Below are 57,295 nucleotides of genomic sequence, written 5' to 3'. Positions count from 1 at the left end.
AGTGGTTGACGGCTTTGACCTGAAAATGAAAAAAGGCGAATTCATTTCCATCATCGGCCACTCCGGTTGCGGTAAATCCACGGTGTTGTCGATGACAGCCGGTCTGAACGAAATTTCCGAAGGCGGCATTATTTTGGATAACCGGGAAATCAACGGTGCCGGCCCGGATCGCGGCGTGGTGTTTCAGGCTCCCAGCCTATTCCCTTGGCTGACCGCCTTCCAAAACGTGATGTTGGGCGTCGATAAAGTGTACCCACATGCCTCGCAAGACGAACGCGAGGACATCGTCGAATACTACCTGACACGGGTCGGCCTGGCCGATTCGATGTTCAAAAAAGCCGGGGACATGTCCAACGGCATGCGTCAGCGCGTCGGCATCGCCCGCGCCTTTGCCCTGTCGCCAAAATTGCTACTGCTCGACGAACCGTTCGGTATGCTGGACTCATTGACCCGTTGGGAGTTGCAGGAAGTGTTGATGGAAGTCTGGGAACGCACCCACGTCACCGCAATTGTGGTGACGCACGATGTCGACGAAGCCATTCTGTTGGCCGACCGTGTGGTGATGATGACCAACGGCCCGCATGCCAAAATCGGCAAAATTCAGGAAATTGACCTGCCGCGCCCACGCACCCGCAAGGCCCTACTGGAGCATCCCGATTACTACAAATACCGGGAGAGCCTGCTGACCTTCCTGTCCGAATGCGATCACACCCATTAATTTATAACCGCTTGTTTCCCTAGGGGGCCTTATGCCGCAAACACTCAAACGTCCAACCGGCAAGTTACCGGTGACACTATTATCACTAACCTTCTTCAGCCTGCCGGCCGCCGCCGACATTACCAAAGAAGTTGAAGACGCCTTAAATTTCTACCATTACGGCAGTAACGGCGCAGTAAAAATGGATTTGAACTACCGCTGGGAGAATGTCGATAAAGACAACTCTGTCCGTAAACCCGCCAATATGGGCGGCCAGCCTGTGGAAACCGCCAACGCCAATACGGTGCGCCTGCGGCTGGGTTTCCTGACTCCGGTTTTTCACGATTTTCAAGGTTACGCGGAATACGAAGGCCTCTACGCGGCGCAAGCAGACTACGACCGCGCCGGCACTACCACGAACCGTGATCGCAACTATGCCGTTATCGCCGATCCGGCGCGCAGCGAACTCAATCAATTCTGGTTAAGCTACAAAGGCATCGCCGATACCCTAATCAAAGTTGGTCGGCAACGCATCAAGTTGGATGACGACCGTTTTATCGGTAACGTCGGTTGGCGGCAGATGGAAATGACCTATGATTCGATTCTGATCACTCACAACAATCAGACCTTGTTCGGGCTGACGGCAAACGTCGGCTATTTGGATCACGTGCAAAACATTTTCGGGGAAACCGATAATATCAACGCACCGATCTTGAATTTGAATTATAAAGTCGGTGATTGGGGCAACCTGATCGGCTACGGCTATTGGCTGGACTATCGTGAACGTGCCAACTACTTTAAATCTTCGCAAACCTACGGCTTGCGTTTCGACGGTAAATCGCCGCAGTTTTGGGATACCGTCAATTTCCTGTACACCGCTGAATGGGGCAAGCAGTCCGATTATGGCGACAATCCCAATCATTACCAAGCTGATCGTATCAATTTGATGGGCGGATTGACTGCGTTCAACGTCACCTTGCAAGGCGCCATGGAACAGTTGAATGGCTATGGTCTAAATAAAACATTTAACACGCCACTAGGCACCAACCACGCTTTCCAAGGCTGGGCTGACCTGTTCATCAATCCGGTCGGCGCCGATTCCCCCGCCACCAGAGCCATGGGCCAAGGTATCCGCGACGTATTCGCCACCGCCAGTTACAAGGCGATGAACGACAGTCTGATCGTAACTGGCGTATTTCATGATTTCTCCGACGATACGGGTGGAGTCAAATTTGGCACGGAATGGGATTTCTCGGCGCTGAAAAAATTTGGTAAACATTATTCCTTGTTGGCCAAATACGCAGATTTTAATTCCAATCACCCGGCGTTCCCTGACACCCAAGTGATTTGGATGCAAGCCAACGTCAGCTTCTAGGCAAACCTGGTAGAGACGCAAGCCTGTCCTAAGCATCGCCTAAGGGATTTTGCGTCTCTACCCAAACCGATTTCTCACAGCATAAACCACCCAAAGCATCATGAAACTCAAATTGGTAGTGATAGGCAACGGCATGGCCGGCATGCGCACCGTTGACGAATTGATTCAAACAGTGCCGGAGCGCTACGACATCACCGTATTCGGCGCGGAACCGCACGGCAATTACAATCGCATCATGCTGACGCCGGTGCTGTTCGGCGCGAAAAGCGTTGCCGACATCATGATTCACGATTTTGATTGGTATCTGAAAAATCGGGTGACCTTGTATTGCGGACCGGACAAAGCGGTTGTGAATGTCGACCGCGAGCGTCGCTGTGTAATTGCCCACGACGGCACCTGCGCGTTTTACGACAAATTGCTAATCGCTACCGGCTCTTTGCCGTTGATGCTGGATATACCGGGCCGCGACGTCGAAGGCGTATTGGGCTTTAGAGACATCGCCGACGTGGAAACCATGATAGAAAAAGCCGCCAGCAAACGCCACGCGGTGATTCTTGGTGGCGGTTTACTGGGTCTGGAAGCCGCCAATGGCTTGTTGCAACGCGGCATGCAAGTCAGTGTGATCAACCGTGCCGACCATTTGTTGAACCGACAATTGGACCGTAAGGCAGCGGCATTTTTACAGCGACAACTAGCCGATAAAGGCATTCGGTTCCATCTTGGCACGACAATCGAGCGCGTCAACAGCGAATACGACCATATCAGCGCGGTAGAACTGAGTAACGGCGAGGTTTTACCGGCCGACATGCTGATTATGTCCACCGGCATCAAGCCCAATATCGGTCTAGCTAAACGCATTGGTCTGGAGTGCCAGCACGGCATCGTAGTGGACGAGCGCATGCGCAGCAGCGACCCGGCGATATTCTCGGTCGGCGAATGCGTGCAACACCGGGGCGAACTGTTCGGCTTGGTCGCACCGGTCTACGAACAAGCCAAAGTCTGCGCTCAACAACTGGCGGGCCAGGCCGACAGCCAATTCAAAACCTTGTCATCCGCGACGATGTTGAAAGTGACCGGCATCGACTTATTTTCGGTGGGCGATTTCCAAGGCGACAGCGAATGCCAGATTCTCCAGCTGATCGATCACGGGCTGGGCATCTATAAAAAAATCGTGCTGCGCGGCGACATCATCATCGGCGTTATTTTATACGGCGACACCAGCGACAACGCCTGGTATCTTAATTTGGTTAAAGACAAAACCCCAATCTCCGCGATCCGCGACCGCTTGATGTTCGGCCAAATCCCGCCGGCACGCGCGGCATAAATTCATTTGTACATGAACACCATCAAAACCACTTGCCCTTATTGCGGCGTCGGCTGCGGCATCGAAGCCACCGTCGAAGACGACGACGCGCACCGGGTCAACATCAAGGGCGACAGCAATCACCCGGCCAATTTCGGCAAACTTTGCTCAAAAGGCGCGACGCTGGGTGATACCGTGTCGCTGGAAAACCGCCTGCTTTACCCGCAAATCCTCGGCCAGCGTGTGGATTGGGACAGTGCGTTAAACCATGTCGCGGAACGCTTTAACTCAATTATCGAGCAACATGGAGCGGAAGCTGTGGCGTTTTATGTCTCCGGCCAATTGCTGACCGAGGACTATTATGTTGCCAACAAATTGATGAAAGGATTCATCGGCACGGCGAATATCGACACCAATTCCCGCCTGTGCATGTCGTCGGCGGTAGTGGGATACAAACGCGCATTCGGCGCCGACACCGTGCCCTGCAATTACGAGGACCTGGAACTGGCCGAGTTGATTTTATTAGTAGGCTCGAATGCCGCCTGGTGCCACCCGATCAGTTTTCAACGCATCCGCAAGGCCAAGGAAAACAATCCCAATTTAAAGATCGTCGTCATCGATCCGCGTGCCACCGCCACCTGCGATATTGCCGACTTACATTTGCCGGTCAAGCCAGGTATGGATGCGCTGCTGTTCAACGGCATTCTGGCATATTTACAGCAAATCGGGCGGATCGATCAGGCTTATATCGAGCGGCACACCGAAGGTTTCGAATCGGCACTGTCTACCGCGCAAAGCAGCGCAGGCACGATTAAGCAAGTCGCTTCTGGGTGCGGTTTGAACAGCGAGTTGGTCAGCACTTTATTCGATTGGTTTGCCAAAACCGAAAAAACCGTCACTGTCTATTCGCAAGGCATCAACCAATCCAGTTCCGGTTCGGATAAATGCAACGCCATCATCAATTGCCACCTGGCCACCGGCCGCATCGGCAAGCCGGGCATGGGGCCTTTTTCCTTCACTGGCCAACCTAACGCAATGGGCGGCCGCGAGGTCGGTGGCTTGGCCAACACCCTGGCTGCGCATATGGATCTGGAAAACCCCGAACACATCGACAGAGTCGGCCGCTTTTGGGGTAGTGACAAAGTCGCCGACAAACAAGGCTTGAAGGCCGTGGCCATGTTTGATGCCATCGCCGCCGGCCAAATCAAGGCGGTATGGATCATGGCCACAAACCCTGTGGTATCGATGCCGGATGCCGACAAAGTCAAACGCGCCCTGCAACAATGCGAGCTGGTGGTAGTATCCGATTGCATCACCAACACCGATACCACAGAACTAGCGCATGTACTGTTGCCGGCTACCGGCTGGAGCGAGAAAGACGGTACCGTCACTAATCTGGAACGGCGCATCTCCCGACAAAGGCCGTTGTTTCCGGCATCCGGCGAAGCCAAACACGATTGGTGGATCATCAGCCAAGTTGGCCAAAGAATGGGGTTTAAGGACGCTTTTAATTACCAATCCAGCGCCGATATTTTTCGTGAACACGCCGCGCTGTCGGCCTTCGAAAACGATGCCGAGCATCAACTGCGCGACTTCAATCTATCGGCGTTTACCCAAATAGATCAACAAGGCTACGACGCACTGCAACCCGTGCAGTGGCCGGTCACAAACGAGCAAACTGCGGGCACGACCAGAATGTTCGCTGACGGCCAATATTTCACCGCCAATCGTAAGGCCCGCTTTATCCCGATTGCCCCGCGTCCGCCGCTTAACGCGCCGGATAGCGATTATCCGTTTACCCTGAATACCGGCCGTTTGCGGGACCAATGGCACACGATGACCCGCACCGGCCTGGCAGCCAAATTGAACGCGCATCGGCCCGAACCGTTCGTTGAGATACACCCCGCCGACGCCGAACGCCTCGGTTTAGCCGCGCGCAGTCTGGCGCAGATCGAAAGCCGTTGGGGCAGTATGTTGGCCCGCGTCGATCTCAATCCGGGTCAACAAATCGGCAGTCTGTTCGTGCCTATGCACTGGACCGATCAAATCAGTAGTCATGGACGTATGGGCGCTGTGGTCAATCCGGTGGTCGATCCGCATTCCGGGCAACCGGAAAGCAAGCAAACGCCGGTAAACATCAAAGCCTGGCCGGCGCGTTGGTATGCCACTATTTTGTCGCGCCGTTCCTTGCAAATCACTGGTGCCGAGTATCAAGTCAGCGTACGCGGCGACTGTTATTTTCGCTATGAATTGGCTTCCACCCATCCCGGTCAGGACTGGCGGGTATGGAGCCGTAGCCTGCTCGCCGCCGTCGAGCATCGCGACGACGATAGCTGCTGGCTGGAGTACAGCGATCAGCAAGCCGGGCACTACCGCACGGCTTATTTACCGGACCAAGAATTACAAGCCTGCCTGCTGGTCGGCCCGGATTGCGAATTGCCCGAGCCGGGCTGGCTGGGCAGTTTATTCGCTAAAAGACAGCTAAGCCGAGCCGAGCGCCTGAGTTTGCTGAGCGGACTGCCGCCGAAAGGTGAAGCCGATATTGGCCGAATCGTCTGTTCGTGTTTCAATGTCGGCGAAAAAACCATCCGACACGCGGTGCAAGCCCAGCAATTGCAAAGCGTCGCCGACATCAGCGCCAGTTTGAGTGCCGGTAGCGGTTGCGGTTCCTGCGTCGCGGAGTTGAAGGAGTTTTTACCCAAACCCAGTTAAATTGATAGCCCAAGGGACGATGCAAGCTAAAACACAGTTATTTCCATATTTCCAACCCATCATTTCGGTGGCCAGCGGCAAAATCGTCGGCTACGAAGCCCTGGCCCGCCAATACGACGGCAAAGGCAAAGTCGTGTCCGCCGGCGCCCTATTCTCTTCCGCCGATGTCGATGCCAAAACCCGTATCGAACTAGACAGACAGGTGCGCTGGCAAGCCCTGGAAAAATTCTCGGCCTTAGCCGATACGCAAAGCTATCTGGCGCTGAATATTTCCGCGGCCTGGATAGAAAATCTGCGCCAATTGAATACTCTGCCCACGCTACGCATGTTGGACGAGCTGAATATCGACAGGCGGCGCATCATCGTGGAAATTTCCAATGCGCATGTCGATCCGCAGAAATTAAAACAAATCGTGCAGCGCTACCGTAAACACGGCTTGAGCGTGGCTATCGGCGATTTCGGCGCCGGCGCCTCGCAACTGGAACGGGTGATCGCGATTCAACCCGACATCATCAAAATCGATATGCGGCTGTTCAAACTCGCCACCAAGGGCGGCATCGCCGGCGACATCATTCATATGATTTCGCGTCTGGGCAAACGCACCGGCTGCCGGATCATTTGCGAAGGCGTGGAATCGGACGAAGCGTTTTTATTTAGTTTGAACTGCGGTGCGCAATTCATGCAGGGGTTTTTGTTTGCCAAAGCCGAAGCCGATTTTCAGCAGGCCGAGCTTTACGAACAACATATCGCTTCATTGCGCACTAAATTTTTGAAAAACACGCTGGTCAAGGTGCAAAAGAAGGTCAGCGCCATTAACACCACCAAGACCTTGATTTACAAGCTTGCCGAAACCCTGCAGGACGATTTCAACCTGAACGAACTGGTCAGCTGGAATTTTACCGATAGCGGTGTAATTCGTTTTTATCTTTGCAACAACCAGGGCGACCAGATTTCGCCGGACTTTAATTTCAAAGAAAACCAGTGGTTTACCGATCCGCGCAAAATCGGCTTTAACTGGTCTTGGCGGCCTTATTTCTTTCAGTTGCTGGCTTTGGAAAATTGCGGTGACCGCAATCGGGTCGTCACCTCTGAACGCTATATGGATTTTGAAACCAGCTTGCTGTGTAAAACCCTGTCTTTACGCCTGGATAGCGAGCGGATTTTGTTGGTGGATACTGTTGTGGGCGATTGATTTACCTTACATCGGGTACATTCAAACAAACCGCCAAAATCCCACAGGAGTTTTTTCAACGCCATTACTGGCGTGGCTTTGAACTGATTTAAAACTTCCCAATTTTCGAATCCAATGGGACAGGTCTTAAAATATACCAAGGTCTTTCATAGTTGCATGATTGCAAGATCTGACCCTATTCTCCTCTCCGAACAAGCAGCGCTCGGCTAAATCGAAAATAGTGTTCAAGTTTTCTCCTAAATCGTCGCACTGACCAATCAAATAGCCAAATCATCCAGCGGACTGATGACGCCCTGCCCACCTTGATTCAAAACATGGGTATAAATCATCGTCGTTTCCAACTCACTATGCCCCAGTAACGCCTGAATGGTTCGAATATCCGTACCACGTTGTAACAGATGTGTGGCAAAAGAATGCCGAAAGGTATGTGCGGATACCCGTTTGCTAATACCCGCCTGCCCAACCGCCGCTTTGATGGCCTTATTTACCAGCGATTGATCGATATGATGCCGTCGCGTCACACCCGACAAAGGATCGACCGATAAGGAACGCGCCGGAAACACATATTGCCAACCCCATTCCCGTTCGGCATTGGGGTACTTCTTCGCCAGCGCATTTGGCAAATACACAGCACCAAAACCATTGACCAAATCCTGATCGTGAATCGCCTTTACCTTTTCCAAATGATTTTGCAATAAAGGCATCAAGGTTGTAGAAAACGTGGTGACCCTGTCCTTATCGCCTTTTCCGGAACGGACGGTAATCTGCTTATAGCCGTAATCGACATCCTGCACCCGTAACCGCACCGCCTCAGTAATCCGCAAACCACTGCCGTATAAAAGCTTGACCACCAATTGCGCCACGCCTTCCACGCGCGGCAAAACCTGCTTGACCTCGTCTATGGTCAACACCACCGGCACACGGCGACTGGTTTTGGAGCGGATACCCTCGATGCGCTGGGTCAGCGGCATATTCAGCACCTGTTTGTATAAAAACACCAATGCATTCATCGCCTGATTTTGGGTGGCAGAAGCCACCTGTCGTTCCGTAGCCAGATAACTTAAAAACGCTTCGATTTTGGCCTCGCTGTTTTCAAACAGCCCAGCTCGTTCATTCAGTTGATGAAACTTCACGAACTGCTTGATCCACTCGGAATACGTACGTTCGGTATGCAGCGAATAATGCTTGAGCCGCATGACGCGGCGCACATCTTCCAGCAAGGTCGGCGATTTTGAACTTGACGTAAAAGTGTTAACAGCTATAGTGAGGCGAAAAAATATTATATAGGCAAAGTTGCCCGAATTTATGGCTAATATCAGATTATCAAGGCACATTTGCCCGGTTTGGGAGTTATCAGGACAAAAGCGCCTGAAAAGACCGGTAATATCAACTTATCGGGCAGATTTGCTTGATAATCAATAGTTGGGCGTCATAGGAGAAGCATGTGCGAGAAGAGCTTTTTGACCTGATCAGACGCATGTGCGTCTCCGAGCCAGCAGTCAACTCAACAGAATCGATTTCATGGCATGCTCATAGGGCCGCAGAGAAGCTGAGCGATCTAGTGCTTAATTGCATAATTACACGACGTTAATATAATGACTCCGTTATTTGTATCAATCGGAGCAGGAAATGGCACGAGTGGCTGTATCGATCAGTTGTTCAGATCAAGACCGAAAAGAACTGGAGCGTTTAATCAAAAGCAGGACTGATGAAATTCGAATGGTAGAACGCGCCAAGATTGTGATGGGCTGTCTTGAAGGTAAGCGGAATGACGAAGTTGCTGCTGAGCTTGATATTAGGCCCGGTACAGTGGCTATCTGGCGCAAACGGTTTGCAGTTAACGGCATAAAAGGGTTGCGAGATATGCCGAGAACTGGGAAGCCACCACGACAACCGGCAACAGAATTACGCAACCAACTTCTTATGCGGCTAGAGCAGCCGCCACCGGCGGGTCAAGCAACATGGGATGGAGCATCTCTGGCGCAAATACTCGGCGTGTCTGATGATACCGTCTGGCGCATATTGCGCAAAGAAGGCATCCAACTCCAGCGTCATCGCTCCTGGTGTGTCAGTACTGACCCTGAGTTTGCCCTGAAATCGGCTGATATTATTGGCTTATATCTTAATCCGCCGCAAAACGCTTTGGTTATTTCTATCGACGAAAAACCTTCTATTCAAGCTATAGAAAGACCCAGCGGTTATGTTTATACCAGCAGCGGCCAGATCGTTCGCGGCTTGAAAAGCACTTATAAGCGACATGGCACTCTCAATCTTTTTGCTGCATTAAATGTCGCAACTGGCGTTATCCAATCCAAAACCACAGTCACCAAGAAACGGCCAGACTTTCAAGAATTCCTTGATGAGGTGGTAGCGGATGTCCCTGTTGATCGAGAGATACATGTCATTCTTGATAACTATTGTACGCATAAGAAAAATGAAGAGTGGCTTGCGACGCATCCCAATGTCAATTTTCACTTCACGCCAACCTCTGCCAGTTGGCTGAATCAAGTGGAAATTTGGTTTGGAATTTTGTCACGAAAGACATTACGAGGTGCAAGCTTCAATAGCGTCGAGCAATTGAAACAAGCCATCAAAGATTTCGTTGCTGCCTACAATAATAATGCTAGCCCCTTTGTCTGGCGCAAACGCGAGGTCAAAGGCTCACAGCTACGCAATACTATCGTAAATTTATGCAATTAAACACTAGAATTAGTAGACGAACTGCAAGATTTCTTGGCTGGAAAAACGACCAAAGATCAACGAAAAGCCGCCTACTTCATCATCGGAAACATCGGGAAAAACAAAACAAATAGCGATTGTGCCGAGATATTAATTAGGATCATTCGTTCAGAGCGCGATAAATACGCATTGTCGACTTTGCTAGATCTACTCGCTGAGATACCGATTGGAAATGAAGTCGATCTTTCCCCCATATTCGAACTGTTGACCGATGACCGTTGGCTTGTCCGCTATTCGGCCATTAGCGCATTGAAAAACACATCCTCGCAGCAGGCAGAAGAGAAGCTTTTGGAACTGCTCCAACGAACCGAGGATGCCCATGATATGGTCTACTGCCATTCAACACTCAATCGTATTGGCAGTGCGCGCGCAATTCCAGCGATTGAGCGTGGTTTAAAGTCTCGAAAGCGTGATGTTAAGTTGTCAGCGGAACAGGCCATCGCGAGCATTACTCAGCGCGTTGCCGCCCAACCCATCATTCAACCCGGACTGGCTACGCCAGCCGGTTAATTCAGACGTTAGGCGTCGAATGAGCACCACTATCGCCACAGTTAGCCAGCAATTCTTCGAGTGGGCTGATCGATCCCTGTCGCAACCTATGCCGGAAGCGACCGTCGCGTTCCACTTTAATCTCTACGAGGGTGAAACGTCAGTTCACGTGCAACTAATGGGCACGGCATCTTTCCATGCCGGAGAAGTACCTGAGCGAGACTACTGGCCGGGCACCGAGACCTTCACAACTGGAGAAGAAATCTTCGAGATTCCCTTCTCGGTTGCAGGTTCCGAGTGGCAAGAGTGGGTCACAACGAGCAAAACTATGATCGCTGAGTACATTGCAAACGGCGCCAGATCGAAAGTACTCCGAAGCTCTCTTGGCGTTGGCATCGGTTTCGTTGACGGCGACATGCATGTCCTCTGGCAAAAGGGCGACGCCTAACCCCTCCGTCAAGGGGACAGCCACAAGCGGGCTTCGCCCACTTGTGGCTGTCCCTTACGTCGAACGTTAGCCATTATGAATGACCGTCCACCCCTTAATGAGGCTGAAGCCGAAGCAAGGAAATTACTTGTGGCCACCGTGCGCTCAATGCTGTCGGGAGAGCTTCCGTTTGTTGAGGGCGCAGTTCAAGTGCTTCGCCTCAAATCTCAAGTCGGCGGCATCGGGGATCACGACAAGGACTTCAACGCCTTTGTTGTTATCGAGTCAGAGACCGATCACCTACCATTGGAAGCTCAGCGTCATTTGTGGGCGCCAGATGCGCTAGCTTGTTTGGAGCCGGAACTTGAAAAGACACAGAAGTGGGCAGAGTCCTTTGCCCCTGAAGCATGCGCAAAACTCGTTGCTCGGTTCAGCCATGGCTAACCTGGCGCTCAACCTCGCTCCCTTCGGTCGCTGGACGCTGCGCGATAAAGCCGCGCAGCGCCGGTTAGCTCTACGTTATACATCTTCTGTTTTGGCTTCTTTTACAACCGCCATTACAAACGGAGTATTTTCTGTTCGCTCAAGCGTCAGCAATGCCTTATTTATGCCGTTTGCTTCGCGTAATGCTGTTAATTCGTTTGGCTGATCTATTACATCGTCAGGCCCGATAATATGCACAACCCATCGTTCGCTCATAATTTCAAATCCTCTAAATAAATGTATAACCCAACGCTCCAGGCGACTCCGCTAACGCTACGCGCCTGAGCTAAGCGTTATACGTTACTAAAATGAGCCGTCACGACTGGTATCGAAACAAAAAATGGGATGGAGATATCGAAGCCGCTTTCACGGCCAAGCTAAAGCGTGCACGTGATAAAAGTCAATACTTGCGCATTCAAGCCAGCATACTTGCCGACTCCCAACCAGAAATAACTTTACAACTGCTCGAACAGTACTTTGCCCTTGGTGTGCACTTCGACTACGCACAAGCTTGGCTTGATAAGGCCAGAGCGCATTTATCGCTAGACCAATTGAATCAAGCAATCCAAGCGTATCAATCTGCTCTCGCTAGGGAAGTAGAGTAGCCGTGACAAAGCCAATTGAAATCAGAAACAACCTTGCCCAGCAGGCTCAGAAAAATAAGCCTGTCTTCTGCGTCTTAGTAGATATCTTCTCGCCGATCAACGCGGGAAGTGATGTGGTAGAGCGCGTTTGGAAATTCAAGTCTAAGAGGCCTGGTCATGGCGTTAACTGTAGCTCAAAACTGGGAGTTCTTAATTCGAGACCCGACCCTGTTGTCTTCTGATGCGGCCATGACATTCATAGACAGGCATCGCGTCCGTGCCTGAGATTCGATTGAGAGGGAGGTCAAGGTCAACGAAACCGTCAGCCTCACTGAGAATGCCGGGAAGAAGGCGCTTTGGAAGGAGTCGCTGGAGGAGACTCATGGGTGGGTTCTGAGGCCTAACGCCCAGCTCACCCGACGAAAACCGCGTAGCGGTTTTTGGTCGGGTGGAGCGAAGTGTTATGCGTTTGTAAGCCCAACCAGGCTCTTTTTTGTTTGTTCATACTTATCTCCGACTAATCCTACCGTGGGATGGTAGCGAAATCCTGATTTTTCCTGCGCTGCTGCTTCAAGCGCTACCTTTGCATACTGCCGAGCTTCAGAGATGTTTCCTTCGTTTTGCAGCAAGATTGCACACGTAGCGTTCCAAATAAAGTAATCCACGGGAAACATTAATCGGGTTTTGGTTTTTTCCAAGAGTGCAATGCACTCCTGATAATATTCCTTTAGCCCATGCGTCGCGACTAAGTATGGAAACTCGAGGTAAGCTCGGGTTCGTAGTTGAGGATATTGTCTGATGACAAACCATTACCATTTGATAGTAGAAACCCTTGAGGGCAATCTCTCCAAAGGGATGCGGCAATTGAACGGCGTGTACACTCAAACCAGCAATCGCCGCCACGGGCGGACGGGGCATTTATTCCAAGGTCGTTATAAAGCCATTCTGGTGGACAAAGAAAGCAACCTTCTGGAATTGGCTCGCTACGTTGTGCTTAATCCTGCCAGAGCGGGCATGGGGCGAAAACTTGAAGACTGGCCGTGGAGCAGTTACCTTGCGATGACCGGTCAAGTAGAAATAGCTGACTGGCTGACAACGGACTGGATATTGTCCCAATTCGGCGAGAATCGAGCCGCAGCAGAACAGCGTTATCGCGTGTTTTTGCAGGATGGCATGCAGCAGACTATTGAAATTTGGCATAATTTAAAGAATCAGATTTATCTGGGTGATGAGGAATTTGTAGCAAAGGTTCAACAGGACTTTGAATTCGACAAACAGGCTTGGGATATTCCAAAAAAACAAAAGCGGGGAATAGCCAAGTCGTTATTCGAAATCGAGCGGCAAGCAATTGATAGGAATACAGCCATAAAAACAGCGTATGCCACTGGAGTTTATAGTCAGCGAGAAATTGGAGCGCATTTTAATCTGCATCCCATTACAGTAAGTGTGATCGTCAGGCACGACAGTGATTCTTAATTCGAGACCTGACCCCATATTTTCCGGGTATTGAAACCTTGTTGGCGGAACAACCTAATATGCCTTGGTGAGAAATTGCCGGTATGCGCAATGTTTTAGCACATGAGTATTTGGGCGTTGATTCTGTGATGGTCTGGGAAACAGTGCAAACCCATCTCGATACATTGCAACAAGCACTCAAAAAAAATAATGGAACAACCAAACCCATAAGGTAAGCGCATACAGTAGATTTTATTACGCAGGATAATTGAGGCAGAATGAATAAATGCCGAACAAGGGGGGTCAGGTCTTGAAATATAGCAAAGGCTTTCAGGTATGTTTAATTGAAAGACCTGCCTTCTTTTCTCTGAACCCTTCTCTCCTTTCGACGTGTGCTGTATTTGACGACTAATTTATTTGACATACATCGCTGCCAACAGCAGTAGAGCCAAGCCGGCGTACCGCCAACCGATATCGACTTGTCGCTGGCTAGGCTTGGCAAACTCGGCTTGTTGCAGTGCCTGATCCAAGCTGCCGACATCGGTCAAGCGCCAATACTGCAAACCGCTCTCAGCGGCGAGCTGACGCAGATAGCTTTCGTGCAACCGGCTCATGTGTTCGTCGCCGGTCGCTGCCTCGCTACCGAATGGGGCGTTACGGGCGTTGTAACCCTGTATCTTCTCCGGATTCAAATCCGATTCGCCAAAGGAAGAACGGTGCGGCACATCGTCGGGTTTATAAAAACCTTGGCGCTGGCCTTTAGCATCAAACTTGGGGATGGGTGAGAGTTGGTCTCCGCCGACACCGACGATTACGCCTTTTACTTGATCCTTGACGGCCGATAGATCGGGCTTATAGCGTGGATTGGGCGGTGGCGCTTCCTGGCCGTCGCTGAAAAATACCAAGGTCCGATCTTTGTCTTTCAGCATCTCCAAGGTGTTTAGTAAGCCGCTGGCGATGCGGCTGTCGGCAGCCCAGGCCATGCGCCAATCCAGCGCCGCAATTGCAGCATCGATCTCGGCAAACCCCGAGCAGACTTCGATCGGTTCGAACAGTAAAGTCGAACGGCGCTCGGTAAACACCCCCAAGCCGACTTGCGAGCCGCAAGGCAGTTTCAGCAATTCCTGACGCAGGGCATACTTGACGTACTGCAAGCGACCAAGCGGCTGTTTATCCAGCTGGTAATCCTCGGTGTTCATGCTGCGGGTGATATCGACGATGAACACCAACCGATACAGCGACACTTGCGCCCTGGTTTGCGGATGAAAGAACACCACCGACAAGCACAGCAAAGCCGCAGCGAGTAGCCAGAACCGGAAATCCCTGAGATTTTGGGCAATGGTCATACGAATTCGACCCTGCAGGTATTAAGGCAAGCCACGCGGAAAGCCCGGCAAAGTGGTCCACAGCTGGGTCTTTTGGCTAAGATCGTCCTTATCATCGCCGCTGCTAATTCTGTCCATTTCCGGCAGCAGCCGCATCGCTACTTCCAGATTGTATTTGGCATCCCAAAATTCGCTGTCCAGTGTCAAGGCTTCCCGGTAGGCTTGTTTAGCCAGACCCAGCAAAGGCATCGCGTCGTTGATATTACCACTCTGGGCTTTATCCATGGCTTGGCGTAGATAGAGATTGCCCAGGTTGTAACGAGTTTGCATTTGCAAATTTGGGCCGGATTGCTGCAACAACAGGTTCAGCGTCGCCAAGGCTTCGTCGTAGCGTTGGTGTTGGCTGAGATACCCTGCCCTGGCCAACCGTACTTCCGGGGCCGCGGTTGCCAATTCTTCGGCGCCGACATCCTTGTCAGCCAGCAATTGGCCGATCAACCGATTTTGCCCGGCCAGCCCATATAGTTGCAGTAATTGGGTCAGCGTCACCAATATAGCTATCGCCAGTGCGGCCCACAGCGCCCAATGTTTTAGTTTACGAATCACAGTCTGGCCTCGCACAGTTTCACGCCCAGCAATAACAGCAACATGGCCGCGGCCCAGGCATAACAACGTGTGGATAAATCCTGCTTGGGTATTCGTTCGAAGTAATGCAAGGGCCGATTTTCCAGGCGGTTGATGTCGGCTACCGCCTGTTGCATGGCACCGGGCGTTTCGGCTTCGTAGGCCTGATACGGGATATGCAGGCTATTAAAAAACAGATGCAGATAACGTTCCGGCATGGCCTGAGCATTGTCGTCGCGCGGGTCGTCGGGTATTTCGAACAAGCCGTGGCTGTTGGCGGTACGCAGGAATACCCAGTACAAACTGACTTGACGTTGTTTGAACAACTCGCGCAAGGCCGCTTCGCTGTCCGGATCGATCACCGCAGCACCGTCCGAGACCAACAACACGATTCGCGAACCGGTCACCGGGCGGCTATCGAAGAATTCCAAGGCCATGCTCAAGCCCTTGCTGACGTTGGTATAAGCCAAGGCCGGCAGAGCGGTGGCATCTATCGCGGCATGAATGGCGGCTTTATTTTCGGTCAGCGGCAGCACGAATAGCGGCGACGTACTGTATTCGGCGATGCCGATCAAATCGTGCTCGCGGCGATCCACAAACTCATTCAATAAACGCCGAGCGGCGCTGGCTTTGGATTCCTCGCCCTGGGTTTCCGGCGCCTTGCCGGCAAAGGTGTTGTCCATGCTGTTACTGCGATCCAACAGCATGACGATATGCGCGCCGTGGCCGATGCGCTCCACCTGCTGTTCTTGCAGATAAGCCCCGGCCAAGCCCAGCGTCAATCCGCCTATCGCCAGCACACCCAGCAAGCGGATCAAACCGCTGATGGCTAACGACAACGGATCGGGCGGCAGAATAGCCAGCCAGGGATAGGCATTGGCGACCGCGCCCACCCTGAACATCGGCAACAAACAGAGCAATAGACCCAGTAAGGCCCACGGATACTCCAAGCCTAAATTCATCGGCTGCCTCGCTCGATTTCCCGGCAGTGCAGGCATAGGGTTTTGATTCTTTGCAGATCGCTTTCTTGTGGCGTGGAGGAAGCATCGCCGAAGAAGTAACGGTTGGAATAGTCGAAAAACCAGGCCAATTCATCGGCAATGCTGCGATATTCCGGATGGCTATGATAAAAATCGGCCAGTTTATGCAAGAACACCGGCTTGCCGTGCAAACCGTTAAACGCCGCATGTACCGCGCTGAGCGCTTGCGGCAATTGTTGCAGGCCAAGGTTTCGCAACTTACGCTGCGCACGCTTGAATACGCTGCGTTTAGGTAGTCCCGGCAAATATCCGTAGAGCCAGGCTAAGCGTAAAGCGATACCCACAGCCACGGTCAAAGCCATTAATAAGCGTTTAACAATTGCTTGGTCGTCCAACAGCGGTGGTGCTTGGTCCGGGCGCATATATTCACCGTGCTGATCCTGCCTGACCACCAGTTCCCGCAATGGCGCAACGGTAAAGCGCCAGGCCGCTACCGGCTGCTCCAGGGTTTGCCCGTGTTGCTGAAAGCGTAAGCTAAAGCCGGGTATGCTCAGCTCCTTCACTTCCAGCGGCGCATAAAATTGCTGATACAGCAAATCGATTTGGTAGTACTTGCCGCCGCCGCTGTCTTGCTCGGTGACATTGATCTCGTTAAGTTGTAACCAACGATTCAGTCGGCCTTGCGCAGGCAAACTGCTGCGTTCGAGGGCCATACCTGAGCGGGTTTCGATCAAGATCCGGTGGCGTATGGTATCGCCGATTACATAGCCGAACGGGCGCGGCGTTTGCAGTTGAAAATCCCGTAACGCCTGGTTGGACGTGCCGGAACAGGCTGACAACAGTATCGCTACCATTGCCGATGCCACATAGAGGCGAATCCGCTGCAGCGCCTGCATCACCCTACCCGCCTTAAAAAATATTGTGCTAGCTGTTCGGAACGGTAGCCGTTTTCGATAAATAATGGCTCGCAGCCAAACGCCCGAAAATGGTGTTGCAATTGGCTGCGACGCTGCGCAAAAGCCTGTTCTATCTTGCGCTTCAAACTCGGCCGAAACCACAAGGTACGGCGTTTACCGGTTTCCAGATCCTGTAGCTGGAATAGGCCCCAATCCGGCAACCCGCTATATTCGGATTGGTCCCATAACACCAGCGGAATCACATCGTGACGACTCAGGCATTGCAAAATGGCCTGCAACTGCGGCAACGGAAAATGAAAATCCGACACCAAAAATACCAAGGCTCGGTGATTGGGTAGATAGCGTTGGGCTTGCAGCAAACCCTCCGATCCCGGCTGGAATACCAGCTTTTGCAGACGTTCGGCCAGAGATTGAATCCGCCCCATATGTTTACCTGCCGGCAAATAGCAGTCGGTTAAAACTTGCTGATTACAAGCGATAAAGCCGAAATTATCACCGTACTCCAAGGCCGAAGCGGCAATGGATAGCAGCATATCTGCTAGTACACAGCGCTTGTCGTTGCCGCCCGAGAAACCCATGGACGCCGAAAAATCGGCGAGCAAAAACACATCGACCGCGCTATTTTGCTGCTGCACCCGCACTTGATATTGGCCGAACGGGTCAAGCAGACTGGCCCGCAAATCGATGCGTCTGGGATCCGGACGGGCGATCAAGGTGTCATGGCGCTTGAACAATTGGCCGTTGCCGACCATTTGTCCGGGATGCGCGCCGGGGAACACCCCGACTACCGGGCGCGGCAGGCGGTATTGAAAGGGTTGGGTGTTGGCAGACATCGGCTTAGCGTGCTTTTGTTATTGGCTGACGACCAAATTGGCCAGCACCGCCGTCACGATGAGGTATCCCGGAATGGAAAACTTCAGCGGCACCTTCATCAGTAAAGCTACCACGCCCGAATAAGTTTGCGCATTGCGGCTATGGATGGCTTCGCCGAATAGCCACAGCTGGGAGTTCAACAGGCATAAAGCCAGGATTGTGAAAAAACCGACATCGCTGAACAGAAACGATTTGTTCGCCAACAGCGATATGCGATCACTGGTATCGATAAAATTGGCCGTCAAAATGCCGATCATCAAACCGCCCTCGTCGAAGGCCACCAGAAAAAAGGTATAGGTAAACCGCCGCAAGCGCCGGCTAAACTCGGTCAAGGCCGGAAAATGCAGCGATAGATATAACACCGGTAGACTGAGACAAAACAGCAAGGTGCCAACCACCGCTAATAAAATCCAGAACTTAAAACCCACCGCGTCGTTCAGCGCGCTGGTGTAATACGCGGCATACGGCACGTCCGAATGTTTATCCAGACTGCTAGCGATAAACGAGCAGATAAAGCCGACGCCGGACCAGGTCAAATAGGTTTCCAATAAGTGGCCAAGGCCGGCATGCGGCAGCGTGGCGTGCAGAGTCGCTTTAATATTCATAGGGTATTACGGTGCGGCGATTTGGTTGAGGATGCTGTCTATCAAGGTGGGAATCAGCTCGTCTTTGCGATAGGCGTACATCGGATTTAGAAATATCCGGTGCGACATGGTCACCGCATAGACAGCCTGTAAATCTTCCGGCAGCAGGCTGTCGCGATCCTCCAGCCAAGCCCTAACTTTGGCAGCGCGGATCAAATAGCTGATACCGCGTGGACTGGCGCCGGCCTGTAGTAGTTGATCCATTTCCACATCGCTTAACTTGATGCCGAAGGCGCGCGGATCAGCGGTGGCTTTCCATAGGTCCAGCGCATACTGGCGCAAAGCCGGTGTGGGCTGGATGCTTTGCTGAATTGCGGCGGCCCAATCGTTGAGCTGATAATACGGAATCTGACTGGCGGCCATTTCGTCGATCAGGGTATCGACATCGTGGTAACGCGGGTTGAACATCAAATCGTCCAGCACTGCATCGTCGCTGGGAGTGTCGATATTGATTTCCATGAAAAACCGGTCGCGGGCGGCGGCCGGCAGTTCGAAGGTTTCTTCCTTTTCCACCCGGTTGCGGTCGGCGAACACTTGGATATGCGGCATCCGGTATTCGCGGTTGAATGCGCCGATGCTGCGCTCGGCCATCACCCGCAATAACAGCGAATGTACTTGCGGGCGGGCGCGATTGATTTCGTTAAAGAAAAATACCGATAGCTGCTCGCCCTGCTTTAACAAAGGGCCGGGATCGACGCAGGGCCTACCCTCGCTGTTTAGGTAGGTGTAATAAATCAGATCGGCGGGCATCAGGTCGATAGTGCCTTCGATGCGTTGGTATTGACCACCCAAGCCTTGAGCGATAGCTCTTAATAGGGTGGTTTTTCCGACCCCAACCTGGCCTTCCAATAACACATGGCCGCGGGCGAATACCGCTATCAAAAGGTTGCGTACCGCCGCTTGTTGACCGACGACGACATGGTTGATTTGTTGTTCCATCCGCAACGCACTGGCGCGCCAGTCGCTGAGAGTTTGCTTGCTTGTCATAGCTAATTGAGCGCTGTTGATTAAAGCCAATATCGCAAAAGAACTCCAGGGATTGGTCCCAATACCGCCTAGTTAAGAAACACTCGCCATTCCGGCAGCGAGTGCCGGCAGACAACTTAACTAATTGGCATCGCAACTGCCCGGAGCCGTGAGGTTTTATCTTAAAACTGTTTAAACCTAAAAAGAGCAGTTGAGCCTCGAAAAATCCCGTTCGTCCTGAGCTTTGTCGAAGGGCGAGCGGGATTTTTCAATCACCCGGCGGGTAAGTGTGTTGTAGGCCATCCATGCTTCGACTTGGCTCAGCACGAACGGCCTACAACACGCCCCAACTGCTCTTTTTAGGTTAAAGGCTACTGCACTCGCGAAGTTTTTAAACAGCTTGCATTTGTCTAGCGCGCCGATGCTCCGCGTACTCCCTTGTTGTCGCTTTGGCGAAATAATTTCCGATTCCATCCGAATTATTAGTTACCACCATCCTTGGCGGCATCCTAAGGGTTCGATTTTCCAGGCAACTGCCAGGGAGCGCTATGCGCACCATGACCTACCGATTGATTTAGCCCAATAACTATTGACCTTCCACGTCGTAAACAAACTTGCCGGTTTTCGCCATGGTCTCGGTCCGCTTGGCATTGCGCGCTTCCATTTCCTTGATCGATTGGGCCTGTTTGTTCAATTCGTTCGGATCGTGTTTAGGGTCGTATTTGCTGCCGGCCACTTGCGCCGGATAACCCGGTTTCGGCTCCCAGCAGTTGCCCGCTTCTTTACATTTTGTACCGTCATAGGCTTTTGCCGCGCCTGATAGCCCCAGAGCCAGCAATAACGCGCCTAACATTACTAATTTGTTCATGTTGATCTCCTGATAAATTGTTGGATAACCCTCACCCTGCCCTCTCCCCTGGGGAGAGGGTTCAATACCTACTTCCAAGGCAAACTCAAGCCGCCTGGAGTTAGCTGTAGAGTGGCTTGATTCCCTCTCCCTCCGGGAGAGGGCTAGGGTGAGGGCGTTTATTTCAACCAATCGGCTTTCTTCGGATCGCCTTTATAGATATGGCGAATGAAAGCCATGATGTGCAACATGTCGTCGGTGCTGAAAGTGACGTACTGCGGCCCCATCATACCGTTGGCCCCGCCGAACAGTACCTCGAACAAGCCCACGTCGGTGGCATTGCGCGGATAAGTCCAGTAGTCGTCGGCCAGCCCTGGCCCCAGTTTGCCTTCGGCCTCGTGACCGTGGCAGCCGGAACAGCCGGTCATGTAAAGGCTTTCGCCTTTCTTGACCGCCTCGGCGTCGCCGTTGTAAGGGTTTTTACCGGTTTGCATAAATTGCTTGAACTTGTCTGTATTGCCGCCTTTCTTGGCAAAACTCAGATCCAGCGTTTCACCGGTCAAGGCGTGACGCAAGGTAATATCCGCTTGGGCGGTAGGTATTGCCAGCGCTGTCAGAGTCAGCATTGCTCCGCTCAAAACTGTTGTAAATTTCATTATCGAATGTTTCCTATTAGTTCATGGACAGAGCGGCATCGGGTTGATCCAAAAGCGGAATGCCATCCGCTTCCAGCAGTTCTTCGATTTCGTCCTGTTGGTCTTTAATGATTTTGTTCAACTGCGCCAACAAAGCGGTATCGCCCTTACGTACGCCAATGGATGTGCTGTAATGGAAGCCAACCTTTTCGCCATCGGCCCGCTTGTTGTTGTCGGGAATCACCGTCATGGTCAACGGCGTAGCGGACGCTTTGACATAGCGTGCCGCCGCCGGCCCCCACAAGATGGCTATCTCGGCCTTGCCGGTCGTCACCTCGTTCACCAGCTTGTCATTCTCGTATTTGACATACTGGTTACGTTTGGATTTAAAGCCAGCCAACTCTTGCTGATAATTGAACATATCGTTGTAGCGCCCAATCGCCCGCAGCATGGTTTCGGCGGGCGTACCCGGCATAAAAGCAATACGTTTGGCTTTGCGTAGCGCTTCGCTATCCCAGTTCTGCAAGTCCAGCTTATCGTCGCTGCGGCTGATAAACACATAGCCGGAGCGATAATAGGGCGCGGTGGTGGATAAACGTGGATCGCCCTGATCGACGCCCATCACCACATCGCACAAGCCTTTATCGACATAATCGCGGATGAAGTATCTTGGATCAGTCCAGGTCACAGTTTCCAGTTTGCGACCCAGTTGTTCGGCCACATACTGCGCCAGCTTGTTTTCAAAGCCATCGCCGGTTTTATTGGAGTAAGGCATTTCGTTTTCGGCCGTGCAGACTTTCAGCGTAGGCTGCTCGGCGTGGGCCGTAACAAAACCCAAACCTAAAGCCAACGCGGTAAAAATGCGTGTCGTTTCTTTCATAAGAATTCTTCAAATAACTTAGGATATGGTTCCCACACGCCAGCATCACTGCCATTCAGTTAAGTTAGTATGGTCCCCTCTCCCCTTGGGAGAGGGTTAGGGTGAGGGAAATAAATAAGGAAAAAGGCTTTTTTTCACCCCCTCATCCCAACCTTCTCCCGGAAGGAGAAGGGGCTTTCCCTTAACTTAATGATAGAGCCGCTCCAGCATGGGAACGATGCGCCGAAATTACAGCGCGAACACCATCACGCCGCCGCCCATTTGCGTGTAATGCGCCAACTCTTTAAACGCACCTACCGCACCCAGACCAGCTGTCGGATCGGCCAAATCGAATACCAAACCTACACCCGGCCAGCCGCCTACACCGTAATAAATCGCAACATACTGTTTGTTGTTGTGTTTATAAGTGATCGGATGGCCAATAACGCCGGAAGGCAATTTAAACTTCCATAACTCTTCGCCGGTTTTGGAATGACGGGCTTTGATGTAGCCGTCCAGAGTGCCGTAGAACACCAAGTCGCCTGCTGTTGCGGTTGTGCCACCCCACACCGCGAATTTCTCCTGAACTTCCCACTCCATTTTGCCGGTAACCGAGTTCATGGCTTTAACTTGCCCCAAAGTGCCTTTCGGACCCGGATACATGTTCAAAGTCGCGCCCACGAAAAACTGGCCTGCCCGGTATGGCAACATGAACGGTTCCCAGTCCATGCAAATGTGGTTGGTACCCATGAAGAACAATTGCTTGTTCGGATCGTAGGATTCGATGCCCTGGTTGTGGTATCCCATCGCCGACGGACAGATGCCGGTGGCTTGGTGGTCCATGTGTGTCGAATATTCCGGGTCACGGATCGGCAAACCGGTTTGTAAATCGACTTTTTTCACCCAGTTGACGGTATCGTCGATTTTGAACGCGTTCACCAGATCACCGTTCTCACGATTCAAGGTGTAGACCAGACCGTTACGATCAGGGTGGGTCAACAGCTTGGTTTTTTTACCGTTGACCACCTGCTCGGACAAGCCCATGTAGTTAACACCGGCATAATCCCATTCATCGTGCGGCGTTTTTTGGTAGCCGAATTTAGCTTCGCCGGTGTTGACGTCGCGACCCCAGATGGTCATAGTCCATTTGTTATCGCCGGGACGCATGGTTTCGTTCCAGGGTGCGGGGTTGCCGGAACCGTAGTACAGCATTTCCAGGTCGCTATCGTAAGCGTACCAACCCCAGTTGGTGCCGCCACCGATTTTCCAGGCGTCGCCTTCCCAGGTTTTTTGTCCCAAGCCAAACTGACCGTAATGCGGATTGGCGCTATTAAAGTCTCTAGCCAGTTTCAAGTCCTCGTCGGGACCGGTCGCGTATACCCGCCAAGCTTGTTTACCATCCTTGATGTTATAGGCTGTAGCGTAACCGCGCACACCCAGCTCGGCTCCGGCGGAACCGACGATGACTTTGTCCTTGACGACGAACGGCGCCATGGTCAAGGTCGAACCCATCGCTATATCGGAGTTCTCCATTTTCCATAACACCTCACCAGTCTTGGCGTTCAGCGCGACGATATGACCGTCCAGCTGATTCAAGAAGATCGTGGCGGGGTAATCCTTGCCTGCCGGCGCATAAGCCAAGCCGCGGTTGACGACGTCGCAGCAGGCCACGGCGCGTGCGGCGGGATTTTGCTTGGGCTTAAATTGCCAAAAAATCTTGTCCGGATTGTTCAAATCCAGTGCAAACACGTTGTTAGGATAAGGAGTGTGCACGTACATAATGCCGTCAACGACCAATGGACCGCCTTCATGACCATTTAGTACGCCCGTGGAAAATGACCATGCCACTTTCAGGTTCTTGACGTTGTTGGCATTGATGTCGATCAACTCGCTGAAATGTGTCGAACTGTAGTCTTTGGTCTGCATCACCCAGTTGGTGTTTTGCTTTGACATTTGTTCCAATTCTTTATTCGCTTGCGCCGATTGCGACACGGCCAAGGCCGCAGCCGTTACTAACGCCGTGGTCGATACCTGCTTGGCAAACCGTGAAATTTGCATGAATCCTCCTATGTTGTTTATTAGGTTGCATGGCCCGGCAAATCGGTTGGTTAGGGGAGCCTTCCGTTAAAAGCGGATACGCCATCGGCATTTCCGGGCAAAATCAATCACAAGCTGCGCTTAATTTTGGCGTCAATCCGTGACGCGAGATTTTGCTTTGTGGCAGAAATCTCCTTCACTTTTCACATCAGCAATCTCGATCAAGTCGCACACAATATTGACTTAGACCTACCGGGCCATGCTGGCGCAAATGGTAAAGAAGGCGACCTATCGGGCGTTACGGAATAATCCACGAATAGCCTGGGAATTCAGCGAAAAAAGTCCTGGAAGTTTTCCCGGTACGGCGCAGCCGCACTCCGCGGCAAAACGGGAAAAGCTCCCATGGTTTCCCGGCATAAAAATCGGCATCATGGCAGGGCAAGAAACGCCGGCCAGGGATAGCACCGGCTCTGCCGAGGGCGTTTCTTGCTCTTCCACTCAACAAAGCAGGACACGTATTTAGTGGCGAATAAAATCAGCGTTTTATTAGTAGACGACCATGCGGTAGTCAGAGCCGGTTACAAGACTTATTTATCGCTGTCGGAACGGATAGGCGCCGTCTACGAAGCCGATAGAGGCGAGACCGCCTGCCAGGTGTATGACAAGCAAACGCCGGATGTGGTGGTGATGGATTTATCGATGCCCGGCTTGGGCGGTTTGGAATCGGTGCGGCGCTTATTAGTCCGTTACCCCAGCTGCAAGATCTTGGTATTCAGCATTCATAACGAGCTGGTATATGTGACCAGAGCGATCAAAGCCGGCGCTAAGGGGTATATCACCAAGAATAACGAGCCCGACACCTTGGTAACGGCAGTCTGCACGCTCGCCGAAGGCGGCACGTATATCGAGCCGGCTCTGGCGCAGCAATTAGCGGTGAATATGGCTATCGGCCAGGATGAGGCCTATAAAGTTAAGTCGTTGTCACCGCGTGAATTCGATATTTTTTGCCTGCTGGCCAATGGCCTAAGCACCCGCGACGCGGCAGATAAATTATGTTTGAGCTATAAAACCGTGTGCAATCACAGCACTGCAATCAAGGAAAAATTGAGCGTGAAAACCATGTCGGAGCTGACTTTATTGGCCGGTCGACAAGGCATTATCAAGACCAGCTCCTAAGCTGATAATGCTCACCAAATAGGGAAGCAATTTCTTAAAGGCTTTGGATGCCTAGTTTCCTTGAGCTACTCGACGCGGCCTCAGACTATTGGATTCTGTTATTCGCTTTATACCACCATAGCCCAGCCGCTGGCGTTACACCTGCCATAGCAACAAACATTAGCGTTGGATTTTGATATAGCGCCTCGATAAAGGCACCGATGAATTCGGCATGCCGCGATAGCAAGTGGTATCCATGATTCGCTCTAAAAGCATTAAAAATGCGCGCAGCTGCTTGCCAAAAAAAGGGTTTGTCTAGTTCGACTGTCTTCGTCGAATATTCACAATTTCCTCAGATTTGACGAAATTTTCGACTTGGTCCTTAGACTCTGCCAATCGACTAAAGGCCGGACTTGGCTATCTAAATTGGCCGGCATTTAGCCCATACTTTTTCAGTTTGCCGTATACAGCACGCGAAGTCATCCCCATGGCGGCGGCAACTTGTTTGACGTCGCCGCGATGGCTTTGCATGGCTTGCGTCAGAAACGCTTGTTCGGCATCACTTAGTAGATTTTGCTTGTGGACGTTCCAGTCGTTGCTTGTCGTGGCAAGCGGTTTTTGATCCAACTCCAGACGGGTCAATTCGTTACCTTTGCAGAACAATACGCTACGCTCCAGGGTATTTTCCAGCTCGCGCACATTTCCGGGCCAGGCATAGGCGCGGATTTGGCCCATCACCTCGCGGTTCACCGACTGCACGTTTTTCGTGTATTTTTCGTTCAACCGCTTCAGCATCAACTGCACCAAATGTGGCAAGTCTTCCGGGCGTTGCGCCAACGGCGGTATCCATAGCCGCACCACGTTCAGACGATAAAACAAATCCTGCCGAAACGAGCCCTGCTCGACGTGCTCCTCCAAGGAGCGATTACTGGCAGACACTATCCGCACATCGACATGCAAGGTGTGTTTGCCGCCGACCCGTTCCATCTCGCCTTCCTGAATCACTCGCAGCAAGCGGGTTTGCGCGGCGGGCGACAAGGCATCCACTTCGTCCAGAAACAAAGTGCCACCCTCGGCGCGCTCGAAGAAACCTTGATGCACTTCGATAGCGCCAGTAAATGCGCCTTTTTCGTGGCCGAATAGCGCGCTTTCGATCAGGCTTTCCGGAATCGCCCCGCAGTTGATCGCCACGAACGGTTTGTGACCGCGGTCGCTCATCGCGTGTATCGCCCTGGCAATCAATTCCTTACCCACGCCGGTTTCGCCGTTGATCAACACCGTGGCTTTGGTCGGGGCGATCACTTCCACCTGCTGTAATACTTTTTGCATCGCCGGCGACTTAGCGATGATGGCTGGGGCCGGTTTGGCGGCATGTTGTTTTGGCAAACTCCACCAGACGCTGCGCATCCGTTCCTCTATGCGCGAATGCAACGCCGCCATTTCCTGTTTTTCTTCTGGTTGGTCTTCGCGCCGATATTCCAGGCCTGGCTTGTCGATAGCCGCATCACGGCGGGTGTGAATACAGACTTCACAACCGCCGTTTTGCTTGGCGATACTCTGGCGAATTTCCACCTTAGCGTAGCCAAAATTACGCGCGGCAATCCCGCCAAACACGCTGGAGGTCATGCGGCACAGCTCCGGAAAATTGGTCACACCATCACCGAATGGACAGCGGCTATTCACTACGGTGATGGTGCCCGCTTCGACCGAGGCCAAGGAAAAGTTACCGCCGATATGGTTCTTTAGGGCCAGAATCAAATCGATATATTCTTCATTGCCCAACTCGCCTTGGCGTTGATATTCATCTCGATAGGTTTGCTCGAAATACAACCCTGCACTCTTGGCAATCCGCTCGATCAGCGATTCGCAATAATTGCCGCCCTCCTGTTCGCAGGCGTGCATCAGCTCCAGAATGAAGGTTTGCAGGAAAAACACCGGTGAAATCTGGGAGAAATCGTGTCCGCTCATAAAGGCCTGAAAAAAATGAAATTAAGCTTCACATATTGAAGCATAGATTCACTACGCTACCCATAGCATTTTTATAAGCATTTGATTTTTATAGTGAGTAAGCGCTTTTTAATGTTGGCCCACGGATTGCTCAAATACTGATGAAAACCGCCGTAAGCGGCTTTTACCGCCAGGGAGTGACACTGGCTTAACGATAATAATCTTTCCAGGAGACCATCATGAGTGACAACAAACCGCCATTGAACCCGCACCCGCTGAGCGAATACGTGGCCTGGGCCGGCAATCGCAACCGCGAACCGATATTGGGCGTGTTAAAAGAAAAACTCCCCAAAGACAAAGGCCGAGTTTTGGAAATGGCCACCGGCAGCGGCATGCATATCAATTTTTTCGCACCGCATTTCGATCACTTGCACTTTCATCCGACGGATAAAGATCAGGAAGTATTCGATAACATCAAAAAATTAACCGGCGACCACGGCAACGACAACATCGCCGACCCGGTGCATCTGGATTTAACCGATCCAGACACCTGGTTCAACCCTGGCGACAAAGGCAGCTTCGACGCGATTTTCTGTATCAATATTTTCCAGGTCGCGCCGATTTCGATTGCAGACGGCATGATGGAATGTGCGTCGCATTTGCTGAACGAATCGGGCATTTTGTTGATTTACGGTCCATTCAAAGTCGAAGGCACCTTTACTACCGATTCTAATGCCGAATTCCACAGCACCCTATCGTCTTATGAGGTACCGGAATGGGGCTTGAAAGACGTCGCCGATTTACGAAAAGCCGCCGAAAAACATGGCATGGAATTGAAAGAACAAATCGACATGCCTGCGAATAATTTCTCGCTGATTTTTGGTAGAAAAGCCTAAGGAATATGCAATGAGCGAAGTGAGTGCAGCCGTGGTAATGGGCGTGGGACCAGTGCGAGGATTGGGAGCCGCGCTGGCAACACATTTTGCAGCACAAGGCCTGCATGTGTTTATTGCCGGTCGCAGCGCCAGCAAACTCAGTGTGGTTTCCGACCAAATTATCCAAAAAGGCGGCCAGGTTACCGCAGTGGTGGCCGATGCCAGCCTTGATCAGGATGTCGAGCAGCTGTTTGCTTCGCTACGCGCACAAGCCTATTCGCTGAGTATTGCTGTTTACAATGTAGACAGCAATATCTCAGCGCCGCTGTTGGAAACCGATAGCGAACTGTTTACCCGCTTGTGGCGGCAAAACTGTTACGGGGCATTTTTGTTCGGGCAACAAGTTCTGACTATCATGCAGAAACAAAAGTCCGGCACCCTAATTTTTACCGGTGCGACAGCCTCAATGCGGGCCAGACCACCTTTCACTGCGTTTGCCACTGCCAAAGCCGGCTTACGGGCTTTGGCACAAGGCATGGCGCGCGAATTTGGGCCGCAGGGGGTGCACGTCGTGCATACCATTATTGACGGTGTGATTGACGGGGAACGGGCGCGAAGCCAATTTGCGAACTTTGTGGCGTCGAAAGGTGATGACGGCTTGCTGCAGTTGGAGGCCATCGCCCAAACCTATTGGGCGGTTCACCAACAACACCCCAGCGCCTGGACGCATGAGCTGGATTTAAGACCTTTTAAAGAGCCGTTTTGATAACTTCAACCGGCTAAAACTCAATGACTTGCAGAGATTGACTGATGAAAACATTTTTGTACGCGGAATTTCAAGTAGCCATTCCTTTCGATCAAATCGATTGGCAACCTATCAACGTCGAGATGAAAAAGTATCCAGGCTTGAAATCGAAAACCTGGTTAAGCGGGGTTAACAATAAAACAGTCGGCGGCTTTTATGAATTCGATTCCATAGAAAATGCCCAAAACTATATCGACGGGTTGTTGCTGCCGTTTACCAAACAGGTCAACGGCAACTTGTCGGTAAAACTGTTTGACGGTGACATCACCCAAGACGCCAACATCGGTATGTTTTCACCGTTCTATCCGGGGACCTGAGCAGCGTTTTGATTGATTCGGCGCTTTTGCAGCCCAGCTATTGGCTTAATTTTTTAAGTCGTTTGGATTCCTATTGCTTTGCTCACCGATGCTAAGCAATAGGCCAGTCGAAGTGCCCGCATCGGAAATGCAAGATTTTCCAAACCCTTATTTCTCCAACTTCGCTTTCAAGCCATTCAAGCCATTTTTGAAAAACTGCGTCATCGCTTTAACTGCCGCTTCGTCATTCAAATTGTCCGGCGGCGTGTTGCCGGTATCGCCACGGTAGAAGCGGCTTTTGACAGTCACCACACTGCTATCGACAGTCTCCCCAGCCGCGACTTTAACATCGACGGTGTGCGAGCTGGTGGGAAACGCTTTAGTATTTTCGGACTTCAACCGATAGCTGTATTCGTGTTCAGCTTCGTTGTAATAATCCAGTTCTTCAGTGATGCTTTCATCGTTTTGAAAAGTCAAAGTACGCAGACCGCCGGACTGATTCTTGCCGTCACCCGTGCTCTTTTTTAAGTCGGTATGCCAGTTGCCAATATCGTCGAAATTCTTCAACTCGGTCCAAACCTTGGCGAGCGGCGCTTGAATAGTCACAGATTCCTTGGCTTTTTGCGGCGTTGGGCCGTGGGCGTGAACTTGCCAGGAAAGCATTAAAAAGCCGAGTGAAAAAATAATATGTCGCATGGGCGATCCCGAAGGCTGGTGAAAACCCGCTATTATCCAGGCCCAGCGCCAGCCTTCCTTGGGAATAAACCCCGAATTGACCTGGGGAAACTTCATTTAGCCTCCTGCTATCAACCCGGCCCTTAAATATCGTCCCTCCCTGCTTAGCTTGCCTGAGACATCAAAGGAGTTAACTAGCCACCAGACAGCCTTGTAAAAACAAACCAACAGACTGACGCACCCATCTTTCGATCTCCGCTTCGTCGGGTGTCGGCTCCAAACCCAACTGTAAGCGCTGTAAGCGTTCGCCGCGCACCGCGCTGATGAATTGGTCGGCAAGGAAATAGGGGTCCATTTCGGTGATCAAGCCGGCCTGTTGCTGACGCATAAAAAACTGCGCTAACAATCCCAGCGTCCGGCGCGGTCCTTGTTCATAAAACTGTGTCGCCAGATCAGGAAAACGCGGCGATTCGCCGATCAATATCGCCCGCATCCGCAATACATCCGGACGGGTAATACGAAACAAAAACTGCCGGGCGAAATTCGTCAAAGCCTCTTCCAATGCGCAATCGTCGGACAGGCTACCGATAAATTGATCGCTGCAACGCCGGATCAAAGCGCCGAACAAACCGGCCTTGCCACCGAATTGGCTGTAGATCGTACGTAACGAAACCCGCGCATCGCGGGCTATGGTTTCCATACTCAGGTTGCCGTAACCGTTTTCCAGGAAAAGTTGCAACGCCGCATCGAGTAATCGATCTCGACTTTGCTGCTCATCGCCCTTACAGGGACGTCCACATTTAACCATGCTGTGTGATTCGCGAAATGAATTGACTTGGGTGAAGATGATAACCTAGACTAAACGGTAATAGATATTACCATTTTCAGTTAACCGACGATTTAGGCAGTACGGCAATGGCAAAAAACGCGCGCATGACGCTTGCAAACAATCAGATCTATTCATCGCCGGTAGCGGCTAATTTTCTAGGGCAAATGCATCGCCAAGCGTTGCGACGTGGGTTAAAGCTCGGCGTGGCCGGCGTCATCCTGCAACTGGCTGCGGCTGGCTGCGGCGATGCCGGAACACCTGCCGGCGCATCGCCCGCACCGCCGCCGCCCAATGTAAAAATCGCGCAGCCTCTGAGCCGAGAAACCACCGAATGGGACGAATATACCGGCCGGATCGAAGCGATCAACTCGGTGGACATCCGCGCCCGTGTCGGCGGTTATTTGGACACCGTCAATTTCACCGCCGGCGCCAAAGTCAAGAAAGGCGACTTGCTGTTTCAGATCGACCCTAAACCGCTAAAAGCCCAGCTTAATTACGCGCAAGCCGAACTGGAGCGCGCCAAAACCAAACGCGAGCTGGCAAAAAACGATTTGACCCGCGCCGAAAACCTGTTCAAAGCCAAAGCCATTTCCGCGGAAGAATACGACATGCGCACCAAAGGCTTGCGCGAAGCGGCGGCTGCGGTCGAATCTGCGGACGCCAACGTCTACACCGCAAAATTAAACCTGGAATACACCGAAATCCGCGCACCAATCAGCGGGCGAGTCGGCCGCGAGATGATCACCGCCGGCAACTTGGTCAAGGCGGACGACACCCTACTGACTAATATCGTCTCCACCGATCCGGTGTACGTGTACGTCGATGCCGATGAACAATCAGTGCTGAAATACCGCCGTCACGCTCAACAACACGGCAAAGGTTCCGCTGATTTGAAAGGTACGCCGGTGGAATTGGCGGTAGCCGACGAAACCGATTTCCCGCATCAAGGCAAACTGGACTACATCGCCCCGCGCGAGGATGCCGCTACCGGCACGCTGAGCTTGCGCGGCGTGTTCGCCAATCCGGACGAATTGCTCAGCCCAGGCTTTTTTGCGCGGTTGCGGGTGCAAGCCTCGGCATCGTACCCTGCCCTGTTAGTGCCAGACCGCGCCGTCGGCACCGATCAGGCCCAACGCTTTGTCTGGGTCATCAACCAGGACAACCAAGCCGAGTACCGTCAAGTTACCCCAGGCTCGCGCATCGGCGAGTTGCGCGTGATCCGCAGCGGCGTGCAAGCCGGTGATTGGGTAGTAGTGGAAGGCGTGCAAAAACTCAAACCCGGCGCCAAAGTCAATCCGGAGCGCATCACTTTGGCCGTGCCGGGAGCGCAATAAGCCATGGATAAATTCAGTCATTTTTTTATCGACCGGCCGATCTTCGCGGCGGTGTTGTCGATTGTGATCGTGTTGGTCGGCAGTCTGGCCCTAATCGGCCTGCCGATTGCCCAATACCCGGAAATTGCTCCGCCCACGGTCGTGGTCAGCACCAACTATCCCGGCGCCAATGCCAAAGTAGTCGCGGAAACGGTAGCAACGCCGATCGAGCAGGAAGTGAACGGTGTGGAAGACATGTTGTATATGTCGTCACAGTCCACCAATAGCGGCGCGATGTCCTTGACCGTCACCTTCAAGCCCGGTGCCAATCTGGATAAAGCCCAGGTTTTGGTGCAAAACCGGGTGGCATTGGCCGAACCTAAGTTGCCGGAAGAAGTGCGTCGGCAAGGTTTGAGCGTGAAAAAGCGCAGCCCGGATTTAAGTCTAGTGGTTAACCTGGTTTCGCCGGACAAACGTTACGATAGCGTTTACATGAGTAACTACGCACTGCTGCAAATCCGCGACACCTTGGCGCGTTTGCCGGGCGTGGGTGATATTCTGCTATTCGGCGCCCGCGATTACAGCATGCGCCTGTGGCTAAATCCGCAAACCATCGCCGCCCGCAACCTGACCGCCGCCGAAGTGGTGACCGCAGTGCGCGAGCAAAACGTGCAAGTGGCGGCCGGCGTGGTAGGTCAACAACCCTCGCCGAACAGCGCCGAATACCAATACACCGTCAGCACGCTGGGCCGCCTCAGCACCCCCGAGCAATTTGGCGAGATCGTCATCAAGCAAGGCGAAAACGGCCAAGTCACCCGCTTGAGAGACGTGGCGCGCATCGAACTGGGCGCCAAGGATTACAATTCCGGCTTGTATTTGGACGGCGACGAAACTGTCGGCCTGGCGATTTTCCAACTCCCCGGTTCCAATGCCATCGACACAAAAAATGCGGTGATGGCGGCCATGGAAAAACTGAAGACCCGTTTCCCGGAAGGCCTGGATTACAAACTGGTGTACGACACAGTGGTCTTCGTGGAGCAATCGATAGCCGCGGTAGTCGAAACCCTATTCGAAGCCTTGCTGCTGGTCGTCTTGGTGGTGATCGTGTTCCTGCAAAACTGGCGCGCGGCGGTGATCCCGCTGCTCGCGGTGCCGGTTTCGTTGATCGGCACCTTTGCGGTGATGTCGGCTCTGGGCATCTCTCTGAACACCCTTTCACTATTTGGTTTGGTACTGGCCATCGGTATAGTCGTCGATGACGCCATCGTGGTGGTGGAAAACGTCGAGCGGCATATTGCCGAAGGGTTGCATGCCCGTGAGGCCACGCGATTGGCGATGTCCGAAGTGGTCGGGCCGGTGGTCGCCACAGCATTGGTGTTGGTGGCGGTATTCGTGCCCACCGCCTTTATCACCGGCGTATCGGGTGCGTTTTACAAGCAGTTTGCCTTGACCATTGCAGTGTCCACCGTGATTTCGGCGTTTAACTCCTTGACCCTAAGCCCGGCATTATGCGCCTTGCTGCTGGACCGCGCTCACGACAATAAAGACGCTTTCACCAAAGTCTTCGACAAGCTGTTCGGTTGGTTTTTCGGCGCGTTTAACCGCTTTTTCGAGCGTTTCAGCCTGGGCTATTCGCGTTTGGTCGGCCGTTTGATCCGCGTCACCGCTGTCGTTCTGGTGCTGTATGTCGGCCTGAACGGCTTGAATTTCCTGGCATTTGAGAAAGTACCGACCGGTTTTATTCCGCAACAGGACCAAGGCTATCTGGTTTTGTACGCGCAATTGCCTGACGCCGCTTCCCTGGCCCGCACCCAGGACGTGGTGCAGCAAGCCAGCAAGATCATTCTGGATACCCAAGGCGTGCAGCACGTCAACGCCTACGCCGGGTGGTCGGTGTTAAGCGGGGCTAATCAGTCCAATGTGGCCACCATGTTTGCCCGCTTAGGCGAGTTTACCGACCGAGCCGGCCACCCGGAATTGCATGCCGACGAGATCGTCAAAACACTTACTCAGCGCCTGAGCGTGATCCCCAACGCCCGCATCGCCGTATTCGCGCCACCGCCGATTCGCGGCATGAGTTCGGTCGGCGGTTTTAAACTGCAAATTGAGGACAGAAACAACGCCGGCGTGGACGAATTGCAGCGCGTCACCAATGAAATGCTGGGTAAGGGTAATCAACAGCCCGGTTTGGTCGGTTTGTTTAGTACCTTCAGATCGGGCGTGCCGCAATTATTTGTGGACGTGGATAGAACCCGGGTCAAAGCGATGGACGTACCGTTGAAAGACGTGTTCGACACCTTGCAAATTTATCTGGGCTCCTTATACGTCAACGACTTCAACGCCTTCGGCCGCACTTACCAAGTCACCGCGCAATCCGATGCGCCATTCAGGATGCTACCGGGCGATATTGACCAGTTAAAAACCAAAAACCGCCAAGGCGGTATGGTGCCCTTGGGCGCGGTCAGCGAGGTGAAAGAAATCGCCGGGCCGGACAAAATCACCCGCTACAACATGTACCCGGCCGCGGAAATCAACGGCGGCACCCTACCCGGCATCAGTTCCGGCCAGGCCATCAACACCATGAGTAAATTGCTGTCCGCCGAATTGCCACCGGGGTTTGATTTCGAATGGACCGAACTGAGTTTGCAACAGGTATTGGCCGGCAATGTAGCGATGCTGGTGTTTCCACTTAGCGTGATCTTCGTCTTCCTGGCTCTGGCCGCACAATACGAAAGCTGGTCCTTGCCGTTTGCGGTGATTTTGATCGTACCGATGTGTATTTTGTCGTCGATGACCGGGGTGTGGCTGAGTCATATGGACAACAATATCTTCACGCAAATCGGCTTCATCGTACTGGTGGGGCTAGCAAGTAAAAACGCCATTTTGATCGTCGAGTTCGCCAAACAACGGCAAGAAAGTGGCCTGAACCGTTTTGAAGCCGCCGTGGAAGCCTCACGCATACGCTTGCGGCCGATCTTGATGACTTCGTTCGCCTTCATCATGGGCGTGTTTCCTTTGGTGATTGCCCAAGGTGCCGGCGCCGAATCCCGGCGCCTGCTGGGCACCGCAGTGTTTAGCGGCATGATCGGCGTCACCGTGTTCGGCTTGTTACTAACGCCGGTGTTTTATGTGGTGGTACAAGCCATCGCCCAACGCCTGCGCCCCAAGGCCACCGTTCTAACTACTCATCAACCTTCAATGGATGCCCCCAAATGAGTCAGCACCTATGTATTAACCGGGCCCTAAAATTCTTTGGATACGTCATTCCCGCGAATGCGGGAATCCAGTATGTCCGCTGGGCTCCAGCATTCGCGGGAGCGACGATATATAAGGGTTGGATTAATAAACGCCGGATTGACACCCTCTATGCTGTCGGCCTCATCGGCATACTGCTGACCGGTTGTGCGGTCGGCCCGGATTATGAAACACCGGCTACTGCCGAGCTACCAACAGCGTTTGCCAACGCCCAAGCCGCCGATTTTTCCGATCACGGCATCGAGGAGCAATGGTGGAAGCTGTTCAACGATCCGCAATTGAGCGCCTTGATCGATAGCACGATCAGCCACAACTACGAGCTAAAAGCCGCCCGCGCCAACCTGGCTGAAGCGCGTGCCTTGTATCTGGAAACCGGGCTGAACCTGTTACCCACCGTCACCTCGCATGCCAATTACACCGAGCAAAAGCGCAGCGTTGGCGCCTTTAATAATCGCGCGGTGTTTCCACGTGAATTGAAGCTGTACAACACCGGCTTCGATGCCTCCTGGGAGATTGATTTCTTCGGTCGCGTGCGGCGCAATGTCGAGGCCAGCAACGACGAAGTCGAAGCTCAACAAGCCAGCCTGCGCGACATTGGCGTCAGTCTAATTGCCGAAGCAGCCCGGAATTATTTTGAATTGCGCGGCCTGCAAAACCAGTTGGCCGTCGCGCAAAAAAATGCCGACAACCAGGCCCAAACCCTGGAACTGACCCAGGTCAAACTGGAAAACGGTCGCGGCACCGAACTGGACACCTCCAGAGCGCTGGCGCAGCTGGAAAGCACCAAAGCCGGGATTCCCCGTCTGGAAAGCGCGATAGCGCAAGCCATCCATAGACTCAGCGTATTGACTGGGCAAATGCCGGACGCCTTGACCACAACCTTAGTGCAGTCAGCACCCTTACCAAAAGCTCCGGATGCCATCCAGATTGGCAACCCGGAACAACTCCTGCGCCGCCGGCCGGATATTCGCGTCGCCGAACGCAGCTTGGCCGCCGCCACCGCCAGAATCGGTGTCGCCACTGCTGATCTATTTCCTCGCGTCACTTTCGTCGGCAGTCTTTCACTGGAAGCCAGCACCTTGTCCGGTCTGGTCGCACCGGGATCGGAATCGTATTCGGTGGGCCCCAAAATCAGCTGGGCGGCGTTTGATTTAGGCCGGGTTTACGCCCGCATCAAAGCCGCCGACGCCCGCGCCGAAGCCAGTCTGGCGCAGTACGAACAAACCGTACTCAATGCCCTGGAAGAAACCGAAAACGCCCTGGTCAACTATAGGCAAGAACGCGCCCGCCGCAGTTCTTTGCTGGCGGCAGCGCAGGCCAGCGAGAAAGCCTCGGAACTGGCACATCTGCGTTATCAGGAAGGCATAGCGGACTTTCTGACCGTACTGGATAGCGAACTGCGTTTATTACAGGATCAAAGCCAATTGGCGCAAAGCGAAACCGCCACGGCTACCGCGTTGACCGCCGTATACAAGGCTTTGGGTGGGGGTTGGGTGGAGTCATCCGACACGCAGGGCAAGCTGGAAACCAGTCTTTTCCAATAGTCGATCATATCGGACGATAATAACCGTAGTTTTGCCGGTCACTGTAAACGGGTGAATTAACGAAAGGAGGTTTAGAGTGGTAGGTTGGGTTGGGTTGAATGACAGTAAGCGCCCTTTAAACCACGCTATTGAATTTTTCTACAAAGCCGTATGAATTTGGTTAGGCCGTTGGATTGGCGAGACGCCAGGGCAGTAATGCTTCGAAGTCATCGACGGTTTTTGCCAGGGGCAGCTGACGGAACAATGCCACCAGATAGGCGTAAGGCTCGATGTCGTTGGCTTTGCAGGTTTCGATGAGCGAGTAGAGATTGGCGCTGGCCTGGGCACCGGCCACCGTGTCGCAGAACAGCCAGTTGCGACGGCCCACCACGAAGGGACGTATGGCATTCTCGCAGAGGTTGTTGTCGATGGGCCAAGCGCCATTCTCGACAAAGCGAATCAGTTTGGGCCACTGCGACGACAGATAATGCAAGGCTTTGCCCAGCAAACTGCCGGGGGTCACCGCGTGCAGATGCTGTAGCAACAACCCTTCGATCTTGGCCAAAACCGGTTTGCTTAACTGTTGGCGCTGCTGTCCGCGCTGTTCGGGGCTCAGTTGTTTCGCCTTGGCTTCGATGGCATACAATTCGCCCATCGCCGCAATAAACTGCGTCGGTAGTTGTTCCGCGCCACGTGCGGCCTTGGGTATGACAGCTTCTGCTTCAACAAAATAACGGCGTGCATGTGCCCAGCAGCCGAGATGGATTAATCCTCGATCCGTTGCAATGCCGTTATACACCTCATAGCCGTCGCTCATCAGTGCCGCACCGGACTTGATGCCGTCGTAGAGTGGTTGCGCATGCGTTCCGCCGCGTCCCGGCGTGTAGCAGAACAATCGGATCGGCGGGCCGGAGCCGGTCATTTGCGCCCACAGGTAGCTTTTGCTTTGCGCGGCTCGCCCGGATTCCTTGAGCACCTGCACGACGGTTTCGTCGCCCAGGATCAGATCGGCGTCCAGCAGATGGTCGCGCAGCAAATTGGTGATCGGCTGCACCGCCTGACCGACCCGTACCATGCTGGCGGCCAGGGTGGTTCGTGATAAATCGCCGCCGAAGCGGCTTAACAACGCGGCTTGCCGATACAGCGGCAGGCTGTCCTGGTACTTGGCGGTCACCACCCAAGCCAGCGCGGGTTCGGTGAGTAAGCCTTTGGGGATAATGCGCGCCGGTGCTGGCGTGACCCGAATGCTGTTGTCGCAGCAAGGGCAAGCATATTTGACGCGGTGATGCTGAATCACCCGGACCTGTTGCGGAACGATGTCGAGCTGTTCGCTGATTTCAGCGCCGATTTCCACCAGGCGTGTGCCGTCATGGGCGCAGATGCGTTCGGCTTCCGGTAGTTCATGGCGCACAATCTCGCGAGGTAGGAGAGGATCGAGCGGTTTGCGGCCGCGTTTCTTACGGCTGTGACCGGCGACTTCGATGGCTAGCGGCTCGCCGGTTTCCTCAGCAACGGGTGCGCCGTTCGGGGCTAAGGCTTCGGCTTCGTTCAGAAACAGATCGCGCTGAGCCGGATTCGCCCGCGCCTCGGACTTGGCCGCATACAAACGATGCAAAAAGGCATTCATGCGTTCTTGCAATAGATCGCGCTCGACCGTCACCAACCGTAGTTGCTGGGCGAGGCGTTGCTGATCACTCAGCAAGGCCTGATAGTCTTCGGTAGATAGCGTGATGGTGGTCGTCATGCCGCTATTTTACTAGCTTTAAGGCATTGTTTCAGCCCACTTGCGTATAGGTTCGCACGGGATGCGGCCGCATCGCCGCCAAGTCAATACCGGCTAACAGCCAGTGGAGTTGCTCCACCGTCAAGGTCACCACCGCGGCTTCTTTCGGCCAGCGAAACCGATCAGCTTCCAGTCGTTTGATCATCAGCCAGAAGCCGGTGCGATCCCATAACAGCAGTTTGATCCGATCCCGCCGCCGATTGCTGAACACGTAGATCGCCGGTTCAAACGGATTTAAGCCTAACGCCTGCTCAACCAGCAGCGCCAAACCATTGATGGCCTTGCGGCCATCGACGGGTTCGCGGTGCAGGTAGACCTTTAATCCCGGCTCGAAGCGGAACATGGCAAGGCGGCCAGACCGTTCAATAAAGGCGAAAGATCGGTCAGATCAACACCCTGCAGTTCCAGTTTAACCCCATTGGGTAACGTTATATGGACGGTGACTTCTACCGGTTTCGGTACCGCCATTGACAGAACCGGTGCGAAGGCCGATAGCATGGCCGGGGTACTGGGCGACACTGCGCTGGAATGTTCACGGTACTGGTTAATCCACTTGCGTAGCAGATTGGCATTGATGCCGTGTTCCAGTGCCATCCGGGCTACCGAAACGCCCGGTTGTAGACAGGCTTCGACGAGCTCCCGTTTGGCTTCCGGATCATAGCGACAACGGCCATTGCTCCGATGTCCCACCACCAGTGTTCGCGATAATCGACTCTTGTTCTCAATCATAGGTGTCCACCTTGTTATAAGTGGACACCATCTTCGGCGCTTTTAATCAGGAGGGATAGACGTGGTTAAAAGGGCGCTTACGAATGACAATGAAACCCAGCTTGGAAATGCTTGATTTTCGAAGCCCAAGAGCTGTTTGCTTATAAAGGAATCGGATTATTAAAGCCCATTGCTGGGTTTCGCGTTGCTCTACCCAGACTACGGCCCTAATGCGTTCTACGTGGACTAGTCACTATTCTGTATACGGCCTTTAATTAAAAATTGTGCAAGCCGCTGATACTCGTCGGTATCTCCCGAAACCCCGAAAGAAGCAGCAAATTCGATGAGAGATTCGATTTCAGTCAACGAGCGATCTGATAGCATAGTCAGAAGAGGGCTAATGGTTTCTTTTCTTGATTTACGGGGCTCAAAATCTTTACTGATATGCTCTCCAAATCGCTTCATATGCTCCAATGTGGTCAGTGCTTGACCACGCCTAACCATCTGATCAAACTCAAGAAGTAACTTATATTTTTCTGGGTCTTTGTCCTTGAGATTGACAACAGCTTTTGATACTGAGTCTTCCAGCGTTTGCCGGGATGATCGAGTACTCGTTTCTTTATTCTCCGCTACTGGCGAACTAACTTTACGTGAAAGGTACTCTAAAAGTCCTGATTTAAATCCGTGAGACTCCAATAGCGCAACTGCCGCCAGAATATCTTTGTCTGAGTTATCCTCAAGTAGTTGTGCAATTTGGAGTGCTATTCCTAGAGGTGATTTAGTCATATCGCACCGATACTGGTTAGGAAGTTTTGTGCAGTATTTGCAAATTCACCGATGACATAGTCGCGAGCATAGTCAGTAAGGAAAATTGGTACGCCTTGCCGTGATCCAGTTGGATACGAATCGGAGTGGTGGGCAGCTTCTTTAAACACTGGCCATCCAAATGTGGCAGCGAGTCTTTCTACATCAGATTTCGACTTTAGCTGTTCAGGTGGCGTATTTGATCGCCGCATATCGTTGAAGATGATGCCGGCCATGTCCAATGTTTGATCTTGGTGCATAAGCCTGAATTCCTCCAGGGATCGCGCTAAAAGTGGTAAACCGATTGTAGCGAGAAACTCAGGTTTAACAGGAACCACAACGTATCGGCTTGATCTATAGGCCGCAGTTGTGAGGATGGATTCAGTCGGAGCGCAGTCAATCAATATCAGATCATAATTAGAACTAACTTTTGCGAGAAACTGAGGCAATAAATGGGCTTTTTCGGTTGGGTTCTTTAGTGTCCAGGCTAGCTCTAAGCGCGATGGTATCAGATCGAGAACGCTTCCATCTTCCCAGGCTCTAAGATGATGTATCACTTTCTCGGGTTCAATAAGCGTTGGTGATCCATTCTTTGGCTTTGGCGCTGAGAACTGCTCGAATATTTCAACGACAGTTCCTTTATCGGCATCCAAATAATCCAAATACTTATTGGCCCCCATAAAATATTGGCTAAGGTTTGCCTGTGGGTCAAGATCGACTGCAAGAACTCGGAGGTTCGCTCGCCAAGCCGAATACCAAGCCAAATTAAATGCAAGTGTAGTCTTACCGACACCACCTTTCATGTTTATTAGTGACACTGCAACAGTCATTATATTTCCCTTTGATTATTTGATAAGTTATTAAATTTTATAGCTAATTAGAATTGAAATAACGTCCAACTTTCAACTGCGTACTAAAAAATAAAAATTCATTACATGCCTTAACTCAATACGTTGGCATATGTCTTTTTAGTGAGTAGTGCTGATTCCAATTCTCTAACGCTAGTTGTAAGTTTAATTGATTGTATGGATTCAGCAACAGCCGATTGACACCCTTCGCCCACAGCCCGGTGGGATGCGGTAAACAAAGCGCACCGCATCGTTCGCGATTGGTGCGGTAAGTAAACTCACCACACCCTTGTATCTACGCCTGTTTTTTCGCTGGGCAATTGCCAATGTTCATTGCGCAGCAGATTTTAGCCGGCGTTCGCGTTACTCGGTGGGTATAAGTGTCACTTGAAGTTATTAACCGTTTTTAAAAACGGTCTTTTCAGAATCTTTGTCACCTGACAGCCAAATCTCCACATAACAATCCCTACCAACCCGCCTATCCTTATTACATGTTTTCGGCTTCTGAAAACATGATTTGTTGTCTATGATTCAGGTCCGGTAACGCCCCCGCTGCTGGATTTACCGTATTTTTCTTTGACCACGATGACCCCACCATGACCCAGCCACACTATTTCCACGCCGGCGAAAACTGTTTCGTCATTGAGCAATACAACGACTGCGCGCCGTTCGCCAGTTTTTTGCCGGGGATTGCCGGTATGCGCGGGCGTCCGGCCTGGGTGTTTTACGTCAATCGCGGTCAGGCGATTGCCAGTTTTGGGGTGCGGAATAAAGACGGCGCGTTTTTGGAGTTTTTTCCGGCGGATAAGGCTTATCAACTAACGCCGTCGCGCGGGTTTCGCACCTTTTTAAAAGCGGTCGATGGCGAGCAACCCCTAAGTTACGAGCCGTTTCAGCGCGGCGCCGGACCAGAGGTTTCGCAACGCCTGTTTGTCACGCCGCACGAGGTAGGCGTGGAGGAAGTGAATCCCACGCTCGGCTTGCGCTTGCGCGCTGATGTATTCACCTTGGCCGAAGCGCCGGTGGCCGGTTTGTTGCGCAGGGTGGAGATCGTCAACACCGCCGATAAAACCAGACAAATCGAGATCGTCGATGGCTTGCCGCAAGTGCTGCCCTATGCGATGAATCAATGGATACTCAAATTCATGAGCCGCACCTCGGAAGCATTTATGCGGGTGGAGGGCGTGGCGGAGAATCTGCCGTTTTATCGCTTGAAAGTCTGGCCCACCGACAGCCCGCAGGTGGAGCCGGTGATTGCCGGCAATTTCTTCGTCGGCTTTTTGGATGGCCAGCGCAATCAAGCCATTGTCGATCCGGAGCGGATTTTTGGTTTGGCTGGGGATTTTTCACAAGCGGAACGGTTTTTTTCCGAACAGCCGTTGGATTTTGCCGAGCAGGTAAGCGGCAATCAGACGCCAGCAGCGTTTCAGCACCTTAAGCTGTCTTTGCAGCCCGGCGAAAGTCGGGTGTTTTACGGAGTTTACGGTCATGCCGGTTCCCGTGAGATTTTGGATCAATTCCTTATCGAAGCCGCTCAACCGGACTATTTTGAGGAAAAACGTGAGGCCAATCGGCGTTTGGTGGCAAACATCAGCCAACGCGCCTTTACCGCGACCGCCAAACCGCTGTTCGATGCCCATGCCCGGCAATGTTATCTGGATAACGGCTTGCGCGGCGGCTTTTCCATGCCAGTCCCAGGTGGCGCACATTTATATTTGTTTGGCCGCAAGCATGGCGACTTGGAGCGGGATTACAACGACTTTTTATTGCAGGACACGCCCTATTCCGAAGGCAACGGCGACTTTCGCGATGTGCTGCAAAATCGGCGCATGGACTTGTTCTTCGATCCGGCTTTGGATGCCAAGAACATTCGCTATTTTTTCAATCTGATTCAGCCGGACGGCTATAACCCCTGCTCTTTGCGCAACTCGCGGTTTGTCTTAGAAACGCCGCACGATTTTGCAGAGTATTTCCCGCGCTTTCCCACCCTGGAAGCTTTACTGGTCAAAGCCTTTAAATACGCCGAGCTAGCGCAGGTGCTGGAAGCGGCGACAGATGCAGAGGCCATTCTGACCGCTATTTTGGCGCAAGCGCGGGAAGTAGAGGATGCCGAATTCGACCGCGGCTACTGGTCGGATCATTGGACCTATCTGGTGGATTTGTTGATAAGTTACGCGGCAATTTTTCCGGATCGGCTGGCCGATTTATTTCAGGACAAGTGCTACAGCTTTTTCGATCCGACCCATTTCGTCGTGCCGCGCGCGCAAAAGTATGTGGTCACCGCAAACGGCGTGCGCCAATACAACGCCGTGCAGTATCGCCCGAAGAAAAAGGTGCTGATCGAGGCGCGACGGCAGCGCCATTATCAAGTGCGTTCGCAAGCCGGCCACGGCGAGATTGTCTACACCAGTTTATTAGGCAAGATTCTGACACTGGTCGCCAACAAGCTGGCTACCCTCGATCCAGCCGGCGCTGGCATCGAAATGGAAGCCGATAGACCAGGTTGGTGCGATGCCCTAAACGGCCTGCCCGGTATTTTAGGCTCATCGGTGAACGAAACCATCGAGCTGAAGCGTCTGGTGGATTTCACGCGCACAGTGCTGAGCCAATTAGATGCCGCTTGCACAGTACCCGTCGAATTGGCGGACTTTGTGACTGCGTTGCATAAGTTGTTAACTCGCGATGATTTGACGCCGGAACTGTTCTGGCAGGAAAGCGGCGCGCTAAAAGAAGCCTATCGGGAACAGGTATTCATGGGCTTTGCCGGTGCCGAACAAGCACTCGCGCTTGGCGACATCCAAACCTTCCTGAGCTTGGTGACAAATTATCTGGATACCGCGATAGATAAAGCCCGCACACCTAAAGGCATTGTGACCTATTTTGCTTACGATGCGGAGCAATACCGGGAACTGGAGACCGGTGGCTTGGAAGTAACTCGTTTTCGGCAAAAACAGCTGCCTTTATTCCTGGAAGGCTTTGTGCATGCCTTACGCATCGCCGATCCGACACAGGCGCAGACAATTTATCAAGCCGTGCAAAACTCCGAGTTGTTTGATCGCAAACTGGACATGTACCGGGTCAACGAACCCTTGGGCGATAACGCGCTGGACTTAGGCCGCATTGGCGTATTCAACTACGGCTGGCTGGAGAACGGTTCGATCTTTTTGCATATGCATTACAAGTTTGTGCTGGAATTGGTGCGAGCAGGCTTGGTCGATGAGTTTTATGCCCACATCGAATCACTATTGGTACCTTTTCACGACCCGGGCGAATACAAACGCAATCCCATCGAAAACTCCAGCTTTTTGGTCAGCAGCGGTTTTACAATCGATGCGCGCCAGCACGGACGCGGCTGCGTGGCCCGATTATCCGGCGCTACCGTGGAGTTCTTGCACCTGTGGACGCATTTATTTGTGGGACCTACACCGTTTGTACTTGAGGATGGCCGATTGGCGTTTAAACCGGCACCGCTGTTGGCAGCCACGTTTTTTACCCACGAAGCACAAAATGTCACCCCGTTCACCGAGACTGAAACATTAACTGCAGATAGCGCGACCTGCACGCTGTTTGGCTCGACGCTACTGGTTTACCTCAATCCGCAGCGCCGTGATACCTTTGGTCATGAGGCCGTCAAACCGATTCAATACCAGTTATTCGGCCGGGACGGCACTAAGCAGACGCTAACGGCAGGTTCGATTACGGGGGCCTTGGCAGAAGCGCTGCGTTTAGGTCAATTCAGTCGGGTCGACGTGTTGCTTGGATGACGCGCCGTTAGGCTGCCCAAACATAGCTAGCCACCGCTCTGGCCGGTAACTCAACGACCGCACTTTGGCCTTGATAGTGAATGGCAACCGCTTGCGGGTCGGCGTTGTCGTTAAGGACGATCAACACCACAGAACCCTCAGGGGTGAGGAAGGCCACGTTAGGTAAATAGTCGTTTTGGTCGCCGGAATTAATCCTAATTGAACCAGGCCGCACGAACTTCGCCGCGTGAGCAATCACGTAATAAGCAACATTGCGCGTGACCTGGTCGCCGTCGATGGTTAAAGCGCCCACACAGCGGGCTTCGCCGCCCGGCGTATGCGGGCCGCAAAACGGGTCGGACGCCAAGTTCCATTCCAGCACTGCCCTGCTCCAGTTTCGCAACGAGCCGATCAACACGTGCCGGGCGTGCCACATTAAATCCCCACCAAACTCACCATCCGAGCCAACCCATTGTTCGGTGAAATACAATTTCATGTCGGGATAGGCTTGATGCACTTCCGATAACACCGAAATATCGCCGCCGTACAAATGCCAGGCCGAGCCGCTCAGATATTGCCGCGCGTCGGCGTCGGCAAATACGGTCAACGGGTATTCTTTCACATCGCAATTGTGATCCCAGCAAAACAACTCCACGTCGGCTAAACCCGCATCGCGTAACGCCGGACCGAGATGATCTTTGATAAATTCGGCCTGCTCCGGCGCTTCCATGACCATGCTGGGTTCGTTCTTTTGATTCAGCGGCTCGTTTTGCGGGGTAATGGCGTGGATCACGATGCCGCGCTCGCGCATGGCTTGTAGGTATTTGACCAAATAAGCGGCGTAAATCGCATAGTATTCCGGCTTGAGTTTACCGCCGATAAACGCCTGGTTGGTTTTCATCCAGCGCGGTGCCGACCAGGCGGTAGCGATAATTTTGAGCGTTGGATTGAGCGCCAGAATGTCCTGCAATAGCGGAATAACATCCGTATCGCCGGCGTTCAGATCAAATCGGGCAAGTTCCAAATCGGTCTGACCGTCGGGCATATCGTCATAGCTAAAGCAACGCTCGCTTAAATCAGAAGCGCCGATGCTTAGCCGCAAACAGCTGACGCCGATTCCGTCGCCATAGGGCAAAAACAGCTCACGCAACAAAGCCAGCCTGTCAGCGTCGGGTAACGCAGCAATCAGCATCGCGCTGCCGCCGGTCAATGAGAAGCCAAAACCGTCAATGGTTTGATAACTAGGGTTGGTATCGAGCGCTATTACCGGCAAATCAGCGGTATTATCGTTAAATTCGAATTGGCTGGCTTGCTGGTCAAACAACGCCTGCTGGTCAGCGCTGGTCAGCCAAAACCTGATAGGCGCGCGTTCCTCGCTTTCAGAAGATAGTGATTGAAAAGCCTTGGTTTGCTCAGACATATCAGCCCTCATGGTTAGCGCGGAAGCGGCTCCGCCGGATTTAGTAACCCGGCCCTATTTATCAATGGCATGTCCTTCGGACTGAACTCGTCGAAGCCTAAGCGGGTGTGCCCTTAGACAGGCTCAGGGCGAACGTTGTTTAAAAGCCGGGTTAATAATAAAAACAACATCGCGCTATATTATCGATTTTGCCCGGACTAGCCAGTTAATTTTCCCGCCAGTTTCGATGCCATAGTTAAAGCTGCACAATCCAAACATTGTGTTAAGAGTCTCAGGCTTTTTGTTGGGCATTGTCATAAAACCGTCAAAATCACTTATACTGCGAATTCCGTTTTAACGTATGGAGATCGGATATGAAAAAATTGGTTTCAATTCGCGCGCTAACCACTCGGCTAAATCGTAAGCTGGCCAAGGAGTCGAAGAAGTTGTTGAAGTACAAGCCGAGGTTACAGAACAACGATACGATTGTCGAATACGCCGTCGTGGATCTAAAGACGAACTCCATCGTTAATTTTCATATGGCTAGCGAATTGCAAGAATTTGCCAGAGGACTAGGCTGCTTGGCTAGCCTGGAAGAAGTTTCTTTCGAATAGCAGCCGTTTAAGCGTTGCAATTCCATAAAGCCGGGTACGCCCGGCTTTTTTGTGCGCCTAAATCACAGCTTATCTATATTCAGAGCATCGTCTTTTTACATTTTACCGTTTAACTGGTTACTCAAAGCGCGTGCCGAAATTTCGTTGTACAAATTGGCTAATTCAGCGATCAATTTTTGATATTCAGGGTGGTGCTTTAGGAGTGGCATCATGGTGCTGGCTTCTGAAAGCATTTGTTCAAAATGCATGATTTCAATCTCGTTTAACGTATCACCATCTTCCACTCTTTTTTTAACGGCCAACGCGCGCGGAATGGACTGCTCTTCCAATTGCTCCACGAAGGCAGTGATAATGCCGATTTCATCATCTGACGAATACATTTATATTTCCTGATTGTCGCGACGAGGAGCCATCGCTACTGAATTATGCCATAGTCAAGAAGAAGTCTCTGACCTTATGGGTTTCTCGGAGAATAGCGTTTCCTTTAGTTTTTAGAAGTTACCTTCCCTGAATATTCGGTATTTTGTGTAAAAAATCAGATGTAAATTTTGACTTTGAACATGGTAAATCCGAATATTGAAACTACTCTTTAGCATTTTTGGATAAAAAGATGACATTTCTTAAAAAAATATCTGCTCTGGCCCTTATATCTCTGACAACGAATACAGCCTGGTCTGAACCTGTTTACTTTTGCAAAGTGGAAAGAGTTTATGAAGACGATGTCAGCGTTCCCGCGAAGATTGTCCATGAAGACTGCTCTGGCGTAGCCTTTCTTTGGTATGCCAAGTCTTACGTCGAAGCGTCCTGTTGGCCTGGCGCTATCGAATTATTGAAGGGCAAATGCGAGCAAACTGATGTCGATTCCAAAGACTATGCAACCGAGCCAACGGTAACCGAGACGCAAGAAGAAAATCAGGAATAAAGGCATTGCAAGCAAGGATGCTTCATCAAGCTAAAACGGTTGACCAGTGTTGTAGTCCGTATCGTTCGATACCAGTTTGCTGTTGGATCGACGGTGAAGAAGCACTTGGATGTCCTAAGCGGGGTTACATGAAACTTACAAGCAACAAAAAAGGCCTAGGTCGTTAAACCTAAGCCTTTCATTTGTCTGGTAGCGGGGGCAGGATTTGAACCTACGACCTTCGGGTTATGAGCGCCCTCAAATAACACCTTAAGCACAACGAAACACGTTGAAACTTCCTTAGGATCAATAGGATAACAGAAACTGCCCGAAGGTCAAGCGTGTTTCAACGCGTTTAAATTTAGTTTCGATGTGCCCTAAATTGTGCCCTGTCTTGCGCCCTCGGGTAAAAAAACCGATGGTCTAATCACGGTCTTAAATAACCAAATTACCGACAATTCACCCCGCCTTATCGAGAGTAACATGGGTGGCGATGCCGGACTTGTAACGCGCGATTATCAATAATCCACCCACAATTTAACAGCTACAGCCTCGCGTGCTCGACAACAAAACTCGCTTATGCCGCTTGACACGTGTTTCCTTTAAGATACATTAGGACATGAAATACGAACTGCAAAGCACCCAGACATTTAATCGCTGGCTATCCGGATTAAAGGACAGGACGGTCAAAAACCAATTATTGTCGCGCCTGGCGCGAATGGAAAACGGCCACTTTGGCGACTATAAGCCGCTATCTGCCGATTTGTTTGAATTGCGTTGCTTCTTTGGTGCAGGTCTGCGGGTTTATTACACGATTCGCCATCAGCAGGTTGTTCTGCTATTAGCCGGTGGCGATAAATCTAGCCAAGACCGGGATATTGAAAAAGCCCAAACCCTATTAAAAAGCCTGGAGAATTGACCATGAATGAAAGCATCACCGCGTTCGATATTGCTGAACACCTGGAAACCGACGCAGATATTCAAGCCTTTTTGCGTGAAACCGCAGCCAATGGCGACGTCTCCGATTTTATCCACGCGCTAAACACGGCAGCGCGCGCCAAAGGCATGACCGAAGTCGCCAAGCAAGCCGGCGTAACAAGAGCCAGCCTTTATAAATCCTTGGCCGACGACGGCAATCCGCGCTTTGAAACGATAGCCAAGATTGTCGAAGCCCTTGGCTGCAAATTGATTGTGTCCTGATGAAGCCGCCCGCACCGTCTATTTTACATTGATAAAAACAAAAGCCGCCCGCATTGCAGCCAGGCGCCTTAAATCATACCGGAACATCCTCAACCCAGTAATCCGACGACAGAATCATGCAACCGCAATCGGGCACTTCGCCAAAGAGGATGGGATGCGGATGGCCGGCGGCGGTGAGGTTGACTACGCCGTCTGCAATGAATGAGGGTTTGTTTTCGGGCCGCTCTTGTTGAGAGGCCGGGGTGTTTTTCTTTTTGCCCGTAATCATATTGGCAACCGCCGACAATGCCAGCGATATTGCCATATTGACTACCATTGTAATAATTGTGAAATTGGCAACAGTTACCCCGACCGCTGCAAACGCCGCCGCAACAAGTGGCACTGGCAGCTCCCCGCCGACAGTTGGCAGAATCCAAAGCTCTTCATCGGCCCAAGGATCTAGCGCGTTATCGCCAGTCACCTGCCAACAACGCCCCTGGTCAGCAACATCCACCAGCACCGCTACATAATGCCCGGCATCGCACTCCGCTAAAAAACCCTCCCGCTGCACACTGATAGCGCGCAATGCTTCGGCTGGGGTTTTAACGTCCAATGTCCAGACCGGTTTAAATTTTTCAAGATCGCCGCACAAGCGTATTGTTTTCATATAATCATCCTATAACTGATCACGCTAATTTGAAGTGGCAACCTGCTGGCCTGCTGGATTTGTTCCTGTTAAACCAATAGTCGCCATAAGTAAAAAACCCGGCGCGTTGCCAGGGTGGTCGGCCGATAACGCCCGTGTTGATAATCTCGCTATTGATATGATCGCCAGCGAGTTTGTTGGACTGGCGCATTTAGCTAAAAATCGCTTGGATGCGGCCGTCAATATCGGCAATACATGAAAGCAAGCGTTTGTCATCGACAACCAGGGGCAAGGCGCGCAATTCTTCATATATGCCGTTGAGCAGGCCCGTTTTATTGGGCGTTAACGGACCGGCAGACTGTACCCGTTCATGCAGATTATTGACGGCCTGTTGGATGATCAGGGGTTTCAACTGCTGTAGCTTTTGTTCCTCGGCCTGAATAGTGGTCAACAGTTTGCGCCGTCTGCCTTCGATCTCCGTGGCCAGCTCACTATATTTGCGCTGGGCTTGCGCTAGTTTAAGCGTCGAGTCGGCAACCTCTTTCTCGGCTTGCGCAAGCTGATCGGTTGGCAAATCACGCAACGCTTTGGATAAACTCTGGATTTTTTCAGCACAAGCCTGTCTGTCGTCCGAGCGTTCTTGCAAATCGTTCTGAAACAGCTCATCGATAATTCGCGATTTTTTCAGGATACTTTCTAAGAATTTCATACTAGCTCTCCATCCATTAATGGCCGGGCTACGACCTAAGCCATAACCCGGTTACAAGTTGATTACGCTGGAGTTAAATCACCGCCGCGAATTGCCCCTGTTTGCTCGATAGCAAGCGCCAGGCGGCGCTCGGCTTTCACAGTAAGCAAGCCCTTGGTGAAGTTGTCGCCATCGCTATCTGACACTTCAATCCCTACATCCTGCCGATCAAAGATCGATGCAGCGGCTAAGGCATCGAGAACCGCGAAGGTATCGATTGTCACCGAGCTTGTCTCGACGACGGGCACACCGAACAACATCTGCTGGAAGCCATTGGCAATATCACTTGAGCTGACGGCCGCCGGCGTGGAGGACAACAGATCTAAGTCAAACGCTAGCCAGTCCGCCGGATTAAGCAATATGGCGCTCGGCGTATAGCCCGCTGAGCGCAAATCTGCAATCACCTTGCGGATTAAGCGATGCTTTGGCAACGGCGTGCCGACCTGTGCGGCGGTGTAGCCGTGCGCGCTGAAATTCCCGGTTTTCAGCAACCCGCTCATATTCGGCGCCGTACCGTTACCGTTCACAATTTGTGCATCAACACGGCGTTGAACGCCGTACATCAGGCGGGCGTTGATGTACGCGGCCATGAGGGCGTTATCCGCCGCCAGTTGTTTGCTGACCTTCATAAAATGCGTTACGGTCGATACGGGTTGTTGAACCAGGGTGACAGTTAAGCTGGATTCACTCGCCGATCCCCCTTCAGCGGTCTCTGCGGCGGCATTGGTGAACACGTTCTCACGGCTGTATTCAATCAACGGCGAATCTGTCGGAAAATGCTGGAATAAATCCTCAACGCGCAGCGGCGCAAAGGCCCCCGGCACCATGCCGGGGCGACGGTCGACGCCGCCAATATTACCGCTACCGGTTAACGTATTATTCTGAATATCGAATTTCGCACGCGCCCGGCCCCCGCGCATCATCTCGTTAAAGGTAGCGTTGTTAACGATTTGACCACCCCAACCTTTAGAAAGCCCGCTAAAACTGCCGCCATCGGCCCTGGCTACGCCTTTTTGCTCTAACATTAACAGCCTGTCAGCAAACTCGCGCTGCCTCAACTGGACATCATCTAGTGCATTCTTAGTTTCGGTAGAGACCCGACCAGATTCCTGAAGCTCGCGCTGGGCTTTCATTTGGAAGTCAGCAATCGATTTTTCCACGCCGTCCAGCATTTTCATAACCGCGTCGGAGTTGCCGACCGTGCCCGCCATCAGCAAGCCAGTGAATAACGGGCTATGATCCAGCGAGGCCAGTCCGGACAGTCCAGCGGCGACCTCATGAGGTGCGGCACCAACATTGAAAGCTAGGACCAGCAGCCCTAAGGAAGCCATGCAAAGGCCGATAAATTTAAATGTCTTCATAAATATAATTCCTGTAAAAAATGTGTTTAGTTGAGGATCGATTTGGGTATTTTTAAATTTTCCAATCGCTCCACAATTTCGTCGTCGCCGTTGTCGACTGCGGGCCGATTGACCACGTTTTTCAATCTGCTCACAAAGGCGGTTGCTTCACGCTTGGTGAAATGCAAGTCTCTAAGCAGTCGTTCAAAGTCTCGCTCATTCTCCAATTCATCGAAGTCCGGCTCACTCATGGGCGACATCTTGAAGCGGTGGTCAAAGGACCGGGCTTTGGCTGCCAAGCCAACACGACCTATAACCTCATCGCAGAAGCCTAACGTCTTAGCTTCCGTTGCTGATAACCAGCTCTCTTTGGCCATCATGTCAAGAACGGTCTGGCGGTCCAGGCCGGTGCGCCGCACATAGATGTCGGCGGCACTGCCCTGGAGCTTTTCCATTAATGCGGCCATGTCGCGCAGTTCCGCCGCGTCGCCGAAGGCACTGCCTTGGGCGTTGTGGATCATGAGGTAAGCATCTTCCGGCATGGTGATCCGGTCAGCGGCCATCAAAATAATTGAGGCCGCGCTGGCCGCCAGGCCATCGACATGGCCCAATATTTTGGCCGGATGGTTTTTCAGCGCGTTATAAATCGCCAAGCCATCCAACAGGCTGCCGCCAGGGGAATGAATGTTAAGTTCTAGCGTGGTAACGTTACCCAGCGCCCGTAATTCGGCAATGAATTCTGCCGCCGTAATGCCACCATAGCCGATCTCATTGTGAATGGAGATTTTGGCGGTTGTGGCCGTTAAGTTCTTCAAGTTGTACCAATTTTTCATAGGTTTCTCGCACATAAGACGACAGAAAGCCGTCGATTAAAATCGTGGTTTAAACAATACGATTGACATGTGCTTTTGCTACATCTCGCAGCAGAGGGTTTGTCTGATCGCGGCCAGCATCTCACTGGTTCGCTTGCCTTACCGGAATCACTCCGGCAGAGATTGATGCCAACATAGCACGCCGCCTTTAGCGTTAAAACGAAAGATTTATCAAAAAAAATCAAAATTATCTTTCGTTTTAATATCAATCACATAGTGGGCTTTTTCTATTTAATAATCCCCCGGCGAAAATTTAGCTAGGGCGACGCAAAGGAAGCGGAACGGCCTAGAGTTTTGACCCACCCTCCCCATTGCTATACCCCCTCCCAAAACTCGCGGCCCTGCAAAAAACTAATCGCTATCGGTCTAGGCCGGGGTTGCTTTTGACTTTTCACCCCCCACCCCTGGACAGCAGGCCAGGATAACTGGACGGATAAACCGTAATTTTTCAACAAGTGGACGGCTGAAAGCCGCGCCGCATCTGGCTTTGATTGCAATCCGTCCACTTGTCTACTGATTTTTCCGGTATTGTTTCCTTTCGTGTAACTGCATAATCGTCCTGTTTTCGCCGTTATTCTCTATATCTCTTACATGTATGAAAAATAGGTGGACAAGTGGACGCATAGCCCCTTAGCCCAGAACACGCAAGGGTTAAAGCCGTCCCGTTATCCGTCCAGCCAAACCCGATAAATGAGTGAACATGGATACTATTCTCTTCGTGCGTCATACTCATCCAACCACTTGATAGCCGATCGCTGCCGCCACCCATCAATATCCCGCACCGCAAACAGGCTGACCGCTTCGCGTTTACCGGTAGCACGCTTGCACATCATCTGCAAACATCCGAGCTCAGCCATCACCACCCCGATAGATTTGGCGCTGTATTTATCGCGCATGGCTTTAGCCACATCGATAGACCGCACACAATCAACGTTGAACGGATAATCGCCCGCAGCAATCATGTCCTCAATCTGGTGTTTGAGCGGTGACTTGCTGGTGCCAATCAGCTCGGATTTGAACTGAGTCAGAGGGGCTGGTTGTTTGGGATTGAAGTCGCTTAGGTCACGATCCAGCAACCAGCGAACCACCAGACCATTGCCACCACCATCAAGCCACCGCGCCAGGTCGTTGTAATATTCCTTAGGTCTGGGTACCGCATCGGTCCATACCGCAAAATAGCGGCCGTCGCCCTCGGATATGTGCAAGGCATCTTTATAGTTGGACATAAAGATGGCCTGAACAATATTCGGTGTTTCGTAAAATCCCCGCCCGAACAAGCGCACCCGCAGCATATCCGGCGGCGCTGCCAGCATCGGTTTCAGTTTGTTTTCCAGGTTCAAACCCTCGAATGTTTGAATCTCCTGAAAGATAACCAATTTGGAATGATGCAGATAATCGGTGAATGATTCCTTCAACTCACCCGCCGGAGGCTCACAAACATTTGCAGAGCCCAGACCGTAACGCAGCGGATTAAGCAACATGTCCTTACCAACACGCGAAGTTCCCGCAATCAACAAGGCATGATTGATCTTGCACTGTGGCCGTTGCAAAGTACTCGCCATCCAGTTCAAGATATGGGTCTGCTCAATTTGGTTGGGATACAAGTAATTCAGATGCTCCAGCCACTGTTCCACATCCTCACATGTCGCTTCATCAGGCAAACTCACGCCAGGATCGCGCCAGATATTCCAAAGCACCGCACCGTCACGATGAACCGGGTTATCCGTTTCGCCAGGCAGATAAATCAGACCGTCAACCTTGATAGTGGCTGGATTTTTTAGAAAAACAGCCGATGGTTTGTGATCAGGAAAGACATGCAGAAACGCACCGTCGAAACCGTCTCGACTCAACTCGTTGCGCGTCACGGTATCGAATATCCGATTATGATTTTTCAAAAACACAAAGCGCTGAAATTGCTCGGTATTGCCGGACGACACCGTATTGGGTTTACGCTTCGGTTTATTTGCCTGCGCTTGTTTTGATGCTTCTGTCTGAGTGGCTTCAGTCTCATAAACCGACAAAGGCGGCTCAGGTGGTCGAGATACCTCCGGCGGCGAATAACCGTAGCCTTTGGCAATGCCAAACAAGGTAGCCAGGTTTACCCCGCCACCCGGCTTGAATGAATTCCAAACTCGCCGCTGATCAGCCAGGTTGAACTTATCCGACTGCTGCGACCATTCAACCCACAACCCACAACCCAAAGGCCTGATCACATGCCCCAGTTGAGTGTAACGCCATACCTATGGCGCGCCACTGGTCTCGGCTGTCAAAGTCCGAAATAAACCCCAATGCCGCCCGAATTCTCTTAACCTCGCTCACCGGCAAAAGCTTAGCGTTTTCCGGCGGATGCTTCATCGCGTTTTTTTTATCGCGCAACTTTGCCAGCAATTTACGGGGCAACTCTGGCAATTTTGCACCGTCCAAAGGCGATGCGCCATCCCAAAAATAATCGCCGCCAGCGACATGATTTGATGGCTCTACGACAATAAAACCACCATCTCCGCGCAGATCGATACCTGGGTAAAAATTGGTTGTCGACCGACATTCCGGGCCGGCGTATCTGAAACATATGTGACTACCGCCCGAACCCGTGTCTTGTACAACATCATCCGGAATAGAGCCTAGTTCGCCCTTCAACTGCTCCAGCGCATCATCACCCCCATGCCGAGGATCGATATCTAGCACAAAAATACCGGATGCCGCGCCGGTTCGAATGCCGATATTGGCTTTCGGCCATTTTTTAAACCAGGCATTTAATGTCTTTGTATCCGTAGCGGCATCAAGCAGCCCTTTCTGCAATAGCGGATGTTTGCCAGCGGACCGGCAATCAGTTTTGCCGCAGCTGCATACACCCCGCTCGGTAATCCAGTGCAACGGCAATACTGGCCAGCCCAGCGCCGCATATTTCGACGCGTACTCAAGTCTGGATTCAATTGTTGGCACTGGACAACCTCTTGTAATGCGCGGTAACGAATGCCACCCGGTTACCCCGCAAACAAGTCGCGCAATACCCATCACGCATTGAGCGCTTTTTGCAGGTGCCGCCGCATCGCCGGCATTGCCACATAGGTTCCTGCCTTTTGTAACAGTTCTTAAACTTCATCATCAAAATCACCCATTCTCATTTGCCATCGGTCCGACTCGACCGCAATCCGCGCGGCCACGTTGATAAGTCGTCTGAAAGAGAATTAGGCTTTTTGACTAGCAAACCACTTCGTAAACAATGGCTCGTTGATGTAAAACTTTCTGGCCGACAAAATCACCGCGCCGGACTTCGACAATCCATTGCGCGCGCGATTACGCATGAACCAAGTCAATTGACCGGGTGTGAACTTGTCGGCGTACTTTTCCTGGAATTTTTCAAGAATAAGAATCTCCCCTAGAGAAGCATCATTAAAACCGTCGCAAGCGCCGGTATAGTTGCTTGGTTGTTTTTCCATAGTTATCCCTCGTTAATATTCATGGTGTTGAAATTTGGAAGCGACTCAAAGCGCCTGCGCATATTGTCGCGCAGATTAAAGAATACAAAGGCAGTCAAGGAGTTTCAGGAATCAAGCGAGGGAGTATCAATGGGTTTGATTTGTTTTCATGAGTACCCCCCGTTGATTTGTAATGTCCCGGCGCGGTTGACGACGCTTGGTGCAAGATAACGGAGGCGAAGATGAGATAAAAGGAAAGATTAGAAAGATGTTTACAGACATATCTTTCCTATAATATTCAATTGCTTACAAATATATAGGGGATTTTTTTACTAAAAAATATTTTCCTAACCAATTGATTTTATTAGCTTAATTTTTCGGAAAACTGCGGCCCACGGTGTCAAGCTTAACAGGCGTATTTTTCCGTTTAATTAAAAATATTAGTTTTTATTGTGTTTTGGAGTCCAATCATGATTAATATAATTTGAGGTCTTTATAGTTGTAAAAGGGTAAAAAATGTTAGTTATGTTCTCCAAACTTGATTTAGATAGATTTGTTAATTTATTCGGCAAATGACCATCATCAATTAGCTTACGCAACGTATTAACAAAACCTCTAACGAAATCACCTGCACCACGCTTTGACGAAAACTTCAAAGGATCAAATCCTGAATCATCATTATTATATTCATCCATCCAACCACCTATTGCCATGACTAAAGCAGCTACCGATGGCATAACATCTGCACCATACTTAATGAGCAACTTAGAAAACTCTTTAGCAAACTCATTTTCATAAGAACATCCGCGCCAAAACTCACCATTCTGATGTAAATTATTTTGGATTTTAGCCGCGCGAGTCATCAGCGGAATATCAGGCCTCAACGGACAATGCTTAATCAACAAAGCCGAGAACTCAATAGATTTTGAACTAATTTCTTGGTAAATAAGCTTCTTCTCTCTCATTATTTCAGCGTCTTTTTTTGCCTCGCATGATGACCAATTAAATCCAGCCAACAACAAACCAAATGAAAATGCCATCCATTGCTCGTCACTGTTTAATATTCCATCTAGCTCGCACAACGGTGGTATTAAATTTACTTTTTTGCTATTTAAAACTTTCCTAACAGAATCAAATTCATGATCATTTAAATCAAAACAATGATCGTACCCATAACCAACGGGATCATCATAAACAAATAAATGCCTAGCACCCCAAGGTAAGCCGTTTTGTTTAATCCAATCTAATACGTTATCGTCCATTAACACCTCTCAAGTGTCACTCTCACAAATAGTTACCAAGCCAGGCGGGTGAGAAATCCGCTTTTCGATTGGCCGATCTAGGCTTGGTAAAACAGGTTACGCCGCCTCTGGTCGAGGCGCCGGCGTGACATTGGGGCGTGGTTTGTGGCGAGCCTGCCATAGGTCATACTCGGCCTGCATACGCACCCACGTT

Annotated in this window: 57 protein-coding genes (2 of these 57 only partly in view); 24 read left to right on the top strand and 33 right to left on the bottom strand. The window is 51.8% G+C overall.

Features of this window, described 5'->3' with window-relative positions:
- From METH11B_RS0102860 to METH11B_RS0102840, 5 genes are all read left to right on the top strand, one after another.
- Positions 1-718 carry the end of a nitrate ABC transporter ATP-binding protein gene (locus METH11B_RS0102860; protein WP_026600700.1) on the top strand. It extends 1,043 nt beyond the left edge of the window, so the window shows 718 of its 1,761 coding nt (coding positions 1,044-1,761); the start codon falls outside the window, past its left edge; it ends in the stop codon at positions 716-718.
- Between the two features lie 31 nt (positions 719-749).
- Positions 750-2,072 (top strand): alginate export family protein, encoded by a 1,323-nt coding sequence (locus tag METH11B_RS0102855; RefSeq protein ID WP_026600699.1) that lies wholly within the window; start codon positions 750-752, stop codon positions 2,070-2,072.
- A 100-nt stretch (positions 2,073-2,172) separates the two neighbouring features.
- A complete protein-coding gene (locus METH11B_RS0102850) occupies positions 2,173-3,396 on the top strand; it encodes an NAD(P)/FAD-dependent oxidoreductase (protein ID WP_026600698.1) in 1,224 nt (407 codons plus the stop codon).
- Between the two features lie 12 nt (positions 3,397-3,408).
- On the top strand, positions 3,409-6,087 hold the full coding sequence (locus METH11B_RS0102845; protein ID WP_026600697.1) for a nitrate reductase: 2,679 nt from the start codon (positions 3,409-3,411) through the stop codon (positions 6,085-6,087).
- 19 nt (positions 6,088-6,106) lie between these two features.
- The gene (locus METH11B_RS0102840; RefSeq protein WP_026600696.1) at positions 6,107-7,279 is read left to right on the top strand and encodes an EAL domain-containing protein; all 1,173 of its coding nucleotides are present in this window, start codon (positions 6,107-6,109) and stop codon (positions 7,277-7,279) included.
- Positions 7,280-7,536: 257 nt separating this feature from the next.
- Here the strand turns inward: METH11B_RS0102840 and METH11B_RS0102835 are convergent, their stop codons facing one another.
- On the bottom strand, positions 7,537-8,613 hold the full coding sequence (locus METH11B_RS0102835; protein WP_026600695.1) for an integron integrase: 1,077 nt from the start codon (positions 8,611-8,613) through the stop codon (positions 7,537-7,539).
- A 295-nt stretch (positions 8,614-8,908) separates the two neighbouring features.
- Between METH11B_RS0102835 and METH11B_RS0102830 the strand changes: the two genes are divergently transcribed.
- The 4 genes from METH11B_RS0102830 (at position 8,909) to METH11B_RS26080 (ending at position 11,378) form a co-directional block, all read left to right on the top strand.
- Positions 8,909-9,979: an IS630 family transposase gene (locus METH11B_RS0102830; protein ID WP_026600694.1), complete on the top strand. Its 1,071-nt coding sequence runs from the start codon at positions 8,909-8,911 to the stop codon at positions 9,977-9,979.
- Positions 9,980-10,012: 33 nt separating this feature from the next.
- Positions 10,013-10,528, top strand: a complete 516-nt coding sequence (locus tag METH11B_RS0102825) for a HEAT repeat domain-containing protein (protein WP_026600693.1) — start codon at positions 10,013-10,015, stop codon at positions 10,526-10,528.
- 19 nt (positions 10,529-10,547) lie between these two features.
- Positions 10,548-10,955, top strand: coding sequence for a hypothetical protein (locus METH11B_RS0102820; RefSeq protein WP_026600692.1), 408 nt, complete (start codon positions 10,548-10,550; stop codon positions 10,953-10,955).
- Between the two features lie 75 nt (positions 10,956-11,030).
- Entirely contained in the window at positions 11,031-11,378 is a 348-nt protein-coding gene (locus METH11B_RS26080; protein ID WP_036275564.1) for a DUF2489 domain-containing protein, read from the top strand.
- Between the two features lie 75 nt (positions 11,379-11,453).
- Here METH11B_RS26080 and METH11B_RS0102810 read toward each other — a convergent pair whose 3' ends face one another.
- Positions 11,454-11,633, bottom strand: coding sequence for a hypothetical protein (locus METH11B_RS0102810; protein ID WP_026600690.1), 180 nt, complete (start codon positions 11,631-11,633; stop codon positions 11,454-11,456).
- Positions 11,634-11,725: 92 nt separating this feature from the next.
- Here METH11B_RS0102810 and METH11B_RS0102805 point away from each other — a divergent pair, with 92 nt between their 5' ends.
- A complete protein-coding gene (locus METH11B_RS0102805) occupies positions 11,726-12,022 on the top strand; it encodes a hypothetical protein (RefSeq protein ID WP_026600689.1) in 297 nt (98 codons plus the stop codon).
- A 440-nt stretch (positions 12,023-12,462) separates the two neighbouring features.
- Here the strand turns inward: METH11B_RS0102805 and METH11B_RS27560 are convergent, their stop codons facing one another.
- The gene (locus tag METH11B_RS27560; protein WP_155931066.1) at positions 12,463-12,699 is read right to left on the bottom strand and encodes a hypothetical protein; all 237 of its coding nucleotides are present in this window, start codon (positions 12,697-12,699) and stop codon (positions 12,463-12,465) included.
- 100 nt (positions 12,700-12,799) lie between these two features.
- On the opposite strand from METH11B_RS27560, the gene METH11B_RS0102795 reads away from it, so the two are divergent.
- Complete coding sequence (locus METH11B_RS0102795; protein WP_026600687.1) at positions 12,800-13,477, top strand: transposase; 678 nt, start codon at positions 12,800-12,802, stop codon at positions 13,475-13,477.
- A gap of 83 nt (positions 13,478-13,560) precedes the next feature.
- Positions 13,561-13,692: a HepT-like ribonuclease domain-containing protein gene (locus tag METH11B_RS30105; RefSeq protein WP_081733739.1), complete on the top strand. Its 132-nt coding sequence runs from the start codon at positions 13,561-13,563 to the stop codon at positions 13,690-13,692.
- A 177-nt stretch (positions 13,693-13,869) separates the two neighbouring features.
- On the opposite strand, the gene METH11B_RS0102790 is transcribed toward METH11B_RS30105, so the two are convergent.
- The 11 genes from METH11B_RS0102790 to METH11B_RS0102735 all read right to left on the bottom strand — a co-directional run bounded on the left by METH11B_RS0102790 (position 13,870) and on the right by METH11B_RS0102735 (position 24,184).
- Positions 13,870-14,802 carry a vWA domain-containing protein gene (locus METH11B_RS0102790; RefSeq protein WP_026600686.1) on the bottom strand — a complete coding sequence of 311 codons (933 nt, stop codon included), beginning with the start codon at positions 14,800-14,802 and terminating at the stop codon, positions 13,870-13,872.
- Positions 14,803-14,823: 21 nt separating this feature from the next.
- Positions 14,824-15,387 carry an MxaK protein gene (locus tag METH11B_RS0102785; protein ID WP_026600685.1) on the bottom strand — a complete coding sequence of 188 codons (564 nt, stop codon included), beginning with the start codon at positions 15,385-15,387 and terminating at the stop codon, positions 14,824-14,826.
- A complete protein-coding gene (locus METH11B_RS0102780) occupies positions 15,384-16,367 on the bottom strand; it encodes a vWA domain-containing protein (RefSeq protein WP_026600684.1) in 984 nt (327 codons plus the stop codon). The genes METH11B_RS0102785 and METH11B_RS0102780 overlap by 4 nt, the downstream gene beginning before the upstream one ends.
- Positions 16,364-17,281: a hypothetical protein gene (locus tag METH11B_RS0102775; RefSeq protein ID WP_026600683.1), complete on the bottom strand. Its 918-nt coding sequence runs from the start codon at positions 17,279-17,281 to the stop codon at positions 16,364-16,366. Before METH11B_RS0102775 ends, METH11B_RS0102780 begins: the two co-directional genes overlap by 4 nt.
- The gene (locus METH11B_RS0102770; protein WP_026600682.1) at positions 17,281-18,135 is read right to left on the bottom strand and encodes a DUF58 domain-containing protein; all 855 of its coding nucleotides are present in this window, start codon (positions 18,133-18,135) and stop codon (positions 17,281-17,283) included. Before METH11B_RS0102770 ends, METH11B_RS0102775 begins: the two co-directional genes overlap by 1 nt.
- Before the next feature lie 18 nt (positions 18,136-18,153).
- Entirely contained in the window at positions 18,154-18,780 is a 627-nt protein-coding gene (locus METH11B_RS0102765; protein ID WP_026600681.1) for a hypothetical protein, read from the bottom strand.
- 6 nt (positions 18,781-18,786) lie between these two features.
- Positions 18,787-19,806, bottom strand: coding sequence for an AAA family ATPase (locus METH11B_RS0102760; RefSeq protein WP_036276716.1), 1,020 nt, complete (start codon positions 19,804-19,806; stop codon positions 18,787-18,789).
- Positions 19,807-20,371: 565 nt separating this feature from the next.
- Positions 20,372-20,653 carry a methanol dehydrogenase gene (locus METH11B_RS0102750; protein WP_026600678.1) on the bottom strand — a complete coding sequence of 94 codons (282 nt, stop codon included), beginning with the start codon at positions 20,651-20,653 and terminating at the stop codon, positions 20,372-20,374.
- A 158-nt stretch (positions 20,654-20,811) separates the two neighbouring features.
- A complete protein-coding gene (moxG, locus tag METH11B_RS0102745; protein WP_051426989.1) occupies positions 20,812-21,288 on the bottom strand; it encodes a cytochrome c(L), periplasmic in 477 nt (158 codons plus the stop codon).
- A 16-nt stretch (positions 21,289-21,304) separates the two neighbouring features.
- Positions 21,305-22,147: a methanol oxidation system protein MoxJ gene (gene moxJ, locus METH11B_RS0102740; RefSeq protein ID WP_026600676.1), complete on the bottom strand. Its 843-nt coding sequence runs from the start codon at positions 22,145-22,147 to the stop codon at positions 21,305-21,307.
- A 228-nt stretch (positions 22,148-22,375) separates the two neighbouring features.
- On the bottom strand, positions 22,376-24,184 hold the full coding sequence (locus METH11B_RS0102735) for a methanol/ethanol family PQQ-dependent dehydrogenase (RefSeq protein WP_026600675.1): 1,809 nt from the start codon (positions 24,182-24,184) through the stop codon (positions 22,376-22,378).
- A 501-nt stretch (positions 24,185-24,685) separates the two neighbouring features.
- Between METH11B_RS0102735 and METH11B_RS0102720 the strand changes: the two genes are divergently transcribed.
- Positions 24,686-25,339, top strand: coding sequence for a response regulator (locus METH11B_RS0102720; protein WP_026600673.1), 654 nt, complete (start codon positions 24,686-24,688; stop codon positions 25,337-25,339).
- 396 nt (positions 25,340-25,735) lie between these two features.
- Here METH11B_RS0102720 and METH11B_RS0102715 read toward each other — a convergent pair whose 3' ends face one another.
- On the bottom strand, positions 25,736-27,286 hold the full coding sequence (locus METH11B_RS0102715) for a sigma 54-interacting transcriptional regulator (RefSeq protein ID WP_026600672.1): 1,551 nt from the start codon (positions 27,284-27,286) through the stop codon (positions 25,736-25,738).
- Positions 27,287-27,504: 218 nt separating this feature from the next.
- On the opposite strand from METH11B_RS0102715, the gene METH11B_RS0102710 reads away from it, so the two are divergent.
- Genes METH11B_RS0102710 through METH11B_RS0102700 form a run of 3 tightly spaced genes read left to right on the top strand, consistent with a single transcriptional unit; the run spans position 27,505 to position 29,262 of the window.
- Complete coding sequence (locus tag METH11B_RS0102710) at positions 27,505-28,161, top strand: DUF938 domain-containing protein (protein WP_026600671.1); 657 nt, start codon at positions 27,505-27,507, stop codon at positions 28,159-28,161.
- Between the two features lie 10 nt (positions 28,162-28,171).
- On the top strand, positions 28,172-28,906 hold the full coding sequence (locus tag METH11B_RS0102705; protein WP_026600670.1) for an SDR family NAD(P)-dependent oxidoreductase: 735 nt from the start codon (positions 28,172-28,174) through the stop codon (positions 28,904-28,906).
- A gap of 44 nt (positions 28,907-28,950) precedes the next feature.
- Positions 28,951-29,262, top strand: a complete 312-nt coding sequence (locus METH11B_RS0102700) for a YdhR family protein (protein ID WP_026600669.1) — start codon at positions 28,951-28,953, stop codon at positions 29,260-29,262.
- Positions 29,263-29,409: 147 nt separating this feature from the next.
- On the opposite strand, the gene METH11B_RS0102695 is transcribed toward METH11B_RS0102700, so the two are convergent.
- Together METH11B_RS0102695 and METH11B_RS0102690 are read right to left on the bottom strand one after the other, a co-directional pair.
- A complete protein-coding gene (locus METH11B_RS0102695; RefSeq protein ID WP_036276711.1) occupies positions 29,410-29,937 on the bottom strand; it encodes an SRPBCC family protein in 528 nt (175 codons plus the stop codon).
- A 169-nt stretch (positions 29,938-30,106) separates the two neighbouring features.
- On the bottom strand, positions 30,107-30,724 hold the full coding sequence (locus tag METH11B_RS0102690) for a TetR/AcrR family transcriptional regulator (protein WP_036275561.1): 618 nt from the start codon (positions 30,722-30,724) through the stop codon (positions 30,107-30,109).
- Between the two features lie 107 nt (positions 30,725-30,831).
- Here METH11B_RS0102690 and METH11B_RS0102685 point away from each other — a divergent pair, with 107 nt between their 5' ends.
- The 3 genes from METH11B_RS0102685 to METH11B_RS0102675 are packed head-to-tail and all read left to right on the top strand — an operon-like array spanning position 30,832 to position 36,857.
- Positions 30,832-32,079: an efflux RND transporter periplasmic adaptor subunit gene (locus METH11B_RS0102685; RefSeq protein ID WP_026600666.1), complete on the top strand. Its 1,248-nt coding sequence runs from the start codon at positions 30,832-30,834 to the stop codon at positions 32,077-32,079.
- A gap of 3 nt (positions 32,080-32,082) precedes the next feature.
- Positions 32,083-35,274 carry an efflux RND transporter permease subunit gene (locus tag METH11B_RS0102680; protein WP_026600665.1) on the top strand — a complete coding sequence of 1,064 codons (3,192 nt, stop codon included), beginning with the start codon at positions 32,083-32,085 and terminating at the stop codon, positions 35,272-35,274.
- Positions 35,271-36,857 carry an efflux transporter outer membrane subunit gene (locus METH11B_RS0102675; RefSeq protein ID WP_026600664.1) on the top strand — a complete coding sequence of 529 codons (1,587 nt, stop codon included), beginning with the start codon at positions 35,271-35,273 and terminating at the stop codon, positions 36,855-36,857. The genes METH11B_RS0102680 and METH11B_RS0102675 overlap by 4 nt, the downstream gene beginning before the upstream one ends.
- A gap of 160 nt (positions 36,858-37,017) precedes the next feature.
- Here the strand turns inward: METH11B_RS0102675 and tnpC are convergent, their stop codons facing one another.
- The 5 genes from tnpC to METH11B_RS0102650 all read right to left on the bottom strand — a co-directional run bounded on the left by tnpC (position 37,018) and on the right by METH11B_RS0102650 (position 40,961).
- Entirely contained in the window at positions 37,018-38,580 is a 1,563-nt protein-coding gene (gene tnpC / locus METH11B_RS0102670; RefSeq protein WP_026600663.1) for an IS66 family transposase, read from the bottom strand.
- Between the two features lie 31 nt (positions 38,581-38,611).
- A complete protein-coding gene (gene tnpB, locus METH11B_RS0102665) occupies positions 38,612-38,962 on the bottom strand; it encodes an IS66 family insertion sequence element accessory protein TnpB (RefSeq protein WP_026600662.1) in 351 nt (116 codons plus the stop codon).
- Positions 38,938-39,348 (bottom strand): IS66-like element accessory protein TnpA, encoded by a 411-nt coding sequence (gene tnpA, locus METH11B_RS0102660; protein ID WP_026600661.1) that lies wholly within the window; start codon positions 39,346-39,348, stop codon positions 38,938-38,940. Before tnpA ends, tnpB begins: the two co-directional genes overlap by 25 nt.
- A 225-nt stretch (positions 39,349-39,573) precedes the next feature.
- Positions 39,574-40,113: a hypothetical protein gene (locus METH11B_RS0102655; RefSeq protein ID WP_020481104.1), complete on the bottom strand. Its 540-nt coding sequence runs from the start codon at positions 40,111-40,113 to the stop codon at positions 39,574-39,576.
- Positions 40,110-40,961 (bottom strand): ParA family protein, encoded by an 852-nt coding sequence (locus METH11B_RS0102650; protein ID WP_026600660.1) that lies wholly within the window; start codon positions 40,959-40,961, stop codon positions 40,110-40,112. Before METH11B_RS0102650 ends, METH11B_RS0102655 begins: the two co-directional genes overlap by 4 nt.
- A 614-nt stretch (positions 40,962-41,575) precedes the next feature.
- Here METH11B_RS0102650 and METH11B_RS0102645 point away from each other — a divergent pair.
- Complete coding sequence (locus METH11B_RS0102645; RefSeq protein WP_026600659.1) at positions 41,576-44,743, top strand: hypothetical protein; 3,168 nt, start codon at positions 41,576-41,578, stop codon at positions 44,741-44,743.
- A 7-nt stretch (positions 44,744-44,750) separates the two neighbouring features.
- Here METH11B_RS0102645 and METH11B_RS0102640 read toward each other — a convergent pair whose 3' ends face one another.
- Positions 44,751-46,142 (bottom strand): glycoside hydrolase family 30 protein, encoded by a 1,392-nt coding sequence (locus METH11B_RS0102640; RefSeq protein ID WP_026600658.1) that lies wholly within the window; start codon positions 46,140-46,142, stop codon positions 44,751-44,753.
- Between the two features lie 353 nt (positions 46,143-46,495).
- On the opposite strand from METH11B_RS0102640, the gene METH11B_RS0102635 reads away from it, so the two are divergent.
- Complete coding sequence (locus tag METH11B_RS0102635; protein ID WP_026600657.1) at positions 46,496-46,735, top strand: hypothetical protein; 240 nt, start codon at positions 46,496-46,498, stop codon at positions 46,733-46,735.
- Positions 46,736-46,830: 95 nt separating this feature from the next.
- Here the strand turns inward: METH11B_RS0102635 and METH11B_RS0102630 are convergent, their stop codons facing one another.
- The gene (locus METH11B_RS0102630; protein ID WP_026600656.1) at positions 46,831-47,115 is read right to left on the bottom strand and encodes a hypothetical protein; all 285 of its coding nucleotides are present in this window, start codon (positions 47,113-47,115) and stop codon (positions 46,831-46,833) included.
- A gap of 317 nt (positions 47,116-47,432) precedes the next feature.
- Here METH11B_RS0102630 and METH11B_RS0102625 point away from each other — a divergent pair, with 317 nt between their 5' ends.
- From METH11B_RS0102625 to METH11B_RS0102615, 3 genes are all read left to right on the top strand, one after another.
- Complete coding sequence (locus tag METH11B_RS0102625; protein WP_231499569.1) at positions 47,433-47,657, top strand: hypothetical protein; 225 nt, start codon at positions 47,433-47,435, stop codon at positions 47,655-47,657.
- A gap of 598 nt (positions 47,658-48,255) precedes the next feature.
- On the top strand, positions 48,256-48,555 hold the full coding sequence (locus METH11B_RS0102620) for a type II toxin-antitoxin system RelE/ParE family toxin (protein ID WP_026600654.1): 300 nt from the start codon (positions 48,256-48,258) through the stop codon (positions 48,553-48,555).
- A 2-nt stretch (positions 48,556-48,557) separates the two neighbouring features.
- Complete coding sequence (locus METH11B_RS0102615) at positions 48,558-48,836, top strand: addiction module antidote protein (protein ID WP_026600653.1); 279 nt, start codon at positions 48,558-48,560, stop codon at positions 48,834-48,836.
- Positions 48,837-48,909: 73 nt separating this feature from the next.
- Here the strand turns inward: METH11B_RS0102615 and METH11B_RS0102610 are convergent, their stop codons facing one another.
- From METH11B_RS0102610 to METH11B_RS0102565, 9 genes are all read right to left on the bottom strand, one after another.
- Entirely contained in the window at positions 48,910-49,482 is a 573-nt protein-coding gene (locus tag METH11B_RS0102610) for a tail assembly protein (protein WP_026600652.1), read from the bottom strand.
- 190 nt (positions 49,483-49,672) lie between these two features.
- Positions 49,673-50,170: a hypothetical protein gene (locus METH11B_RS0102600; RefSeq protein ID WP_026600651.1), complete on the bottom strand. Its 498-nt coding sequence runs from the start codon at positions 50,168-50,170 to the stop codon at positions 49,673-49,675.
- 62 nt (positions 50,171-50,232) lie between these two features.
- Positions 50,233-51,570 carry a phage major capsid protein gene (locus METH11B_RS0102595; RefSeq protein ID WP_026600650.1) on the bottom strand — a complete coding sequence of 446 codons (1,338 nt, stop codon included), beginning with the start codon at positions 51,568-51,570 and terminating at the stop codon, positions 50,233-50,235.
- A 26-nt stretch (positions 51,571-51,596) separates the two neighbouring features.
- Positions 51,597-52,382: a head maturation protease, ClpP-related gene (locus tag METH11B_RS27555; protein ID WP_026600649.1), complete on the bottom strand. Its 786-nt coding sequence runs from the start codon at positions 52,380-52,382 to the stop codon at positions 51,597-51,599.
- Between the two features lie 746 nt (positions 52,383-53,128).
- Complete coding sequence (locus METH11B_RS0102585; protein ID WP_026600648.1) at positions 53,129-54,610, bottom strand: DUF5906 domain-containing protein; 1,482 nt, start codon at positions 54,608-54,610, stop codon at positions 53,129-53,131.
- A complete protein-coding gene (locus METH11B_RS27550) occupies positions 54,600-55,364 on the bottom strand; it encodes a bifunctional DNA primase/polymerase (protein ID WP_026600647.1) in 765 nt (254 codons plus the stop codon). The genes METH11B_RS0102585 and METH11B_RS27550 overlap by 11 nt, the downstream gene beginning before the upstream one ends.
- A gap of 245 nt (positions 55,365-55,609) precedes the next feature.
- Entirely contained in the window at positions 55,610-55,861 is a 252-nt protein-coding gene (locus METH11B_RS0102575; protein WP_026600646.1) for a hypothetical protein, read from the bottom strand.
- A gap of 419 nt (positions 55,862-56,280) precedes the next feature.
- Positions 56,281-57,102, bottom strand: coding sequence for a hypothetical protein (locus METH11B_RS0102570; protein ID WP_026600645.1), 822 nt, complete (start codon positions 57,100-57,102; stop codon positions 56,281-56,283).
- Between the two features lie 96 nt (positions 57,103-57,198).
- On the bottom strand, positions 57,199-57,295 hold the 3' end of the coding sequence (locus METH11B_RS0102565; RefSeq protein ID WP_026600644.1) for a HigA family addiction module antitoxin. The gene runs 203 nt beyond the window's last position; the window shows 97 of its 300 coding nt (coding positions 204-300); its start codon lies beyond the right edge, outside the window; its stop codon occupies positions 57,199-57,201.

It is taken from the genome of Methylomonas sp. 11b, assembly GCF_000515215.1.
GTDB lineage: Bacteria > Pseudomonadota > Gammaproteobacteria > Methylococcales > Methylomonadaceae > Methylomonas.
The sequence above is the reverse complement of the archived record's forward strand: the minus strand, read 5'-3'. Positions and strand labels throughout refer to the sequence as shown.

Bases quoted from the DNA above. Each gene is read 5' to 3' on its own strand.
- METH11B_RS0102855 (WP_026600699.1), top strand. From the start codon at position 750: ATGCCGCAAACACTCAAACGTCCAACCGGCAAGTTACCGGTGACACTA.
- METH11B_RS0102850 (WP_026600698.1), top strand. From the start codon at position 2,173: ATGAAACTCAAATTGGTAGTGATAGGCAACGGCATGGCCGGCATGCGC.
- METH11B_RS0102845 (WP_026600697.1), top strand. From the start codon at position 3,409: ATGAACACCATCAAAACCACTTGCCCTTATTGCGGCGTCGGCTGCGGC.
- METH11B_RS0102840 (WP_026600696.1), top strand. From the start codon at position 6,107: ATGCAAGCTAAAACACAGTTATTTCCATATTTCCAACCCATCATTTCG.
- METH11B_RS0102835 (WP_026600695.1), bottom strand. From the start codon at position 8,613: ATGTGCCTTGATAATCTGATATTAGCCATAAATTCGGGCAACTTTGCC.
- METH11B_RS0102830 (WP_026600694.1), top strand. From the start codon at position 8,909: ATGGCACGAGTGGCTGTATCGATCAGTTGTTCAGATCAAGACCGAAAA.
- METH11B_RS0102820 (WP_026600692.1), top strand. From the start codon at position 10,548: ATGAGCACCACTATCGCCACAGTTAGCCAGCAATTCTTCGAGTGGGCT.
- METH11B_RS26080 (WP_036275564.1), top strand. From the start codon at position 11,031: ATGAATGACCGTCCACCCCTTAATGAGGCTGAAGCCGAAGCAAGGAAA.
- METH11B_RS0102810 (WP_026600690.1), bottom strand. From the start codon at position 11,633: ATGAGCGAACGATGGGTTGTGCATATTATCGGGCCTGACGATGTAATA.
- METH11B_RS0102805 (WP_026600689.1), top strand. From the start codon at position 11,726: ATGAGCCGTCACGACTGGTATCGAAACAAAAAATGGGATGGAGATATC.
- METH11B_RS0102795 (WP_026600687.1), top strand. From the start codon at position 12,800: ATGACAAACCATTACCATTTGATAGTAGAAACCCTTGAGGGCAATCTC.
- METH11B_RS30105 (WP_081733739.1), top strand. From the start codon at position 13,561: ATGCGCAATGTTTTAGCACATGAGTATTTGGGCGTTGATTCTGTGATG.
- METH11B_RS0102790 (WP_026600686.1), bottom strand. From the start codon at position 14,802: ATGACCATTGCCCAAAATCTCAGGGATTTCCGGTTCTGGCTACTCGCT.
- METH11B_RS0102780 (WP_026600684.1), bottom strand. From the start codon at position 16,367: ATGAATTTAGGCTTGGAGTATCCGTGGGCCTTACTGGGTCTATTGCTC.
- METH11B_RS0102775 (WP_026600683.1), bottom strand. From the start codon at position 17,281: ATGCAGGCGCTGCAGCGGATTCGCCTCTATGTGGCATCGGCAATGGTA.
- METH11B_RS0102770 (WP_026600682.1), bottom strand. From the start codon at position 18,135: ATGTCTGCCAACACCCAACCCTTTCAATACCGCCTGCCGCGCCCGGTA.
- METH11B_RS0102765 (WP_026600681.1), bottom strand. From the start codon at position 18,780: ATGAATATTAAAGCGACTCTGCACGCCACGCTGCCGCATGCCGGCCTT.
- METH11B_RS0102760 (WP_036276716.1), bottom strand. From the start codon at position 19,806: ATGACAAGCAAGCAAACTCTCAGCGACTGGCGCGCCAGTGCGTTGCGG.
- METH11B_RS0102750 (WP_026600678.1), bottom strand. From the start codon at position 20,653: ATGAACAAATTAGTAATGTTAGGCGCGTTATTGCTGGCTCTGGGGCTA.
- moxG (WP_051426989.1), bottom strand. From the start codon at position 21,288: ATGAAATTTACAACAGTTTTGAGCGGAGCAATGCTGACTCTGACAGCG.
- moxJ (WP_026600676.1), bottom strand. From the start codon at position 22,147: ATGAAAGAAACGACACGCATTTTTACCGCGTTGGCTTTAGGTTTGGGT.
- METH11B_RS0102735 (WP_026600675.1), bottom strand. From the start codon at position 24,184: ATGCAAATTTCACGGTTTGCCAAGCAGGTATCGACCACGGCGTTAGTA.
- METH11B_RS0102715 (WP_026600672.1), bottom strand. From the start codon at position 27,286: ATGAGCGGACACGATTTCTCCCAGATTTCACCGGTGTTTTTCCTGCAA.
- METH11B_RS0102710 (WP_026600671.1), top strand. From the start codon at position 27,505: ATGAGTGACAACAAACCGCCATTGAACCCGCACCCGCTGAGCGAATAC.
- METH11B_RS0102705 (WP_026600670.1), top strand. From the start codon at position 28,172: ATGAGCGAAGTGAGTGCAGCCGTGGTAATGGGCGTGGGACCAGTGCGA.
- METH11B_RS0102700 (WP_026600669.1), top strand. From the start codon at position 28,951: ATGAAAACATTTTTGTACGCGGAATTTCAAGTAGCCATTCCTTTCGAT.
- METH11B_RS0102695 (WP_036276711.1), bottom strand. From the start codon at position 29,937: ATGCGACATATTATTTTTTCACTCGGCTTTTTAATGCTTTCCTGGCAA.
- METH11B_RS0102690 (WP_036275561.1), bottom strand. From the start codon at position 30,724: ATGGTTAAATGTGGACGTCCCTGTAAGGGCGATGAGCAGCAAAGTCGA.
- METH11B_RS0102685 (WP_026600666.1), top strand. From the start codon at position 30,832: ATGGCAAAAAACGCGCGCATGACGCTTGCAAACAATCAGATCTATTCA.
- METH11B_RS0102680 (WP_026600665.1), top strand. From the start codon at position 32,083: ATGGATAAATTCAGTCATTTTTTTATCGACCGGCCGATCTTCGCGGCG.
- METH11B_RS0102675 (WP_026600664.1), top strand. From the start codon at position 35,271: ATGAGTCAGCACCTATGTATTAACCGGGCCCTAAAATTCTTTGGATAC.
- tnpC (WP_026600663.1), bottom strand. From the start codon at position 38,580: ATGACGACCACCATCACGCTATCTACCGAAGACTATCAGGCCTTGCTG.
- tnpB (WP_026600662.1), bottom strand. From the start codon at position 38,962: ATGTTCCGCTTCGAGCCGGGATTAAAGGTCTACCTGCACCGCGAACCC.
- tnpA (WP_026600661.1), bottom strand. From the start codon at position 39,348: ATGATTGAGAACAAGAGTCGATTATCGCGAACACTGGTGGTGGGACAT.
- METH11B_RS0102655 (WP_020481104.1), bottom strand. From the start codon at position 40,113: ATGACTAAATCACCTCTAGGAATAGCACTCCAAATTGCACAACTACTT.
- METH11B_RS0102650 (WP_026600660.1), bottom strand. From the start codon at position 40,961: ATGACTGTTGCAGTGTCACTAATAAACATGAAAGGTGGTGTCGGTAAG.
- METH11B_RS0102645 (WP_026600659.1), top strand. From the start codon at position 41,576: ATGACCCAGCCACACTATTTCCACGCCGGCGAAAACTGTTTCGTCATT.
- METH11B_RS0102640 (WP_026600658.1), bottom strand. From the start codon at position 46,142: ATGTCTGAGCAAACCAAGGCTTTTCAATCACTATCTTCTGAAAGCGAG.
- METH11B_RS0102635 (WP_026600657.1), top strand. From the start codon at position 46,496: ATGAAAAAATTGGTTTCAATTCGCGCGCTAACCACTCGGCTAAATCGT.
- METH11B_RS0102630 (WP_026600656.1), bottom strand. From the start codon at position 47,115: ATGTATTCGTCAGATGATGAAATCGGCATTATCACTGCCTTCGTGGAG.
- METH11B_RS0102620 (WP_026600654.1), top strand. From the start codon at position 48,256: ATGAAATACGAACTGCAAAGCACCCAGACATTTAATCGCTGGCTATCC.
- METH11B_RS0102615 (WP_026600653.1), top strand. From the start codon at position 48,558: ATGAATGAAAGCATCACCGCGTTCGATATTGCTGAACACCTGGAAACC.
- METH11B_RS0102610 (WP_026600652.1), bottom strand. From the start codon at position 49,482: ATGAAAACAATACGCTTGTGCGGCGATCTTGAAAAATTTAAACCGGTC.
- METH11B_RS0102600 (WP_026600651.1), bottom strand. From the start codon at position 50,170: ATGAAATTCTTAGAAAGTATCCTGAAAAAATCGCGAATTATCGATGAG.
- METH11B_RS0102595 (WP_026600650.1), bottom strand. From the start codon at position 51,570: ATGAAGACATTTAAATTTATCGGCCTTTGCATGGCTTCCTTAGGGCTG.
- METH11B_RS27555 (WP_026600649.1), bottom strand. From the start codon at position 52,382: ATGAAAAATTGGTACAACTTGAAGAACTTAACGGCCACAACCGCCAAA.
- METH11B_RS0102575 (WP_026600646.1), bottom strand. From the start codon at position 55,861: ATGGAAAAACAACCAAGCAACTATACCGGCGCTTGCGACGGTTTTAAT.
- METH11B_RS0102570 (WP_026600645.1), bottom strand. From the start codon at position 57,102: ATGGACGATAACGTATTAGATTGGATTAAACAAAACGGCTTACCTTGG.